Below are 56,799 nucleotides of genomic sequence, written 5' to 3' on the forward strand. Positions count from 1 at the left end.
TTGGGCAGGCACAATCGCCATCCGCGTCGTGGATCTGACCACGGATGATGCACTGCTCAGGCTTCGGCTGGATCGGGCGGCAGGCGCCGTTTCTGACCTCGGTACCCCTTGGGCAGGCACAATCGCCATCCGCGTCGTGGATCTGACCACGGATGATGCACTGCTCAGGCTTCGGCTGGATCGGGCGGCAGGCACCATTGCGCACCTCGGTCCCTCTCGGGCAGACGCAGTCTCCATCGGCGTCGTGAACCTGACCACGGATCGTGCACTGCTCAGGCTTTGGCTGGATCGGGCGGCAGGCATTGCCCCTGATCTCGGTTCCCCTGGGGCAGACACAATCGCCATCCGCATTGTGGACCTGGCCACGGATGGTGCACTGCTCGGGCTTGTCGGTCCTGACACATCTGCCGTTCTCGAGCCCGGTTCCGCGTGGGCAGACGCAACGTCCGTCCTCGGTGCGGATCTGGCCTTCGAGCAGCACACAGCGCTTCGGCTGTTCCGGCTTCGGCACGATACCACCGCCCGGCGAGCACTGGCCGTTGCGGTAGGTGGTGCCTTCCGGGCAAACGCAGCGGCCGGCATCGTTCATGACGAAGCCTTGCGAGCATTCCTTCTTCGTCTCCTGGCTAATGGTGAAGGGATGGCAGGCATAGGCCTTGCCGCGATCGCCCTGCACATTGGCCTGATCGCCGCCAAGCACGTCGCCACCGCCTTGCACCCGTGTGTCGGGAGAGAGCACGCCGACGCAGTTCTGGCCGCTGACATTGCCCTGCAGATTGGCCAGGCGACCGTCGTCGGGAATGACCACGGTGACATGGTGCACCCGGCTTTCGCCGGCGCCGAGCGACAAATTGGCAATGCAGGACAGTGGCAAGGTTGCCGGTTCCGGCGAGCAGCCGAAGGGCGGATCGATCGACGTGATCTCAACGCCTTCGAGCCTACCGAGACCCTCCACGCCGATCGCATCGCCGATGCGGACCGGCCCGGAGAAGGCGGTCGCTCCGTCATTGGTAATGGTGATCTCGAACGAGCAGGGTTGGCCGAGCCTGCATTCGCGGTCGCCGGTCTTTTCGACACGGATGGTCGAAGAACCGCCGCCCTTGGCGCAGGCCTGGCCAAAGGGATAGACGACGTCGTCGCCCGGCGCCGGACCATACGAACCGCGCGCGCAGTTCTCGAACGCGCCATTGGCCGAGACCGTCACGTCGAAGTGGCGGCTGGTTCCAGGTACCATGACGGCACCGGGAATCTGGCACGACAGCGCGTTGGCCGGAACCGGTCCACACGCCCATTCCGCACCGTCAGGGGTGACGATCTGGATCTGGACAGGCGCGCCGCCGGCAACCAGCGTGGCGGCATCGTTGACCCGCACCGGGCCGGTGGGGGCAGCGGTGCCAAGGCTGATGACGGTGATGCGGCAAGAGATGACCGCAGCGCCGGCGAGCGAGCCGTTGCACACCTTGGTGATGCGCAAGGTCGGCTTGCCGCCATTGGGATGACGGAAGCGTTCCTTTGCGCAGGCCTTGTTGTTGGTGAGATCGTTTTCACCGGGGATGGGCTTCACCGTCGCGCAATTCTCGACAGTGTCCGACTGGTAGCCGGCCGGCATGACCGCCTTGACGACGATCGGCGTCGAGCCGCCCGGAGGCAGCGAGATGCCCGCATTGTCGCAGCGGAACAGCCCGGGGCCGGTTGGTGCGCAGGTCCATGGCGGGCTCGGGCCGAAGGTCGAGGAGGCTGGCGCGCCGCCGGGATAATTGTCGATGACCGTCAGCGGTCCATTGTAGGTGGCGCTGCCGTTGTTGATGATGTCGATCACGAAGTAGCAGATGCCGTCGGCCGTGCAGACCGGGATACGGGCACGCTTCTTCAGGATCAGGTCGACCTTCTTTTCGACCGGCGGCCGGCAGTCGCGGTCACGGTCGCCACGCCGGCAGACCGGGATCGAGGCACAGCCGCGGTCGTTCGACTGGCTGCCGAACAGTGGCTTGCCGCTGGCGCCGTAATTATAGGTGGCGCAGTTGCGCAAGACGCTGCCTTGCCAGCCTCCGGCCGGCTTGAAGCCGAGCTTGAGGTCGACGGAGGCCCCCGGATTGAGCGTGGTCACCGGATGGGTGCAAATCATAGGGGTGGTGCCGGGTACGCAGACCCAGGGCGGATTGGGCCCTGAATCGAGTGTCGAGCCGGCCGGCAGCGTCACCTCGTCGAGCACGATCTTGCCGTGGTAGGCACTGGTGCCGACATTGGTGACCCTGATGGTGAAGTCGCAGCCGCCGCCCATCGTGCAACGCGTCACGTCGGCGCGTTTCTCAACCTTGAGGTCGGGCTCCTTGTCCTTGGGCGGGCACCTCTGGTCACGCGGGATGACGATGTCGATGGTCTGCGTGCAGCACAGGCCCCAGCCTTCCTTCGGACCGGCATAGGTTTCGATGCCGGTGACGATGAGGTGGATGACGTCGCCGGGCGATGCGCCGACGATCTTCCAGTTGAGCACACCGCCGCCCGCCGGCACCAGTTGCGTGTCGGGGATGATGGTGATGCCTGATGTGGTCGTCGAAACCTGCACCCATTTGCCGCCCATCTCCGGGCCGACCGGCATGTGGTAGATGAAGGCACCGCCGCCGGGCACGCAATCGACCGTGCCGCGTTCCACCTTGAAGCATTCCTTGCCGGGAGGTGGCGGCGGTGGGTTGCACTTGGTGACGTCGATCTTGATCGAGGTCTTCACGCCGGTCTTGAAATCGCCGTCGTCGGGCTTGCTCGGATCCTGCGACGGGATGATGGTCCCGGTGCCCGGTCCGGCGGTCACCTTGATCATCCCCTGGTTGTCGACGATCGTCGGCGCGGGAAATGCCGCATGATCGATCTTGGCCGTGATCTTGAAGTTGATGACGCGCTCGTTGGGAGCGCCGGCGCCGTCGAGATCGGAAGTGGAGATGCGGAAGTCTGAAACAACAGCGGTATCGTTGGGACCCGCCGAGGTGCTGATCGTCGCGCCCGGCAGTGGTCCGCCGGATGAATCCGTGCCGTCGCCGGACACATTGACGTTGACGATCTCAAGGCCGTGCGGAAGCTGGTCCTTGAAGTCGACCCGGACCTTCTTCAGCCTGGCCTCAAGGCTCGGGTCGGCAAGGCCCTGCGGATCGCCGCGCAGGCCGAAGCTCAGCGAATAGACGACGTAGTCGCAGCCTCGTTGAGTGCCTTTCTTGGTGAAGAAGGGCACGACCCGGTCGGGCCTCGGAGTGATGACGCGCGAACTGTCGAGATCGAGCTTCAGCTCCGGGGTGATCGGGGCAGCGCCTTCCGCAAAGCCTTGCACCGGGGTTAGCATGGCGACCGCGATACCGGCCGCCATCAGCCAGCGCGCGCCGCGCCTGGCGTATGACAGGGGTTTCATGATCGTCTCCACGATGGTTTCTTGAGTGTTGGTTGCGAATGGGGAGAGTGCGAGATTTTTCATCTTCCCCTCCTCAACGTTCGCAGCTGACGGCTGGGGTTCGGAGCGGCAAGATCATCTTGCAGCAAGGGTAGTAGCCACCCTTGTCCTTGTCGGACTTCCTGTAGAAGCAAAGTCCAACATCCACTCTGTCGCCCGGATAGTGGCCAGTAATGTCGATCGTGTAAGGCTGGCCGGGCGCATGCGACTGGGATGATGTCACCCCGACGCCTGGCGTCCTGGACTTTGTCTCATTCGAAGGTTGGGCCTTTATCGAATCGCCGCCGAAGCCGGCACGGTCATGGAGATAGAGATCGGCCTGGAGGCCGCGAGGCGTACAGTAATACCTGATATCCTCGACATGGATGCACGGAGGCAGATTGCCGGGCGGTGGGAAGTCCGGCGGGTAGAAGGGGGGCAGGTAGCCGCCCGGGATTTCTTCATAATAGCCGGCGCGGCCCTCGCAAGGATGCCAGACGGCAACGTCGCCGACATGACCCTCGACCTCCGGGTCTTCGAAATAGCCGTCGAAGTCGACGAACCAGGAGCCGAAGGGCGGCACATTGGCCGGCTTGACCAGCTCTTTCGGCGTGATCTGCACGCCGTGCACGGCGAGCGGCCCGCCGGCGGCGAGCTGTTCGGCGAGAGCCGGATTGTCGCGCAATTTGTCGCCGGTGTTGACCAGCGTCTGCGTGCAGACCGATGTGTCGAGAGTGCCGTCGGAATCATAGCCATACTGCAGGTCGAGACCGCCGGCCGACTGCCGGTTGCCCTGCGGGAAGCCGACCGCATATTCCTGCGGCACTTCGACCCAGACCGATTCCGTTTCCGGATCGTCCGGGTTCTCTCTGAAGTAGCGGATGACCTCGCCCTTGCCGGAATCGGCGAACTGGCTGTAATCGTAGCGGTTCTCGACCGGGCCGCGCTGGGCCAGGTACATGAAGCCGCTGTTGTCGAAGGCGATGTCGGTGACGGCGTAGTCCTTGTCGGCCTTGACCGTCAGTTCCCAACGCGGGTCGCCGGCAAAACTGCCGTTGCGGGCAATGCCCACCGACCAGATTTCAGACTTTTCACCGACCGAATAATAAAGCCGGCCGCCATGATAGGAGACGGCCCAGATGCGGCGCTCGTCCTGCGTGTAGCCCCAGCTGTCGGGGTCTTCGCTGTCGAAAGCCGCACCCTGTATGTCCATCACCGAACCATCGTCGGCGATCGGAGCTAGCCCATGCGCCGGGCGCCCGGCAACGCCGTGGTCGAAGCTGTCGATCAGCGTACCGGTGGCATCGATGCGATGGATCAGGCCGGTGTCGAGATCGGAAGCGAAGAACTGGCGATGAGCGGCGTCGAAGGTGAGATTGCCGATACCGGGACCGCTGTTGGTGTCGATGTCGGCAAACTTGGAGACCTGGCCGGTGATGCCGTCGATTTTCCAGATGGTGCCCGGCCCGCCACCGTTTTCGGTGCCGAACTGGCCGTCCATGAAGGTGGCGCCGGCCGCGCCGCGGCGTTGCCGCTCGGGGCGGCCGTCATCATCGGCGTCAAGGGTGACGATACGGATGCCGTGCAGCGAGGTGGCGCCGGCATAGAGATTGGGAATGCCCGATGGAACGCCGTCGCGCACGCCGTCATCATAGGTGACGCCGAACACCTGGCCGATCTGCTCCGCCGTCACCTCGAGGGGCGGCGGGGTGTTGACCAGTTGCCCGGAGGCCGGGCCGCCCAGATGCGAGACGTCGAACACGCGCAAGGTGGCGCGCGTGGTGTCGATGAAGGTTTCGTCGACCGGATCGACGCCGGGCGGCAGGCCCCCTTTTTCGGAATCAGGGGGGTCGAAATTGGGAATGACGGTGCCGGAAAACCCGGTCACCGCCATCGAACCGGGATAGATGATCCGGGTTTCCTGCGCCTGGGCGGCGCCCAGCCACAGGCCGAGTGCCAGCGCCAGCAACCCGCCTGGATGCACAGCGCGGCGCAAGCCGCCATCAAGAGACGACACGAACGAGCCGCGGATGCGAGACATGACACTACCCCCCGTAGTCGACGGGAGAACGTCGGGTCTGGCCGCGCAAATCAGGGCAAGGCGCGGCGGTCCGGCTCGTTCTTCCCTGATCGAATTGTCTGCTTTCCTCAAAATCACGATACGCCTGCTCTTACGCAGGGTCAACGGAATCAGCGGAAAGCCCAGCGCATCGACCTCGTCCCGAAGGCGGTGGTCGCGCCGAGCTCCTGTTGTTCCCGGAGACCGCAGAGCCTCTGGGTTATTGGTCATGGGGGGCTTCCTTTCCGGGCCGCACCATGCGGCACCTGGAGATCAGTCGCGGGCGGAAGTGGAAAGGTTCATGGAAGCCTTGCGCAGAATGCTTGCGCGCGATGCCGCCTGTTCTTATATACGCGCCAAGCCGTTCGGCGCCGGAATGCCGGTTGCCGGAACGGGATTTCTTGTGAACAGGGGCTTTCGTCGGAACGCCTGTACGGGTCCTGAGAGCCTGCTTAGCGGAGAGACTAGAAAAATGGCAAAAGTAATCGGTATCGATCTCGGCACCACCAACTCCTGCATCGCCATCATGGATGGCAAGGAGCCGAAGGTAATCGAGAATGCGGAAGGCGCGCGCACGACGCCTTCCATCGTCGCCATCTCGGGCGACGACGAACGTCTGGTCGGCCAGCCGGCCAAGCGCCAGGCGGTCACCAATCCTGAAAACACCATCTTCGCGGTCAAGCGCCTGATCGGCCGCCGCTATGACGATCCGGTGACGGAGAAGGACAAGAAGCTTGTCCCCTACAAGATCGTCAAGGGCGACAATGGCGATGCCTGGGTCGAGGCCGGCGGCAGGAAGCAGTCGCCCTCGCAGATCTCGGCCATGATCCTGCAGAAGATGAAGGAGACGGCGGAAGCCTATCTCGGCGAAAAGGTCGAGAAGGCGGTCATCACCGTTCCAGCCTATTTCAACGACGCCCAGCGCCAGGCGACCAAGGACGCCGGCAAGATCGCCGGCCTTGAAGTGCTGCGCATCATCAACGAGCCGACCGCGGCAGCGCTTGCCTATGGCCTCGACAAGAAGGAAGGCAAGACCATTGCCGTCTATGACCTTGGCGGCGGCACGTTCGATATTTCGGTGCTCGAAATCGGCGACGGCGTGTTCGAGGTCAAGTCGACCAATGGCGACACCTTCCTCGGCGGCGAGGATTTCGACATGCGCCTGGTCGAATACCTGGCGGCCGAGTTCAAGAAGGAACAGGGTATCGACCTGAAGAACGACAAGCTTGCCCTGCAGCGCCTCAAGGAGGCGGCTGAAAAGGCCAAGATCGAGCTGTCGTCGACCACCCAGACCGAGATCAACCTGCCCTTCATCACCGCCGACGCGACCGGGCCGAAGCACCTGACGCTGAAGCTGACGCGCGCCAAGTTCGAGCAGCTGGTCGACGACCTGGTCCAGCGCACGATTGCCCCTTGCAAGGCGGCGCTCAAGGATGCCGGCCTGAAGGCCGGCGAGATCGACGAAGTCGTCCTGGTCGGCGGCATGACCCGCATGCCCAAGATCCAGGAGATCGTGAAGCAGTTCTTCGGCAAGGAGCCGCACAAGGGCGTCAATCCGGATGAAGTCGTTGCTCTCGGCGCCGCCATCCAGGCCGGCGTGCTGCAGGGCGACGTCAAGGACGTGCTGTTGCTCGACGTGACGCCGCTGTCGCTCGGCATCGAGACGCTGGGTGGCGTGTTCACCCGCCTGATCGAGCGCAACACGACGATCCCGACCAAGAAGAGCCAGGTGTTCTCGACGGCCGAGGACTCACAGTCGGCCGTGACCATCCGGGTTTTCCAGGGTGAGCGTGAAATGGCCGCCGACAACAAGGCGCTCGGCCAGTTCGACCTGGTCGGCATTCCGCCGGCGCCGCGCGGCGTGCCGCAGATCGAGGTCACCTTCGATATCGACGCCAACGGCATCGTCAACGTTTCGGCCAAGGACAAGGGCACCGGCAAGGAGCACCAGATCCGCATCCAGGCATCGGGCGGTCTTTCGGACGCCGACATCGAGAAGATGGTCAAGGACGCCGAGGCCAATGCCGAGACCGACAAGAAGCGGCGTGCGCTGGTCGAGGCCCGCAACCAGGCCGAAGCGCTGCTGCATTCCTCGGAGAAGTCGCTGAAGGAATATGGCGACAAGGTTTCGGAAGGCGAGCGCACGGCGATCTCCGACGCGATCGCGGCGCTTAAGACCGCGACCGAAGGCGACGACCCGGCCGACATCGAAGCCAAGAGCCAGGCGCTTGCCGAGGCTTCGATGAAGCTTGGCCAGGCCATGTACGAGGCTTCGCAGAAGGAAGCGGCGGAAGCCGACGCCAAGGCGGACGCCGCCAAGGACAGTGACGTTGTGGACGCCGATTTCGAGGAAATCGACGAGGACGACGACAAGAAGAAGTCGGCCTGAACCGTTTGACGGCAAGATAAAGCGAAAAGCCCGGCGAAGGCCGGGCTTTTTTGCAACCCCTTGCAGAAAAACAGCGGGCCTTGCTGAAAAAATGCAGGCAAGGCCGCGTCGACACTGGCATCGCCCTTCCATCGCACCTAAATCGAAGCGTCAGTGCCGGCAAGAGACGCAACAATGCTTCAAGACGTTGAGCATCCGGACAGCGGGAAAAAATGAAAGCTGATTTCTACGAGACGCTGGGCGTCCAAAAAGGCGCCGACGAGAAGGAGCTCAAGAGCGCTTTTCGCAAGCTCGCGATGCAGTTCCATCCCGACCGCAACCCCGGCGATCATTCCTGCGAGCACAAGTTCAAGGAAATCAACGAAGCCTACGAGACGCTGAAGGACCCGCAGAAGCGCGCGGCCTATGACCGCTTCGGCCACGCCGCCTTCGAACAGGGCGGAATGAATGGCGGCGCGCAAGGTTTCGGCGCCGGCGGTTTCGCCGATATCTTCGAGGACATTTTCGGCGACATGATGGGCGGGCGCCAGCGCCGCTCGTCGGGCGGCCGCGAGCGCGGCGCCGACCTGCGTTATAACATGGAAATCACCCTGGAAGAGGCTTTTGCCGGCAAGACCGCGCAGATCCGGGTGCCGGCGTCGATCTCCTGCTCCGAATGTTCGGGCAGCGGCGCCAAGCCCGGCACCCAGCCTGTCACCTGCTCGATGTGCAACGGCCACGGCAAGGTGCGCGCCACGCAAGGGTTCTTTTCGATCGAGCGGACCTGCCCGCAATGCCAGGGGCGCGGCCAGACGATCAAGGATCCGTGCCCGAAATGCGCCGGCCAGGGCCGCGTCACCGAGGAGCGTTCGCTGTCGGTCAACATCCCGGCCGGCATCGAGGACGGCACCCGCATCCGTCTTGCCAATGAGGGCGAAGCCGGCCTGCGCGGCGGGCCATCGGGCGATCTCTATATTTTCCTGGCGGTCAAACCGCACGAGTTCTTCCAACGCGACGGCGCCGACCTGTATTGCAAGGTGCCGATCTCGATGACCACAGCCGCCCTTGGCGGCTCCTTCGAGGTGACGACGCTGGACGGGACGCAGACCAAGGTCAAGGTGACCGAAGGCACGCAGAACGGGCGCCAGTTCCGCCTCAAGGGCAAGGGCATGCCTGTGCTGCGCCAGCCCAATATCGGCGACCTCTACATCCAGACCGCGGTCGAGACGCCGCAGAACCTCACCCGCCGCCAGCGCGAACTGCTGGAGGAGTTCGAACAGCTCTCCTCGCAGGACAATTCGCCACAATCGAGCGGCTTTTTCGCCCGCATGAAGGATTTCTTCGAGTCGTTCGGCGAACGTTGATGCACTTTGGCCCGCCTAAGCCGATTTGCAACGCGTAAATCCTTGAATCTCGTCACCCCTTGAGACGCGACGAAAATTATCTTATCCACGACATGCGTCCGGCCGCGCCTTGCCTAGCACCGCTCAGGTGCTAAGTAACTTGCGGGGAGCGCTGAGGAGAGCTTGCATGACACGTGGCCCTGGACTGCGGAAGGCGCTTGTCGAAAAGTTCGACGACGAACTCAAATTCTTCAAGGGCTGGATCGACAAGCCGAAGGCGGTTGGTTCGATCGTGCCGACCAGTTCGGTCACCGCGCGCAAGATGGCCTCGATCGTCAATCCTAAATCCGGCCTGCCGGTGCTCGAGGTCGGTCCCGGTACCGGCGTCATCACCCGCGCCATCCTGGCCCAGGGCGTGCGGCCCGAGAACCTCTACGCAGTCGAGTATTCCACGGATTTCGTCCGTCACCTGCGGCGACTCTATCCCGGCGTCAACGTCATCGAGGGCGACGCCTTCAACCTCAACGCCACGCTTGGCGACAAGAGCGGGATGATCTTCGATTCCGTCGTTTCCGGCGTGCCGCTGCTCAACTTCCCGGTCGCCCAGCGCATTGCCTATATCGAAAGCCTGCTCGACCGCATCCCGGCCGGACGGCCGATCGTGCAGCTGACCTACGGCCCGATGTCGCCGATCCCGGCCGGCCGTGGCAATTATACGGTCAAGCATTTCGATTTCATCCTCCGCAACATCCCGCCGACCCAGCTGTGGATCTACCGCCGCGAAGCGCATTAATTTCTCGGCGCAGGGTTGTTCGCGGATCGCCAGTGCTCACCGCATACCTTGGCGATGGCGGGAACGTCCCTCGCTTCGTCATCCACGGGCGGAGCAAGGAGCGCAGCGACGCAGCGCAGACCCGAGGATCCATGCCGCGACTTCCGAGCGCCGCTACGGCGCAGAATTCTGTTCCGCTGCACTCCTGGATAGCTGTCACGGAATGGATTCCAGGGTCTCCACGACGGAGCTTCGCTCCTGCTTCGCCCAAGGATGACGAAGTTGGCGTTGATTTGCTCGATCCTTGGCTGTACCTGTCCGGGAACAAGGGTGGCCAATGGCAGTGATCCCGAAAATCCTCGTCTTCGCCGGCTCGGTTCGCAGCGGCGCCTATAGCGGCAGGACCGCCGACGTGGCGCAGAAGGAACTCGCCATGCAGGGCGCCGAGGTGACCCGCATCTCGCTTGCCGACTACCCCCTGCCGATCATGGACGAGGATTTGGAAAAGGAAAAAGGCGTTCCTGAAAACGCCCAGAAACTTGGCCGTCTGGTGATCGCCCATGACGGGCTGCTGATCGCCACGCCCGAATATAACGGCTCCATTCCGCCGCTGCTCAAGAACACGATCGACTGGGTGAGCCGGGTGCGCAGGGATGGCGGCCGGCCGGTGAGGCCGCTGGCCGGCAAGGTCGCCGGCCTCTGTTCGTCCTCCAGCGGGCACTTTGCCGGCATCCGCTGCATCAACCATCTGCGCGCGGTGCTGGTGCGCTGCCAGATGGAGGTGGTGACGCCGGAATGCTCGGTGCCCGACGGCGGCGGCGCCTTCGACGAGGATGGAAACTTCCGTGACGAAAGACTGCACAAATCGATGGAGCACCTATGCCGCACCCTGATCGAAACCTCGCGCATGCTGTCCACCCGGATCGAGGCGTGATCGCAACGACGATGCAGGCACAATCCATACAGGCACGATCCATGCAGGAAAGACTGATAGTCGGCCTCGATGTCCCGACCGTGAGGGAGGCCGAGCAGGCGGTGCGCGAACTCGACGGCGTCGTCTCCTTCTACAAGATCGGCTACCAGCTTGCCTTCGCCGGCGGGCTCGATTTCGCCAGGGAACTGGCCAGCGGCGGCACCAAGGTTTTCCTCGACATGAAGCTGCTCGACATCGACCACACGGTGGCCAAGGGCGTCGAGAACATCGTCAAGATGGGCATGACCATGCTGACCATCCACGCCTATCCGAAGGCTATGCAGGCCGCCGTAGAGGCGGCCAGAGGCAGCGATCTTTGCCTGCTTGCGGTCAGCGTGCTGACCTCGATGGACGAGCAGGACATGATCGACGTCGGCTATGAGTACGACCCGCATACGCTGGTGCTGCGGCGCTCGGAACAGGCGCTGCATGCCGGCATGGGGGGCATCGTCTGCTCGGCCGCGGAAGCCGAAGCGGTGCGCCGCATCGTCGGCCCCGACATGGCGGTGGTGACGCCCGGCATCCGGCCGGCGGGCAGCGATCATGGCGACCAGAAGCGCGTGGTGACGCCGGGCCAGGCGATCCGCAACGGCGCCAGCCATCTCGTCGTCGGCAGGCCTATCATTGCTGCGGCCAACAAACGGGAAGCGGCCGAAGCCATCCTCGACGAGATGCGCTCGGCCTGAGATTTCCAAGAACAAGTTCGGAGACCAAGAAAATGCCCAAGGGATACTGGATCGCCCGTGTCGATGTGCGCGACGCGGAAGGCTACAAGGACTACGTCGCCGCCGCCAAGCCTGCCTTCGAGCGCTTCGGCGCGAAGTTCCTGGCGCGCGGCGGAGAGCATGAAAAGGCCGAAGGCCCCGGCCGGGCACGCAATGTCATCATAGAGTTCGAATCGCTCGCCGCCGCGCATGATTGCTACCATTCGCCGGAATACCAGCGCGCCGTCGCCATCCGTCAGAAGGTCGCCGACGGCGAGATCGTTCTGGTCGAGGGCGCCTAAAATCCGCCTCGAGCAGTTTTGACGAATCGCGGGTGTGACGGACGGCATACCTTGGCGATTGCCGCAAACGCCCAGCGCCTTCGTCATCCACGGGCGAAGCAAGGAGCGTAGCGACGCAGCGCAGACCCGAGGATCCATGCCGCGACTTCAAAGCGTTGCAGCGGTGTAGAATTCTGCTCCGCTGCATTCTTCGGCCAAGGTCGCGGCATGGATCCCAGAGTCTCCGCGACGGAGCTTCGCTCCTGCTTCGCCCTAGGATGACGAAGTTGGGAGGCTTCGGCCAATCTCGAACGCTTAGGATGGTCCACCAACGAACGATGAAATCTCGGCCGTCGATAGGCATCCTGTCAAATCCCTGCTGCAGCGCTAGTAGCAGGACTTCAGACGAAATCCTGCAGGTTTACGTCCGCAGTTTGGCGCCGCTAAGCAGGGCTCCGACATCAGGTACATGGCCGGGGCGGCCCATCGCGCAATCAACGTCCGAGTCCGAATAGCCGCATCCAGTCTTGCGATGCGGGGCGAACTGTAGGTTGACATGCAGGTATTTACCTGCATATTATGCCTTACAACAGAGTGAGGCAGATGGACGCCGACAAGGTTTTCAAAGCGCTGGGCGACCCGACACGCAGAAGGCTGCTTGACCTTCTGTGCGAGCAGAACGGGCAGACGCTCGGTCAGCTTTGCGAAAACCTGGACATGGCCAGGCAATCCGCCACCCAGCACCTCGATCTGCTGGAGGCGGCCAATCTGGTGAGCACGGTCAAGCGCGGCCGCGAAAAGCTGCATTTCATCAATCCCGTGCCCTTGCACGAAGTCTACGAGCGCTGGGTACGGAAATTCGAACGGCAGCGGCTCAGCCTGCTGCACGACCTGAAGCAAGAACTCGAAGGAGAAGACCAATGACCAGGGAAACGACCAGCTTTGTCTACGTGACCTATATCCGCTCGACGCCGCAGAAGGTGTTCGAGGCCATAATCAAGCCCGATGTCGCAAAGCGCTACTGGGGTCACGAGAACGTCTCCGAATGGACGCCGGGCTCGAAATGGGAGCATATCCGCGCCAATGACGAACGGACCGTCGAACTCGTCGGCAATGTCGTCGAGGTTTCGCCGCCGACCCGCCTCGTCATCACCTGGGCGAACGCTTCGCAGGCCGACGATCCGTCAAAAACGAGCCGGGTGACGTTCGCCATCGAGGAATACGACACCATGGTGCGGCTGACCGTCAGCCATGACGAACTCGAAGCCGGTAGCGGCATGGCGAAAGGCGTCAGCCAGGGCTGGCCGGCGGTGCTGTCGAGCATGAAATCCTTCCTCGAAACCGGCAGCGGCATCGACATTTTCGCCAAGCCGAAATCAGCCCTGATCGCCGCGGGAGAATAACGATGACCAAACGCTATACCGGCGGCTGCGCATGCGGCGCGATCCGTTACGAAACCAATGACGAGCCGATCTTCCAGAACCACTGCCAGTGCAGCGATTGCCAGAAGCGCTCAGGCACCGGCCACGGATCCTACCTGACCTTCGGCCAGCGCACCGATATGGCAATTACCGGGGAGGTGAGCACCTGGCGCGTGGCGGGCGCCAGCGGCAATGAAAAAATCCACACCTTCTGTCCAACCTGCGGAACGCCGGTCTTTTTGATATCCGTCGCCATGCCGGAATTCATAGCGGTCCACGCGGCCAGCCTCGACGATCCGGAACAGTTCAGCCCGCAGATGGTGACCTACACGAGCCACGGCCATGCCTGGGACAAGATGGATCCGTCCTTGCAGGCGGCCGAGCGAATGCCTGGCGGGTAGCGTCTGCTGGTTAGCCCGCCGACACAAGGCGCACAGCTATCGGTCGACACCGGTCAGCCGGCTGGCCGCAGTTTCGGCCATGGCGTCGGCCAGATCGAGGCCCCATTGCTGGCGGCAATAGGCGCGAAAATCGAAGCAGGGCAGGCCGGGGCAAACCTCGAACTCGATGAGGTGGACGGTGTCGTCGGCCTCGACCCTGAGATCGATGGAAAACACATCGCGCAGGCCGAGCCCGCTCATCAGCCGCCCGGCGATCGCACGTATCGTGGCGTCGGCGGCCGGCTGGCTGTCGGCAACCGCAACGAGCTCCGGTTCGGCGTAATGTCCCTCCGCCTTCGCTGCCTCGCCGGTGTCGCCGTAGAGCGCCAGGCTGTCCGCCATGGTCTGGAAATCGGCGCCTGAATCGACAAAAGCCACGCCAAGCGCTTCGACCCCGGCGCCTGGCACCAGGCCGAGGAAACTGGCGCGCACGTTGCGGCCGGCGACATAGGGCTGGACGACGACATCGTCGCGATAGGCCGAAAAGACGCGCCGGCTGAGTTCCAAAGCGTGGGCGAGATCGCAACAGCGCGAATCCGGCCAGATGCCGATCTTGGCGCCGAGCCGGTTGGGCTTGACGAACCAGCCGGCGGGCGAGGCCGGCGGCTCGACCAGCCATTGGCCGTCGCGCGCAAGCCCGGCCTGCGGCACCGGCAGGCCGAGTGCGCCGAGCACGGCGCCGGAGCGGAACTTGTCCTGGCAGAGCGCGAACAGCGCATCATCTGCGCCGATCGTCTTGAAACCGCCCAATCGCGCCAGAGCGGGCGCCGCGCCGCCGCGAAAATAGGCGATGCCGTCGGTCAGCGTCCAGACCAGCGTTGTGCTGGGATGCTCGCCGGCGAGCACGCCGGTGGCCTCGTCCAGCGCCACCGGCCTGAACGACAGGCCGCGTGCCTGGCAGGCACGGCCAAGCACGTCGAATTCGGGGGCGAGGTCGGTCGACTGCGCCAGATAGGACGCGATTTCGCCGGCGCGCTGCGGTGCATGACCGTCGGCGACCAGACGGTCCAGGCAGGCCTTTTCCGGCTCATGGACGAGGATCAGTTTCGGCTTGCGGCTGGGCATGAGATGACGATCCCCGGCAGTAGGATTGCCTACCATCGCATGGTCAAGGCGTCAGGCTCTCGTGAAACCGACATGGCGCGGGCGGTTGCGTGACAACGCACCGTCCAACCGCAGAATCCAGTTCGCTCAGGCGATCAGCACGCGCGGCTCGAAGCGGCCGTTGACGGGAATGTCGAGCAGAAAGGTCATGCCGCCCTGCAGATCCAGCAGACGCTGCTTCTCATCCTTGCCCGACCAGGCGGAGGTGACCGCCAGCCGGTCGGCCTTGGCGCCGACAAAGGCCGGGCAGGACGGTTGCGTCACCGGCATGGCGACCGTGCGGACGAGCTTGCCGTCGGGTCCGTAGGCTTCGATGACGCTGCCGCCCCAGACGGCGTTCCACAGGATGCCGTCGCGGTCGAGCACGGATCCGTCAATATAGCCCTTGGCCGAGCGGTGATCGACGAACAGCTTTGGCTCACCGGCAGGCAGGCCGGTCGCCGGGTCGCAGGCGACGCGCATCAGCAGCCCGGTCGAGGTGTCGGTGTAGTAGGCGATTGCGCCATCCTCGGTAAAACAGATCGAATTGGAGACGGTGATGTCCGAAAACAGCCGGCGCAGTTCGCCTCTGAAAAACCAGTAGATCGAACCCGCACCCTTTTCCTCGCCCTTGCCCATGGTGCCCATCCACAAGGCGCCGCAGGGGTGGACCCGGGAATCGTTGGAGCGCGTAACCGGATTGCCGGCCTCGACAGGCGTGTGCAGCGTCAGTTTGCCGGTCGCGACGTCGCGCACATAAAGGCCGGTCTCGGCGGCGATAAGCTGGCGCTTGTCGTCGATGACGGCGATGGCGCTCGCCATCTGGCCAAGCTCATGGACGGTGGTCGCGCCGCCGGACAGCCGCTTTTCCAGGAGCTGGCTGTTGACGATGTCGAACCAATACAGCGTATCGGTGGCGGGATCGTAGCTCGGCCCTTCGCCGAGCTGGCAGACGTGGTCGGAAAAAACCGAAACGATCGCTTCGCTCATCCTGCTTCTCCGAACGCCGCATCCCAGGCTGTCACCGCCGCCTCGGCCCGCGCGGCCACCTCGTCGACGCTCATGCCCGGCTTGAACAGGCTGGATCCCAGTCCAAAGGCGGTAACGCCGGCCGCCTTGTAGCCGGCAAAATCTTTTTCGGAGACGCCGCCGACGGCACCGACCAGCGTCTGCGCCGGCAACACAGCGCGCATCGCTGAAATGCCGCCGGCACCCAGCACGCTCGCCGGGAAAAATTTCAGGGCTGAGGCGCCGAGCTTGATCGCCAGCAAGGCTTCGGTCGGCGTGAACACGCCGGGCATCGTCACCATGCCGTAATGCATGGCGCGCGCCATGACCTCGGCATCGATGTTGGGACTGACCAGCAGCCGCCCGCCCGCCTTGTGCAGACCATCGACATCGGCTGGCGTCAGCACTGTGCCGGCGCCGACCAGCGCCGTTTTCGGCAGCACTTGGACGATGCGGGCGATCGACGAGAACGGTTGCGGTGAGTTCAGCGGCACTTCGATCGCCTCGATGCCGGCGTCGAACAGCGCCTGGCCCATGGCCATCGCCTCGGTGGGCTTGAGCCCGCGAAGGATGGCGACCAGCCCGCGCTTGAGTTTTGGAAACGGTGCGGTCTGGCTCATCGGGCTGCTCCAATTCTAGCGATCATGCCGTTCTCACGCGCCGCCTCGACGAGACCTGCACGCACAGCCTCGTCGGCGTCGACGGCCCGAACCTCGAGGCCGGCAAGGCCAAGTGCCTCGCTGTACAGCGTTTCCAGCGCGCCGGACGCAATCAGCACCACGGGTTCGGCGCCGGCGCCATGCCGGCGGCTGGCGGAGGCGATCTCGCCGCCGATCAGAAGGCCGGACAGGCAGGCGGCGGCATCGTCGGCTTTCAAATCCTGCAGCAGGCCGGCGGCGCGGATGGAAAACAGCCGCGAGGTGACATCGCCACCATCGGCCAATGCGGTTTCGCACCAGCGGCGGAAGAACGGATTGTCCGATGTGACCGGCTTGGGTTGCTCGCCGAGCGAATGGCGCAGGATCGAATGCGCGGCAAGCACCGAAAACAGCTCGCCGGTCGGCCAGGTGCCGAAGCCGGTGACAGTACCGTCCTCGACCAGCACCCATTTCGAATGGGTGCCGGGCATGCAGACCAGCTGGCGCCCCTTGGGCGGCAGGCCGGCGCCGGCAAGCTGGGTTTCCTCGCCGCGCATGACGTCGGGCGCATCGGCCAGCCGCTGGGCAAGGCCCGGAACGATGCGGATGTCGCGGCTCTGGCCGGGCACGCTGGCAGCACCAGCAAGGATGGCGCTAAGCGGCGCCGGCACGGTGACATAGGGCGCTTCGAGCCAGCCCTGGCGGGATCCGGCCATGCCGCAGATGATGACGGGCAACGCTTGCGGCGCTCCCATGGCTGCCAGATGTCCTTCGAGAATGGTCGAAAAGCCCTTCTGCTGCGCCGTGATCAGGCCATCATCGCCACGGCGTTCGGCAAGCACCTTGCCTTGCCCGTCGATCAGCCAGACCCGCATGCGGGTCGTGCCCCAGTCGACGGCGGCGACCGCCGGTGCGTTGCCGGCAAACCCTTGGCTCACAGGAAACCTCCATCGACGACCAGCATCTGCGCGGTCAGCATGCGCGACGCGTCCGAAGCGAGGAACAGCACGGTGCCGACGATGTCGTCGGGCTGCATCACCTGCTTGATACATTGCTTGGCGACATGGGCGGCAAGCCCCTGTTCGGTCACCCAGAGCTCCTTCTGCCGCTCGGTGATCACCCAGCCAGGCGCAATGGCGTTGACGCGGATGCCGTCGACACCGAGCTTGCCGGCCAGCCCCTTGGTCAGGCCGAGGATACCGGCCTTGGCGGCCGTGTAGGATGGCATGTCAGGGTGGTTGATGAGATAGGATGTCGAGGTGAAGTTGATGATCGAACCGCCGCCGGCCCGCTTCATGCCCGGCGCCACCGCTTGCGCGGTGAAGAAATGCGGCCGCAGATTGATGGCTTGGTTGTTGTCCCAGAACTCGACCGTCACATCCTCGACGGCGTGGCGTTCATCCCAGGCGGCATTGTTGACCAGCACGGTGACATCGCCATGCGCCTCGGCGGCCTTCGCGGCGGACGCACGCAGAGCCTCGACGTCGCGCAAATCGGTCTTGAGATAGAGCGGCCGCTTGCCGAACGCCTTCTCGATGCGGTCGGCGAGGGCCGTGCTTGGGCCGTCGGCGATGTCGATGAAGGCGACATTGGCGCCCTGGCGCACAAACCCCTCGGTCAGTGCAGCACCTATTCCGGAGCCGCCGCCGGTGATCAGCACCGAGGCTCCTTCGAGGTCGGCAAAATGCGCCGATGGCATCATCGTTCCTGTCTCCCAGCGTGATCGGCGCGCATCCTAGCCACGCAAGGCGCGCGGGCAAGGGCGAACCGCCGGATTTCAGGGCTTATGTCAGACAAAACGACAATACGCCGCGCTGGACACCCGAGGTGAAGTCACCAGGATCGCAAACCGCTTCGAGATCGCCGGTCAGATCGCCTTGGCGCGCAGGGCGCCGCGGAAGGAATCACGGAGATAGCCGAGCGTGGCGTCGGCATCGACGGGCTTGCCGAACAGATAGCCTTGCCCGCCGGCACAGCCGAACTGGACGAGGCGGTCGGCCTGCGCTTCCTGCTCGATGCCTTCGGCGACGACGTCCATGCCGAGCCCCTCGCACATTGCGAGAATAGCCCGGATGATGTGCTCCGAGGGACGGTCGTCGAGAATGGAGGAGACGAAGGCGCGGTCGATCTTGAGCTTGTCGAAATGGAATTCGCGCAAGCGGCCGAGCGATGACTGGCCGGTGCCGAAATCGTCGAGCGAGACGCGGATGCCGACGCGGCGCAGATCCTCGACGATCTGCGCAGCCGAGGCCGGGTCGTTCATCAGGCCAGTCTCGGTTATCTCGATCTCCAGCCGCCGCGGATCGAAGCCGGTGCGATCGAGGATCGCCAGTATGTGCAGGCCGGTGTTCTGGTCGACGAGCTGCGAGGGCGACAGGTTGAAGGACAGGAACAGATCCTTCGGCCAGCTTCTGGCGGCCTCGGTCGCCTTGCGCAGCACCAGCTGCGACAACGGGCCGATGATGCCACGCTCCTCGGCGATGGGAATGAAGACGGTCGGCGGCACGGAACCCAGGTCGCGATCCGTCCAGCGCGCCAGCGTCTCGAAGCCGATGGTGCGGCGCGTGTTGAGGTCGACGATGGGCTGGAAATGCGGCTCCACCTCGCCGGCCGAGACAGCCCGGCGCAGCGCCTGTTCGATGCGGGTGACGCGCTTGGCCGCTTCTTCCATCTCACGGGTGTAGACGACGACGCGGCCACGGCCGGAACGCTTGGCGTGATAGAGCGCCGTCTCGGCCTTGTTGATGAGGATCTCGGTGGTCTCGTCGCCCGAATAGAACAGCGAGCAGCCGACCGAGGCCGAAAGCCTGGCGGTGCGTTCGCCGACATCATAGGGCGCCGACAGGATCTCGATCAGCATGCGGGACTTTTCGGCCGCTGCATCCTCGCTGAACACCAGGGGATAGAGAAAGGCGAATTCGTCGGCGCCGATGCGGCAGACCGTGGAATGGCCGTCCATCGAGGCGCGCAGCCGCATCGCGACCTGGATCAGGATGTCATCGCCGGCCTTGTGGCCGAACAGATCGTTGATCGGCTTGAAGCCGTCGAGGTCGAGAATGCCGACGGTAAAGGGCGCGGGATCGTCGGCACGATCGGCGATCAGCCGATCGACCTTGTCGAAGAAGCGGCGATGGTTGCCAAGCCCGGTCAACGGATCGGTGAATGCCAGATCCGTGCTCTCCCTGTTTGCCTGACCGGTGCCAAACGAAGTTTGCATCGGTGTCCCTGTTTTCTGACGTCGGAATTTATTTTCAGACTGGCAGCAAACCCTTTAGGAAACGTATCGCGAGATCGATTTTCCACGGGCAACCGCGACTGTTTCGAAGGATCGATGAAAGCAGCGCATTCGGGTGTCGGATGCCAATCCTAGGAATGTCGCGATTGGCAGACGGGCAGTGAGCCTGTACAGGCAAGACAGTCGTCCATCCGAGCCGCCGGAGACCCGCCATGAAGCTGAAAATCGCCGTCCAGATGGACCACATCTCCACCGTGTCGATCGCCGGCGACACCTCATTCGCGCTGTCGCTGGAAGCGCAGCGGCGTGGCCATGAGCTGTTCCACTACACGCCGGATCGGCTGTCGTTGCGCGACGGCAAGGTGTTTGCCCGCATCGAGGAAATGCAGGTGCGCGACGAGAAGGGCAGCCACTATTCGCTGGGCGAGAAGGTGCGCACCGATCTGTCGGAGATGGATGTCGTGCTGCTGCGCCAGGATCCACCCTTCGACATGAACTACATCACCACCACGCACATCCTGGAGCGCATCCATCCGAAAACGCTCGTGGTCAACGACCCGGCCTGGGTGCGCAACAGCCCCGAAAAGATCTTCGTCACCGAATTTGCCGACCTGATGCCGGACACGCTGATCACCAAGGATCCACTCGAAGTTGCCGCCTTCCGCAAGGAGTTCGGCGACATCATCATCAAGCCGCTGTACGGCAATGGCGGCGCCGGTATCTTCCACATGCTGGAGGCCGACCGCAACCTTGCCTCGCTGCTGGAAATGTTCGGCCAGATGTTCCGCGAACCCTATATCGTGCAGCGCTATCTCAAGGACGTGCGCAAGGGCGACAAGCGCATCATCCTGATCGACGGCGAGCCGGTCGGCGCCATCAACCGGGTGCCGGCCGAGCATGATTCCCGCTCCAACATGCATGTCGGCGGCCGCGCCGAAAAGACCGAACTGACGGCGCGCGAACGCGAGATCTGCGCCCGCATCGGTCCATCACTGAAGGAGCGCGGCTTCATCCTGGTCGGCATCGACGTCATCGGCGACTACATGACCGAGATCAACGTGACCTCGCCGACCGGCGTGCGCGAGGTCAAGCGCTTCGGCGGCGCCGACATCGCCAGCCTGTTCTGGGACGCGGTCGAGGGCAAGCGGCGGATGTAACCGTTTTCACTTTGTCTTAACCATGTTCCGGTTTCTGCAACCGGCCACAACCCAGCCGCGACCGGCGCGGCTGCATATTCTTGTAATGTTCCTCATTTGATCAGGCGATTGTATAAGCCCGCTGCGGATCGACACCGGCGATGGGCTTCCCTCCCCGCCACTGACCTTGCTGTTTCCACTTGGTTGCGCGACGGCTAATATGTGCGTGTAATTCGAAGCCTGAAGGCCCGCGCCATGAAAATCAATGTCGTCTACGCGCATCCACTAGCCGACAGTTACCAGGCGGCGCTCCACAAACGGGTCGTTCAGACCCTCAAAGCCAGGGGTGACGAGGTCGTTGATTTCGATCTCCATCAGATGAAGTTCGATCCTGTGATGCATGCCGAAGAAAGACATGGCCACTTTGACCCTGCCCAGGCACCCAGCGACTTGCAGGTTTACATCGACGCGTTGAGATGGGCGGAGGCATGCGTTTTCTGCTTTCCGACATGGTGGTCAGGCATGCCCGCAATCTTGAAGGGTTATTTTGATCGAGTTTGGCGACCGGGGGTGGCTTACGAGTTGCCGGCAGACGGTGGCGTGATCAAGCCGGCGCTGTTGAACATCCGGCGGATGGGCGTTGTTACCACATGCGGGTCGCCGTGGTGGTATACTGAACTGTACATGCAAAACCCGGGAAGGAAGGTGCTGCTGCGCGGTCTCAAGACTATGTGCGGCCGCAACGTGAGGCACCTCTACCTGACGAGATATTCCGTCGAAAACATCTCTGATGACCAGAGGGAAATGTTCGCCCGCAAGGTGGAGCGCCTGTTCGACAAATTCTAGCCATCTATGCTCGGGTATGTCATCTTTGATGCCAGCGAGCCTTTGACGGAGCGGGCGCTCAAGCTTCCGATCAAAGCCTAGCTTATGGACGGCGCTCCTTGCCGGCAGAATTCCTCACCGTGGTGAAGCTATATGTTCTCGTAATGTTCTTGCTTAACTCCGAAATCTGTGGTTGTCTTCTTTGACTTCGCTCACACCCTGATCGCCAGGGCATGGGCGAACTACTGTCCGGGGGTACAAAAAATGGTGGCGCGGGTTCGCACGGTCGCTTTCCAGGGCATCGAGGCCGTGCCGGTCGACGTGCAGGTGATGATCGCGCCCGGCAAGGTCAACATGCACATCGTCGGCCTGGGCGACAAGGCGGTGGCCGAAAGCCGCGAGCGGGTGCAGGCCGCACTGCATGCTTCCGGCCTGTCGATGCCGTCGAAGAAGGTGACTGTCAATCTGGCGCCGGCCGACCTGCCGAAGGAAGGCAGCCACTACGACCTGCCGATCGCACTCGGCCTAATGGCCGCGCTGGGCGCCATTCCGGGCGACATGCTGGCCGGCTATGTCGTGCTTGGAGAATTGTCACTCGACGGCACGATTGCCGCGGTCGCCGGCTCCTTGCCGGCGGCGATCGCCGCCAATGCCGAGGGCAAGGGCCTGATCTGCCCGTTCGCATGCGGGCCGGAAGCGGCCTGGGCTGGAAAGGATATCGACATTCTGGCACCGCGCAGCCTGATTGCCATCGCCAATCATTTTCGTGGCACGCAGGTGCTGTCGCGCCCCGAGGCCGGTATGCACGCCGCGGCGCTGGATCTGCCTGACCTCGCCGACATCAAGGGCCAGGAGACCGCCAAGCGGGCGCTGGAGGTGGCGGCGGCCGGCGGTCATAATCTGCTTATGATCGGACCGCCTGGATCCGGCAAATCGATGCTGGCGCAGCGGCTGCCGTCGATCCTGCCGCCGCTGGCGCCGAAGGAATTGCTCGAAGTCTCGATGATCGCCTCGGTGGCGGGAGAGCTCGGCGAAGGCAAGCTGACCGACCGGCGGCCGTTCCGTGCCCCGCATCATTCGGCCTCGATGGCGGCGATGGTCGGCGGCGGCATCCGCGCACGGCCGGGTGAGGTGTCGCTTGCCCACCACGGCGTGCTGTTCCTCGACGAGTTTCCCGAGTTCACGCCGCAGACGCTCGATGCGCTGCGCCAGCCGCTGGAGACCGGCGACTGCATGATCGCGCGGGCCAACCATCGCGTCACCTATCCGGCGCGTATCCAATTGGTGGCGGCGATGAACCCGTGCCGTTGCGGCATGGCCGGCGAGCCGGGCTATCGCTGCCTGCGCGGCGAGCGTTGCCGCACCGACTATCAGGCGCGCATTTCGGGTCCGCTGCTCGACCGCATCGATCTCAGGATCGAAGTGCCCGCGGTGTCGGCCAGCGACTTGATCCGGCCCGACCGGGCGGAGAAAAGTGCCGATGTGGCGCTGCGTGTGGCACGCGCCCGCACCATCCAGCGCGAACGTTTCGAGCGGCTCGGCGCCACCCGCGCCACCACCAACGCGCATTGCGCGCCCTCGGTCATCGAGGAGATCGCCATGCCGGACGCCGCCGGCCTGTCGCTGCTCAAGGACGCCAGCGAAAAGCTCGCCTTTTCGGCGCGCGCCTATCACCGCGTGCTGAAGGTGGCACGGACACTCGCCGATCTCGACGCCAGCGAAACCGTCGGCCGAATCCACCTGGCCGAAGCGATCTCCTACCGCATGAGCTCGGAGCGGATGGCGCAGGCGGCGTAGGTCACTCGCCGCCCGACAAACCGACCTCCCACATTGCCTTCCGCGATCACGCCATAACCCGGCCTCCGCGAATCGATCATCTCCACGGTGCGGCGGACCTGAATGTCCGCTTGGCCGGCGTCCTCACCACCCAACGGCCCCCACCGAGGGGGCGCCGGCCATTTTCTTCCTCTTCCAGAAGCGTGGATGTCATCGGCGTCGGACCAAGGTCTTGGCCTCCGCATTGACATTCCTTATTTAGACAATGCGAATATGGTGTGGTCGGGGAGCCCGCTATGTTCATTGACTATTACGAAGTTTTGGAAGTTAGCCCGAACGCCAACTCGGAAACGCTGGAGCGCATATTTCGCTATTTTGCGATGCGCTATCATCCCGACAATCGCGAAACCGGCGATGAAGCCCGCTTCAGTGAAATCGTGGAAGCCCACAATACGCTCAAGGATCCGGTCAAACGCGCTCAATACGACATCGCGTACAAGGACCATGCCGGCCTTCGCCGCGAGCTGACTGAGGAAGCCAGCAGCACCAAGGGCGTCGAGCGGGATGTCGTGATCCAGGCCAGGCTGCTGTCGCTGCTTTACGCGAAGCGCCGGCACGACGTCAGCAATCCCGGGATCGGAGATGTGGAGCTCGAACGCTTGTCAGGCTGTCCGCGAGAGCATCTCGAATTTCATCTCTGGTATCTGAAAGCGAAGGGCTGGATAGCAAGAGTGGAAAACGGGACGATCGCGATTACGGTGGAAGGCGTCGATAGGGTCAACTCCGAACACCGTCGCGATCCCACCATCCGGCTCCTGGACCATACGGCTTCCTGACGCCTTGTCTGTGGCCGGAAGCAAATAGCATCCGCCGCACCAGTCGCGGACGCGCCTTCAACGCCGCTGGCGATTTCACCACCGTCGAGCGAAATACGACAAAACCGATCCGTTGCCTCAGGCTTGCTGCGCCTTCAGTTCCAGCCGCCGCGCGTGCAGCACCGGCTCGGTGTAGCCGTTGGGCTGGACGCGGCCCTTGAAGACCAGGTCGCAGGCGGCGAGGAAGGCTATCGACTTGTCAAAGTCGGCCGCCATCGGCTGGTAAAGCGGGTCGCCCTCGTTCTGGCGGTCGACGATGTCAGCCATGCGCTTCATCGTCGCCATCACCTGGTCCTCGCTGCACACGCCGTGGTGCAGCCAGTTGGCGATATGCTGTGAGGAAATACGCAGCGTGGCGCGGTCTTCCATCAGGCCGACATCGTTGATGTCAGGCACTTTCGAGCAGCCGACGCCTTGGTCGATCCAGCGCACGACATAGCCAAGAATGCCCTGCGCGTTGTTGTCGAGTTCCTTCTGGATGTCTTCAGGCGACCAGTTCGGCCGCACCGCGACCGGCACCGACAGGATGTCGTCGAGCTTTGCCTTGGGCCGGTTCTTGAGTGCGGCCTGCACGGCATGGACATCGACCTTGTGGTAGTGCGTGGCATGCAGCGTCGCCGCCGTCGGCGACGGCACCCAGGCGGTGTTGGCGCCCGCCTTGGGGTGGGCGATCTTCTGTTCCAGCATTGCCGCCATCAAATCCGGCATCGCCCACATGCCCTTGCCGATCTGGGCGTGGCCGGCCAAGCCGCATTCCAGCCCGGTGTCGACATTCCACGCCTCGTAGGCGGAAATCCAGGCGGCCTGCTTCATGTCGCCCTTGCGGATCATCGGGCCGGCTTCCATCGAGGTATGGATCTCGTCGCCGGTGCGGTCGAGGAAGCCGGTGTTGATGAACACGACACGCTCTTTTGCGGCGCGGATCGCCTCCTTGAGGTTGACGGTGGTGCGCCGCTCCTCGTCCATGATGCCCATCTTGATGGTATTCTCAGTCATGCCGAGCAGGGCCTCGACGCGGTCGAATATCTCGACGGCGAAAGCGACCTCCTCCGGCCCATGCATCTTGGGTTTCACGACATACATCGAGCCGGCGCGGGAATTGGCGCGGCGGCCGTTCGGCCCTACATCGTGCAGCGCGATCAGCGCCGTCATCGCCGCATCCATGATGCCTTCCGGAACCTCGTTGCCGTCGCGATCCAGTATCGCCGGATTGGTCATGAGGTGGCCGACATTCCTGACCAGCATCAGCGAGCGGCCGGGCACGGTCAGCGTGCCGCCGGCGGGCGCGGTGTAGGAGCGGTCAGGGTTGAGCTTGCGGACAAAACTCTTGCCGCCCTTGGTGATCTCTTCCGTCAGATCGCCCTTCATCAGGCCGAGCCAGTTGCGGTAGACGACGACCTTGTCTGGCGCATCCACCGCCGCGACCGAATCCTCGCAGTCCTGGATGGTGGTCAGCGCCGATTCCAGGATGACATCGGCGATGCCAGCCGGATCGGTGCGGCCGATCTGGTTGTTGCGGTCGATCACGATCTCGATGTGCAGGCCGTTGCGCACAAGCAGCACGGTATCGGGATTGGCGGCATCGCCACGATAGCCGACGAATTGCCTGGGGTCGGCCAGCGTCGTCGAGCCGGCGCCGGCGCTTAGCCGCAGGGCGCCTTGCGCCAATGACAGACCGTTGACCCCGGCCCATTTGCCCGAGGTGAGCGGGGCAGCCTCGTCGAGGAAGGTCTTCGTCCAGGCAACGACCTTGGCGCCGCGCGCCGGATTGAAGGCTTTGCCCTTTTCGGCGCCATCCGTTTCGGGGATGGCATCGGTGCCGTAGAGCGCATCGTAGAGCGAACCCCAGCGCGCATTGGCGGCGTTGAGCGCATAGCGCGCATTCATCACCGGCACGACCAGCTGCGGTCCGGCAACATCAGCGATTTCGGGGTCGACATTGTCGGTCGACACGCTGAAGGGCGGGCCCTCCAGAACGATATAGCCGATCTCTTTCAGGAAGCCCTTGTAGGCCTCCATGTCGACCGGCGCGCCGTGATCGCGATACCAGCCATCTACCTGTTCCTGGATGGCGTCACGCGCTGCCAGCAGCGCCCGGTTCTTCGGCGCCAAATCATGGATGATGGCCGAAAAACCGTTCCAGAAGGCGTCCGCTTCGATCTCCGTGCCCGGCAGCGCTTCCCTGGCCACGAACTCATGCAGCTCGCGGGCAATCCGCAATCCGGCGATCTCGATGCGGTCGGTCATCAGGCTACTCCAGATGAAAGGCTTTGCGGGCCTTTGGCATGTCAGGTTTGCCGGGTCAATTCAGCTTAGGGTGAAGGTGGCGTATTTCGCCGCCCCGCTCAAACCGCAATGCGCGGCCTTCCCGAGGCCACGGCCACGACATGCGCCTCGATGAACATGCGCTGGGCTTCGACGGTCGAGACCCGGAATTCGGTGGCGACGTCGATCTCGGCGCTGTCGGTGCCGGCATCCCTGGCGCGCTCCGCGACGATGGCGCGGACATCGGCCTCGGCCGCCGCGATCGCCGTCGCCTCGTCGAGGAAATCGCGCACGGTCTCGCCCGAGGCGAGACGAAACAGCCCTTCCATGGGCTGGCTGACCCGCGCCTCGGCCGATACCCTGACCTGGCCGACGACGGCGCCGAGCGCGTTGGCGACATCGGTATCCCTGGGCACCACGCAGTCATTGCCGATCAGCGGCGGCAGCCCGACATAGTGCAGCGGCGCCGAGGCGCCGAGGCCGATGACCGGGCGGTCGAGCGCAACGCTCAGGCGGGCGATGCCGGGATGCGCGTCGACCGCGCGCTGCACCAGGGCGTGCGCCACCGTCGACGCGCCATCGAGCCCATCCTCGGCAAAGGCGGTCTCGAGGATATATTCGGCCGACCAGCGCGTCAGCGTCACCAGCACCCGTTCCGAAATCGCTTCCGGCGAAGCGGCGATGTTCTGGCCACGGCCGTCACGCTTGCGGGCGAACAGTTCGGCGCCGAGGCGCGCGGCGATGGGATCCCAGTTCGCCTGCTTGCCCAGCACATGGGCGGCGTCCGACGGGGTGAAGCCGGCGACATGCACCAGCCCGCGCGACACCAGCCGGTTCAGCGTCGCGTTCTGCGCGTTGGAACTCAAAAGCCTGTCGACGGCGAGCGGCACGGCACCGATCAGCTCGTAGAGCCTGGCTTCGGCGCCGGTCAGGCCGGCGGCGAGCCGGTCCGGCACGCCGGTGCGCACCGCGAAGCGGCCGTCCATGCGGCCGGGATTGGGCGCCCGCAGCTGGCGTTCGAGTTCGGAGGTGACAGCTGTACCGTGCGCCATGCCGGCCAGCGCCAACGGCACCAGGCGGCGCGGCCCGAGCAGGATCTTCGGGTTGAGCGCGCCATCTTCCAGCGCCACTTCGGAATCGCCGCCGAGGCCGAAGGTGCGCATGGCGACGGCCTCGACCATGGTGCGGAAGCCGCCGACGGTGGCGCCTTCCGGGTCGAGCCTGGGACGGCCGCCATCGAGCACGGCGACGTCGGTGGTGGTGCCGCCGATATCGGACACCATGGCATTGTCGAGCCCGGTCATGTGGCGGGCGCCGACCAGGCTGGCGGCCGGGCCGGACAGGATGGTCTCGATCGGCCGCTGGCGGGCAAACGCTGCCGAAACCAGCGCACCGTCGCCGCGCACCACCATCAGCGGGGCTGCAATGTTGCGCGCCTGGAGAAAGCCTTCGGTTGCCGCCACCAGCCGGTCGATCATCGAGATCAGCCTGGCGTTGAGCAAAGTGGTCAGCGCCCGGCGCGGGCCGCCGAGCTTGGCCGACAGCTCGTGGCTCGATGTGACCGGCAGGCCTGTCTTTTCGCGGATCAACTCGCGAGCGGCGATCTCGTGCGCCGGATTGCGGGTGGCAAAATAGGCGCAGACGGCAAAGCCGGACACCGAGGCGCCGAGTTCCGGCAACGCCGCTTCCAGTCCAGACAGATCGAGCTTGGCTGCATTGCCATGGACGTCGTGGCCGCCCGGACAAAAAACCACCGGATCGGTGCCGAGCGCGGCCTTGAGCCCGTCGCGGGCGAGATCGCCCAAGGAAAAGCCGATCATCACCAGCGCGACGCGGCCGCCCTGGCCCTCGACAAGCGCGTTGGTGGCAAGCGTCGTCGACATCGACACCAGTTTGATATCAGCCGGATCGGTTCCGGCTTTCTGCAGCACCGCGTCGACGGCGCCGGAAATGCCGACGGCAAGATCATGCCTGGTGGTCAACGCCTTGGCCTTGGCCAGCACCTTGCCTTTGTTCGGCCCCTCTTGCGGGCCTTCCGTCTCAGACCACAACACGGCGTCGGTATAGGTGCCGCCGGTGTCGATCCCGAGGAACAGCGGCTTTGGCTTGGTCTTGGCTGTCATTTTTGGCGGCGGTCCGGGTGGCAATTTATTTGTCCCTGCCCTTAGCCGATACGGAGCGGACGATAAAGCCGCGAGCGCTGGGCCACGGTAGGTAGGTTGGTGGTGGTGAACAAGCGAGGTCGGCGGGACAGCACCCCCCTCTGCCCTGCCAGGCATCTCCCCCGCAAGGGGGGAGATCGGATGTCATCCCCGCTTTCGCCATCTTCAATGCCGAAAAGGGCGCCGCCGGCGGAAACTGCCAATCTCCCCCCTTGCGGGGGAGATGTCCGGCAGGACAGAGGGGGGTGCTGTCCCGCCGGCCAAAACAGCTACCCCACAAACCCCACCTTCTTGTGCGTGCCATCGCAGAACGGCTTGTTGGCGGAATGGCCGCAGCGGCAGAGGAAGGCGCGTTGGGTACGGTCGACCGTATGGCCGGTTCCGGTGACGATCTCGAGATTGCCCTCGAGCTTGAGCGGGCCATTGGTGGTCGGCGTCACTTTCAGCGGACCATTCCTCGCTTCGAGCGCCGGCGTGTCCTTCAGCGGCGGCTCGCCGGTGGCGGCAAAACCGGACTTGTTGTGGCTGCCGTCGCAAAACGGCTTGTTTTCCGAAGCGCCGCAGCGGCAAAGCGTGGCACGATAAGAAGTCTCGCCGTCGAGCACGATCTCGGCGTGTACCGCCAGCGGGCCGTTTTCCCGCAGCCGCACCGTGTTGACCACCGGCGATTGCTCCTGCGGCCCGCCATCCTTCCGGACATAGGTGATGGCGCCCGAGGGGCAGCTTTCGGCGATGGCAACGATCTTCTCGACGCTGGCCGCCTCGGGATGGATCCATTGGCCCGGCGCGTTGGGCACGAAGACATGCGGATCGCCGAGCACGCAGTTGCGCGAATGGATGCAGCGCTTGCCGGAAAACCCGACGTCGATCTTGTCGCTTTCGACCATGCCGGCCATAGCTGAGCTCCTTTTGCCTGAAGCGCGTCGCGTCTGAACAGGTCGAGGCGTCGCGCGCTGGGTATTTGCACAGGCTATGGCTTCCGGTCCGAAGACCGTCAAGCTGGCAAACCGGTCAGGGGACCAGTTCGATCTCCTCGGTCTCGCCGCCGTTGCAGGTGTAGCAGCAATCCTCGCATTTTTCCGTGTTGCCGGGACCGACGCCCCAATAGGTGCCCTCGTCGCCATCGACCCAGGCGCCGTAGCAGATCGCTTCGCCCGCGTTGCAGGATATCGGCAGCTGCTTGGTCTCGCCGTCGTCGAGGAAATAGTCCTTGTCCTCGCCCGGCCAGACATAGTCGCGATCCTGGCTGTAGAGCTCGACGCGCATGGCGTTCGGGTGGCTGTTCTTGATGGCGAAGGTGACATCGTCGGCTAGCGCCGCCGACGCAACCAGCATGACGAAGGACAGCGCGGCCAGCATGCGGCGCGCATAGGCATGAAACATGATAACCCCCGAATAAGCGGCCCACCCGGCCGCAGGGCGACCATTGCATGCAGCGCTGAACCGCGGAAGTGGACCGGACGGGCCGATCCCCGACTTAATTTGGGTCCAACGAAACTTCCGCGCTCTACGGCACCAGATCGATCGTCTCGGTCGAGTGTTCCACGCAGATGAAGCAGCAAGTGTCGCAGGGCTGGTCATTGTCCGGCCCGACGCCGGCCGAGAGGCTGTCATTGCCGTCAACCCAGGCGCCATAGCAGATATGTTCGCCCTGATTGCAGGACAGCGGCACGGATTTCTGCGACTCGGGTTCGATCAGGAACACCTTGTCATTGCCCGGCCAGACCGTCTCACGATCGCGGCTGAACAGCTCGACCGCGACAGATTCCTTGCGCAGGTTCTTGACGAAGAAGGCCATGTCGGCGGCCTGCGCCGAGGCGGTGAAGACCAGCGCTGCCAGTGCAACCATACGAAACAGCGTCACGGCCTGGATCTCCCGAATCATCGCGGCAGAATCGCATGCCTGCCCGTAACTAGGAAGGCGCGGAACCCTGCGTTGCGATCTCGCGCCCCAGTCGCACTGTTTCCCGCACCAGAAGATCGAGATCCTCGCGCCGTGTGCGGTGGTTGGTGATCGCCACCCGCAGCCAATGCTCGCCATGCACCGTAGTGTCGGACAGTGCCGCAATACCCTGTTCCTGCAACCGCAGCATGATCTCCATGTTGAGCGCCTTCAGAGCCTCGCCTGTCAGACCGGGCTGATAGCGGAAGCAGACGATGTTGACGGTCGGCGATGCCGCCAGCTGCAACCGCGGCGCGGCCTCGATCAAGCCGGCAAGATAAACGGCCTGGGCAATGTTCTGGTCGATCAGGCGGCCGAATTTTTCGACGCCATGCTGCTTCAGCGCCATCCACACCTTCAGCGCGCGAAAACCGCGCGACGTCTGCAGGCCGTAGTCGTGCAACCATTCGCCGGAAGCGAGGCCGCGCGGCGTCGATTCCAGATATTCCGGCGTCACAGCGAAGGCCCCGCGATGCGCGGCGGCATCCCTGACCAGGGCGCAGCCGACTTCGAACGGCGCGTGCAGCCATTTGTGGGGATCGAGCGCGACCGAATCCGCCCGTTCGATGCCGGCGACGCGATGGGCATTTTCAGGCGCAATCGCGATCAGCGCGCCGATGCAGCCGTCGACATGGAACCAGAGGTCTTCCTCATGTGCCAGCTTCGCAAGCGCCTGCAAATCGTCGATCGCCCCGGTGTTGACCGTGCCGGCCGTACCGATGACGCAGGCCGGTTTGAACCCTGCCCTGCGGTCCTCGGTGATCGCCGCACGCAAGGCAGCGATATCGATGCGCAGCCCGGCATCGGTCGGTATGCGGCGCAGTGCCCGGTTGCCGAGGCCGAGTGCCTCCATCGCCTTGCGGTGGCACGAGTGGATCTGCTCCGAGCCGTAGAAGCGCAGCGGCTTTTCGATGGCGGCGACACCGTGCTCACGCACGTCGATGCCGGCCTTGACGTTGCGCGCCACGGTCAGCCCTATGATGTTGGCCATCGAGCCGCCGCTGACCAGCGTGCCGCCGGCAGAAGCTGGAAAGCCCAGCATCTCCTTGCACCAGTTCACCACCTGGCTGTCCATCAGCCCGGCGGCGTGGTTGCCGCCGCCGAGGTTCGAGCCCTGGATAGCCGCCAGGAAATCGCCGAGCGCGCCGGTGAAGTTGCTCGACCCCATATACCAGGACCAGAAGCGCGGATGGATATTGCCCATCGGATAGGACATCACCGTGCGGGACACCTCGGCATAGACAGCATCCAGCGGCGCCGGGGAGCGCGGCAGCGGCGCCGAGAAGGCCTCTCTCACATCGGCCGGCATCTCCCGCCAGACCGGGCGGTCGCGCACATCGCGGAGATAATCGACCGCATCGTCGATGACCCGGTGCGACAGGGCCTGCACATCGGCCCAGTCCAGGGGATCGAGCGTTTCCTCGGCCACCAGGCCGGGGTTTTCTTGCATGGCGTCCATGACGGATCTCCGTCAAGCCGCGGGAAACTGACAGCCGGGCGTCGAGCGCGACAGGGCAGTCTCGTCGGCATCCATCTCGGCCTCGATGCCGTCGAACAGCGGTGTCGACATGTAGCGCTCGCCGGTGTCGGGCAGCATGCACAGGATCACCGCGCCGGCCGGCGCCTTCTCCGCGACCTGCCGCGCCACGGCGAAGGTGGCGCCGCCGGAAATGCCGGTGAAGATGCCCTCTTTCCGCGCCAATTCTCTGGCCCATTTGATGCCCTCGGGCCCGGCGATCGGCATCACCTCGTCATAGAGGCTGGTGTCGATCGCCTCCTGCAGCACGTTGGGGATGAAATCCGGCGTCCAGCCCTGGATCGGGTGCGGCTCGAAGGCTGGATGGCTGGCGGCCGGGGCACCATCGGTGCCGCGCTGCTGCACCTTGCCGCTGCCGATGAGCTGCGCGTTGGCCGGCTCGGAGAGCACGATGCGGGTTTCCGGACGCTCGCGGCGCAGCACGCGCGCCACGCCGACCACCGTGCCGCCGGTGCCATAGCCGGTGACGAAGCAATCGAGCCGCGAGCCGGCGAAATCATTGACGATCTCGCGCGCCGTCGTTGCCTCGTGGATGGCGGCGTTGGCCGCTGTTTCAAACTGGCGGGCAAGGAACCAGCCATTGGCCTCGGCCAGTTCCACCGCCTTCTTGTACATGCCGAAACCTTTTTCGGCGCGCGGCGTCAGCACCACCTTGGCGCCCAGCATGCGCATCAGCTTGCGGCGCTCGACCGAAAAACTGTCGGCCATGGTGACGACCAGCGGATAGTCCTTTTGCGCGCAGACCATGGCGAGGCCGATGCCGGTGTTGCCGCTGGTCGCCTCGACCACCGTCTGGCCCGGCTTCAGCGCACCGCTGCGCTCGCCCTCCTCGATGATGTTGAGCGCCAGCCGGTCCTTCACCGAGGCGCCGGGATTGAAATACTCGGCTTTGACGTAGATCGTCGCGTGGGACGGTCCGAGATTGTTGATGCGAACCACCGGCGTGTCGCCGACGGTGTCGAGAATGCTGTCGAACAGGCGGCCGCGCCCGGCCGTGGTTCTGATCTTCTGCTGCTGCAACATCTTGGTCTCCCTGATTGTCATCGTGTTTTGTCTTCACGGGCCGGTTACAAGCCAGCGGGTTGGGCGGCGAGGTTTGGTGACCTTGCCGCGCTAGGACTGACATGCCGCACAGCGGCAATGGCTGTAGCCGGCGCTGAAATCCGCTGCCGGATGCGCCGTGTCGTGTTTGGTGATACAGGAGAGGCCGACAGGCCAGCGTGGGAGCAGGCGTGGAAACGCACGTGGAATCCAACCGATCGAGGCTGGACGGCGACATGCCGGACCTGTCGGTGCGCCTGCTCGGGCCGCTGATGATCTCCCACGACGGCGCTCCGGTAGCCCTCCCCGCGTCACGCAAGCTGCGCGCGTTGCTCGCCTATCTGGCGCTGGCGCCGCATCCGGTCGGCCGCAGTCGCCTGTGCGAGTTGTTGTGGGATGTGCCGAACGACCCAAGGGGCGAACTGCGCTGGTGCCTGAGCAAGCTGCGGAGCACGCTCGACGCGGTGGGCCGACACCGGGTCGCGACACAGGGCGACACGGTCGCACTCGATCTGAGCGATTGCCTGGTCGATGCGCTGGAGGTGAGCCAGGCCGCCACGCAAGGGCTCGGCACCCTTGATGTCGAGCGCTTGCGGGCGCTGGCCAGACTGTTTGCCGGCGATTTCCTCGATGGGCTGGAGCTCGAGCGCAGCCCGCATTTCAACAGCTGGCTGACCGCGCAGCGCCGCCGCTTCCACTCGTGCCACGTCGCCGTGCTGGAGCAACTCGTCGGCAGCCTGGCGGCAGACAGCGACGAGGCGATCGCCCATCTCGACACATGGGTGGAACTGGCGCCGTTCGACCGGCGTGCACATGCGGCACTTTTGGCAGGTCTGGCCGGACGCGGCGAGATCGGCGCGGCTGAAGAGCATCTGGCGGCGGCAGAACAGTTGTTCAAATCGGAAGAACTGGATTTCGCACCGCTTCGCGCGGCCTGGCGGGCGATCCGTGACCGACAGTCGGGCATCTCGCTTCGGACGGCCTGCCTGTCCACACTATCGCCATTGGTGGCCACGCCGACCGCACCCGGCCCGGTCGAGCCCAGCCATGCTTCGCTGGCGGTGATGCCGTTTGTCGAGGAGGTCGGCGGCACGCGCGGCGGATTGGCCGACGGTTTCACCCACGACATCATCACCCGTCTCGCCAAGCTCAGGGACTTCTTCGTCATTGCGCGCGGATCGGTGTTTGCGCTGGCCGAGAAGAACATCGCGCCCGAGGATGCCGGCCGCCGGCTGAATGTCGACTATGTCGCCACCGGCACGGTGCGCAGCCCGTCCGGCCGCCTCATCGTCAGCGTCGAACTGATCGAGGTGCGCAGCGCCAGGATCGTCTGGGCCGAGACCTTCGAGCGCAGGCCCGATGACATCTTTTCCGTGCTTGACGACATCGGCAACAGCATCGTCTCCTCGATCTCGGCCGAGATCGAAACGGTCGAGCGCAACCGCGCCATGCTGAAGGCGCCCAGCTCGCTCAACGCCTGGGAGGCCTATCATCGCGGCCTCTGGCACATGTACCGCTTCACCCAGGCCGAAAACGAGCAGGCGCGGCATTTCTTTGCCCAGGCCCTGCAGCTCGACCCGACCTTTGCCCGCGCCTATGCCGGCCTGTCCTTCACTCACTGGCAGAACGCCTTCCAGCGCTGGGGCGACCGCGACCGCGAAAGCGCGCTGGCCTTCGAGAGCGCCGGGCACAGCCTGCTGGTCGACGACCACAATCCGGCCGCGCATTGGGCGATGGGCCGGGCGCTGTGGCTGCGCGGCGAGCAGGACGGTTCGCTGCTCGAACTCGAGCGGGCTGTCGATCTCAGCCCCAACTTCGCGCTCGGCCACTACGCGTTGTCCTTCGTGCATTCGCAGTCGGGCGACCCGCAAGCGGCGATCGGCTCTTCCGACCATTCGCGCCATCTCAGCCCGTTCGACCCGCTGCTGTTCGGCATGCTGGGCGCACGCGCCATGGCGCATGTCCGGCTCGGCCAGTTCGAGGAAGCGGCCGAATGGGCACTGAAGGCGGCGGCGCGGCCCAACGCCCACGCCATCATACTGGCGATCGCCGCGCACTGCCTGGCGCTGGCCGGACGGCTCGACGAGGCGCGCGGCTTCGCCGCCGCCATTCGCAAGACAAGGCCGGACTATTGCGCCGACGATTTCATCGGCACCTTCCGCTTCGAGCCGGATGCCGTGGCGCTGTTCCGGCAGGGCGCCAGGCTTATCGGGCTGAACTGAAGCCTGGCATCGCCATCTGGGGCATCGCTTGGGAATTTCGCCTCAATTCCGCTGGGTTAACGAAGTCGGAAGGAGTTGTTTAACCGTTCGCGGCTATGTCACCGCGTGGGGGACCGACAAAGTGAGTATGATGAGCAACAGCTCCGACAAGCGCAATGAATGGCGCGCCATCTTTTACGTGCAAGCTCGCGTCGCCATCCTGTTTGTCCCGGTGGTTGCCAGCCTGCTGATCATAGCGGCGCTTGCCGGAAACGAACGCAAGTCCGTTCCCAGCATGATCGACCCGACCGTCACCGGCTCCGTGCGGTAAACCAGCGGTCATCGGGTTCTTCGAGACACTCTCGGAGGCGTGCGCTATCGGCGGTTTTCATTTGGCGTTAAAATCATCCGATGGCACTGAATGAGTGGGCCCGAACGATCAAGCGCGATGTGCATGCGCTCTACCTCGCCGCTCGCGATCCCCGAACGCCTTGGTATGCCAAGGCGCTTGCCGTGTGTGTTGCAAGCTATGCCTTGTCGCCAATCGACCTGATCCCCGATTTCATTCCGGTGATCGGCTATCTCGACGACGTCATCCTTGTCCCTTTGGGCGTCCTTGCCGTGGTCAGGATGATACCGCCCGAGGTGATGGCGGAACACAGAAAGACCGCCGCGCTGGCCGCCGACAGGCCGGTGAGCCGCTACGCGGCGGTGATCATTGTTTGTATCTGGGCTGCCTCGATCGTGCTGGCCGGGTGGCTGGGATATCTGTATTTCGCCGACTGACTGCCAAGCCGTTCTGCGGGGGGGCGGCCGCCAAGAAAGCCCGGATGGATCGCGCTTTCTCGGGATTCCTTCGCCATCTGCCGTCGCTCAAACAAAGCGCGGGATCGGGCCGTTCTGCGGGGTCACATCGTCGCCAAGCTCGATAAAAACCTCGTCGACATAGCACCATGCCCAGCCTTCGGGTGGATCGTAGCCCTCGATGATCGGATGCTTGGTGGCGTGGAAATGCTTGGTGGCGTGGCGGTTGGGCGAGTCGTCGCAGCAGCCGACATGGCCGCAGGTGCGGCAGAGCCGCAGATGCACCCATTGCGACCCACTCTGCAGGCATTCCTCGCAGCCGAGCGCGCTCGGCGTCACCTTCCTGATGTCGCGCGTATGTCTGCATTCATCCATGATGCTCTCCTGCCATTCGAGGTGTATCGGCGTTGCCGCGCGCGAGATATGCATGCAATGCCGCGACCACCTGGGCGCCTTCGCCGACAGCCGCCGCGACACGTTTGACCGAGCCGGCGCGGACGTCGCCTATGGCGAACACGCCGCTGCGGCTGGTCTCCATCTGCGCCGATCCTATGTCCGAGCCGGTGCGCACGAAACCTCTGGCGTCCAGCGCCACATCACAGTTCGCCAGCCAATCGGTGTTCGGATCGGCGCCGATAAAGAGGAAGAGATGGCGGATCGAGCGCGTGGTTTCCGCGCCGTTGGCGCGGTTGCGCCAGCGCACTGTTGCAAGATTGCCCTCTTCGCCCTCCAGAGCCTCGATTTCGGTCCCGGTCAGCACCTCGATGTTCGGCTGCGCCCGGATGCGCTCGACCAGATAGCGCGACATGCTGGCATCGAGGCTGCCGCCGCGCGCCAGCAGTGCCACCTTCCGCGCATGGCTGGCCAGATAGACGGCCGCCTGTCCGGCCGAATTGCCGGCGCCGACCAGCGCCACTTCCTGGTCCGCGCAAAGCCGACCTTCGATGGGCGACGCCCAGTAATGCACGGACGTCCCCTCGAACCGCGCCAGATTGGCGATGTCGAGGCGGCGATAGCGCGCGCCGCTGGCGATCACCACGCTGCGCGTGCGCACGGTCTCGCCGTCGCCGACATCGAGCAGATAGCGGGCGCCTGACACGTCGGCGGCGGCGCTCAAAAGCTTCGCCTCGTCCGGGATCACCATTTCGACGCCGAATTTCTGCGCCTGGTTGTAGGCGCGCGCCATCAGCGCCATGCCCGAAATGCCCGTGGGGAAACCGAGATAATTCTCGATGCGCGAGGAGGCGCCGGCCTGTCCGCCGAAGGCACGGCAATCGAGCACGATCGTCGACAGGCCTTCGGATGCCGCATAGACCGCCGCCGCCAGCCCTGCCGGGCCGGCGCCGACGATGGCCACGTCATACACCGTATCGGCATCGATCGGCCGCAGCAGGCCGATGCAGCGGGCGAGGTCCTTTTCACCGGGGTTCATCAGCAGCCTGCCGTTTGGACAGAGCACGATCGGCAGGTGGTGCGGATCGACCTCGAAGCGTTCTACCAGGGTTTTGGCGCAGGGATCGCTGTCTGAATCGAGCACGCGGTGCGGTTGGCCGCTGCGGGCGAGGAAACCCTGCAGCCGCAACACGTCGGCATTGTCCTGGGGTCCGATGATGATCGGCCCGCTGGTGGCGCTCTCCAAAAGCCCGACGCGGCGCAAGATCAGCGCCCGCATGATGCGCTCGCCGAGATTGGCCTCCTGCACCATCAGGTCGCGCAGCCGCTGCGAGGCGATGACGAACGCCTCCACCGGTTCGGCGGCCTGCGCATTGACCAGCGAGGGACGGGCCGAAAGCTGCGCCAGTTCGCCGACAAAGCTGCCTGGACCGTGGGTGACGATCGTCTCGTGCCGGCCGAGCCCCCCGTCCTGGGTGATATCCACGCTGCCCGACAGCACGACGATCAGACCGGGCGCTACATCGCCCGCCGTGACGATGTTCTCGCCGGCCGCATAGGCGCTGGCCTCGCCGAACCGGCGCATGCGGTCGATGTCCACCTCGGCCAGCGTGGGGAACGCCTGGTCGCGGCGGGCACCGAAGATCTGGGTGGTGGATTGAGCCATGGTTGAGCGTAGCGAAGCGGGCGCGGAGTTTGAAGCGGTTTGTTGGAGCCCTGACCAGGAGGGGAGGTCTGGCTGGTAGACACCACGCCGTCGTCATCTCGGGCGAGGATCCAAACCGAGACACCAGCCGAAGAACCTCAGTCGGAAGGCCTTCGTCAGTGGCTGAAGACTCGTTCCAAAGCACCCGGCTCATTGTGCATGGCAAGTTTGTCCATGATGGTGACGCTGGCCTCGTTGAGACCTACCACCTCCACCTCGACGCCCTCGCGGCGGAACTTGAGAACGGCGGTGTCGACTGCGCCGACGCCAGTGAGGTCCCAGATATGAGCGTGAGTGACGTCGATGACGGCGCGCTGGAGGCGCTCCTTGAAATCGAACGCGTTCAGAAAGTCCTCCGCTGAAGCGAAGAATAACTGGCCCTCGATAAGGTAATGGCGCTCCGCGCCGTCGCCACTGAGGGTCGAGGTGACGCGGAAAATCTGCGACACCTTCCAAGCGAAGAAGATGCCCGAGAGCAGCACGCCCACCCCGACACCAAGCGCGAGATTGTGGGTCCCGACCACGGTGATCACTGTCGCCAGCATGACGATGCTTGAACGACGGGGGTGCTTCCTGAGATCGTTCAGAGAAGACCAGCTGAACGTGCCGATCGATACCATGATCATGATGGCGACCAGGGCCGGCATGGGAATGACGCGCAGCCAGTCGCCGAGCGACATGAGCATGAACAACAGGAACACCCCGGCCACAAATGTGGAAAGCCGCGTGCGTCCACCAGATTTGACGTTGATAACCGACTGGCCGATCATGGCGCAACCGGCCATGCCGCCCAGGAACCCGGTTACGAAGTTGGCGATACCCTGGCCAACACATTCACGGTTCTTGTCGCTTTTTGTGTCGGTCATCTGGTCGACAATGGACGCCGTCAGCAGGCTTTCGAGCAGGCCAACCGCGGCCACGCCTAGTGAATAAGGCAAAATGATCCACAGCGTTTCCAGCGTGAAAGGCACGTCTGGCAGCAGGAAGGTCGGCAAGCTCGACGGCAGTTCGCCGAGGTCGCCCACCGTCCGCACGTCGATGTGAAGCAGCAGCGATAGGGTGGTGAGCACGATGATGCACACCAGAGGCGAGGGCACCGCCTTCGTGATGCGGGGAAACAGATAGATGATGGCAAGGCCGAGACTGATCATCGCATAGGTTTGCCACGGCATGCCGACCAGCTCCGGCAGTTGGGCCATGAAGATCAGAATCGCAAGCGCGTTGACAAATCCGGTCATCACCGAGCGCGACACGAACCGCATCACATAACCCAGCCTAGCGAAGCCGGCCGCGACCTGGACCACGCCGGCCAGAATGGTTGCCGCGAGCAGGTATTGCAGACCATGGTCGCGCACCAGTGTGACCATGAGCACGGCTGTCGCCGCGGTGGCTGCTGAAATCATCGCCGGCCGGCCGCCGGTGATGGAGATAATCATGGCGATGGAGAAAGAAGCGTAGAGCCCAATCTTGGGGTCAACGCCGGCAATGACAGAAAAACCGATGGCTTCTGGTATCAGCGCCAGGGCGACAACAATGCCCGCGAGCACGTCGCCGCGCAGGTTGCCGCGCCACTCGTCGCGGTAGGTTTTGAATGTGAGCATGGAATTCCGGTCAATCATTTCCAGACCGCGACGGACCGCAGCCCATCATAGTCAGCGCAGATCTGGTTTTGTTGTTGTCCGGCGGATCGGCGGCCGGAAGAGCCACCCGGAATTGCACCGGGTCCATCTTGGATATCTGCACATAGCCGCAAATTTTGGTGCAGTGCAACAAGTCTTTGCTGCACGGCGTAGGCGCTGGCCTCGCTGAAACGGCCGTTTTAGAGTGACCTTGAGCCGCACAAAGAAAAAGCCCGGACGAACCGGGCTTTTTCTTTAAGTTTCTGAACCGTCGAAGGGTTCGAAACCGGAATTTGGTGCCCAGAAGAGGACTCGAACCTCCACTCCTTGCGGAACACGGACCTGAACCGTGCGCGTCTACCAATTCCGCCATCTGGGCTGGTGCGGGCTCATGTAAGCGGGCAAGCGATGTGTGTCAACGCGCTTTTTCGCGGTTGCTCCGTTCGCCGGCTCAGTCGTCCAGCACTTCCTTGGACGCGACGGTGGAATCGGCGTTGAGCTGGTAGATGACCGGCACGCCGGTGCCGAGTTCCAGCTTGACGATCTCCTCGCCCGACTTGCCGTCGAGCGCCATGATCAGCGCGCGCAGCGAGTTGCCGTGCGCGGCGACCAGCACGGTGCCGCCGCGCAGCACATGCGGCTGCAGATCGTGCAGGTAATAGGGCCAGACCCGGGCGCCGGTGTCCTTCAGGCTTTCGCCGGCGGGCGGCGGCACGTCGTAGGAGCGGCGCCAGACATGCACCTGCTCCTCGCCCCATTTCTTACGGGCATCGTCCTTGTTGAGGCCGGAGAGATCGCCATAGTCGCGCTCGTTCAGCGCCTGGTCGCGGATGGTCTTCAGGTCGCTTTGACCGACGGCGTCGAGGATGTGCTGACAGGTCTTTTGCGCCCGGATCAGCGCCGAGGTGAAGGCGATGTCGAATTTCAGGCCGCGCGCCTTGAGTTTCTGGCCGGCGGCCTTGGCCTCGGCATGGCCCTGCTCGGTCAGGTCGACGTCGCGCCAGCCGGTGAACAGGTTTTTCAAATTCCATTCGCTCTGGCCGTGGCGCACGAGCACGAGGGTTCTCGACATGTTTGCTCCCTTCAGGTTGGGCAAGTTGGCAGATTGGCCGCTCAGCTGAGGCCGAGCACGTCCCGCATCGAATACAGCCCCGGCTTCTTGCCGCGCGCCCAAAGCGCCGCCTTGACGGCGCCGCGGGCGAAGATGGCGCGGTCCTCGGCATGGTGGGCAAGCGTGATGCGCTCGCCGGTGCCTGCCAGCATCACGCTGTGGTCGCCGACCACCGAGCCGCCGCGCAGCGTGGCAAAGCCGATCGAGCCCGTCTTGCGCACGCCGGTGTGGCCGTCGCGGACGCGTACCTCATTGCCTGAAAGCTCGATACCACGCCCGGCGGCGGCGGCTTCACCCAGCAGCAGCGCTGTGCCCGATGGCGCGTCGACCTTGTGCTTATGGTGCATTTCGAGGATCTCGATGTCGAAATCGTCGGCATCGAGCGCGCGTGCCGCCTGCTCGACCAGCACCGCCAGCAGATTGACGCCGAGGCTCATATTGCCCGACTTGACGATCGTCGCATGGCGCGCCGCCGCCGCGATTTTCGCATTGTCGTCGGCCGTGCACCCGGTCGTGCCGATGACGTGAACGATGCGCGCTTGCGCGGCGTAGCCAGCGAATTCGACTGATGAGGCCGGGGTGGTGAAATCGAGCACGCCGTCTGCCTTGGCGAAGACCGGCAGCGGGTCGTCACCGATCGGCACATTGATGATGCCGATGCCCGCCAGTTCGCCGGCATCCTTACCCAGATGCGGCGAATCCGCCCGCTCGACCGCGCCGATAACTCGAGCGCCTGATATAGAGTGGATGGCACGGATCAGCGTCTGGCCCATGCGGCCGGCAGCGCCCACCACCACAAGGCCCATATCGCCTGCTTCGCTCATGTGCTCCTCACAGCAGTCTTCTTCGCACGCGTGGCCCGGACCGGAGTTTGGATCGGCTTGCTGTCATCGACAAGCCCCAGCCCCTTCTTGCCCTGGATGCGGTGGAAGCGGGAATAGATGCTGTCCGGGTCGGCCATCAGCGTCGCATGGGTGCCTTCCTCGACCAACCGTCCCTCTTCCAGCACGATGATGTGGTCGGCATTGACCACCGTCGATAGCCTATGCGCTATGACGATGGTCGTGCGGCCTTGCATGACTTGGGTCAGCGCTTCCTGGACGCGCGCCTCCGCCTCGTTGTCGAGCGCCGATGTCGCCTCGTCGAGCAGCAGGATCGGTGCCTGGCGCACGATGGCGCGGGCGATCGAGACGCGCTGGCGCTGGCCGCCGGAAAGGGTCGAGCCGCCTTCGCCGACCGGCGTGTCGTAACCTTGCGGCTGCTGGCGGATGAACTCGTCGGCTGCCGCCTGTTTCGCCGCCTGCTCGATCTCGGCGTCCGTGGCCGACAGACGGCCGTAGCGGATGTTGTCGCGGATCGTGCCCTCGAACAGATATGGCGCCTGCGCCACATAGGCGATCGACTGCCGCAGCGAATGCTTGGTTACCTTCGAGATGTCCTGGCCATCGACCTCGATGCTGCCCCGGTCGACGTCGTAGAAGCGCTGCAAGAGCGCCACCAGCGTCGATTTGCCGGCGCCCGACGCACCGACGATCGCCGTCACCTTGCCGGCCGCGGCGGTAAAGCTCAGGTCCCTAAGCACCGGCATGTCGGCGCTGTAGCCGAACGTCACATTGTCGAAACGCACCTCGCCGGTGGTGATCCTCGCCTCGACGGCATCGGGTGCGTCGCCCTGTTTCGGCTCCAGGTCGAGCAACTCGTAGATCATTCGCGCGTTGACGAGGGCACGTTCCATGCCCACCTGTGTGCGCGCCAGGCGTCTTGCCGGATCGTAAGCCATGATCAGTGCGGTGATGAAGGAGAAAACCGCGCCCGGCGGCTGCCCAAGATACAGAGCCCGGTAACCGGAATAGGCAAGCACGGAGGTGATGGCGAGACCGCCCAGAATCTCGGAAATCGGCGACAGCCGCTCCGAGACGCGGGCGATCTTGTTGTTACGCTGTTCGGCCGTGTCCGCCATGATGCCGATGCGGCGCGCCAGCTCGGCCTCCAAGGTGAAGGCCTTGACGATGGCGATGCCTTGCGTAGCTTCCTGCACGGACCCGTTCAGCCGCGAATTGATCAGGACGGATTCCCGGTTGATACGCCGCAGTCGGCGGGTGATATAGACGACGGCCCAGATCAGTGGAGGGCCGATCAGCAGCGAGCTGAGCGACAACACCGGATCCTGATAGATCATCACGCCGACGAGAGCGACCAGCGTGACCGCGTCGCGGCTGATGGAGGTCAGTGTCAGCGACAGCAGATCGCGAACGCCGCCGACATTCTCGCTGACCTGTGCCGCCAGCCGACCGGAACGCGTATCGTTGAAGAAGTTGACGCCGAGCTTCATCAGATGGTCGAAGCTGCGCTTCTGGTAGCGCGCGACCAGATTGTTGCCGATACTGGCCAACGCGACTGCTTGGCCGTAACCGGCGAAGCCGCGCAGCAGGGAGGCTCCCATGAAACCGGCGCAGATCAACCAGAGCATATCGCCGCGTCGTTCGTAGAAGATCTGGTTGATCATCGGGGCCATGATCCACGCCGTGAAGGCAGTGGTGCCGGAAACGATCAGCAGGCAAGAGACGGCGACGACATAGGTCCAGCGATACTCGTTGCCGTTTTCAGCGAGGATGCGGCGGAGCACCGCTGTGACCTCGCCGGGCCGGGCTTTTTGTTTGTTTGGAGCTTGAAGTGTCAAATCGGGAGCGCTTTGTGGTTTTCCGCCTCGTGGGACCGGGGCTGCAAATTCGGCACCCCTCTTAACGCCCTGCGGCCTGATTGCCTATGCCCGCACCTGATTAACTTCGTCGCGGGGGCGCGAGCGCTTCGCTGGCTTTCAGGCCTGCCAGCGCCGGCCCTCCGTCTGGACACCGAACAGCGAGGGGGTCCTGGCATAGGCGGCAAGGCCCAGAAGTGCGGCCAGCGGGTGGGTGATGACATAGACCGGCATGGTGCGCATCATCGCGCTGTGCGGCGCCTTGTCCTCGAAAGCGGCCCGGAAATTGCCGGCTTTCAGCGCCGGCACGATCTTCTGCGCGATGCCACCGGTGAGGAACACGCCGCCGCGGCTCATGAATACCAGAGCAAGGTCGCCTGCGGTGCGCCCAAGGCAGGTGACGAAGATCTCCAGCGCTTCCTCGGCAACCGGATCGGTTTTCGCAAGTGCCGCGGCAGTGATCTCGGCCGGCGTCGTGAAGGGCGACGCCTTGCCGTCCGCCTTGGCCACCGCCCGGTAGACATTGACCAGACCGCGCCCGCACAGGATCTGCTCGCCCGAAACGCGGCCTTCGAGCTTCTCGATATGCGGAAAAACCTCGAAATCGCGCGGTGTGCGCGGGCCGATGTCCATATGGCCGCCCTCGCCGGGGACCGGTATCCAGTGGTGCAGCGCATGGACCAGCCCGGCGACGCCGAGCCCGGTTCCCGGACCGAGCACGACGCGCCCGGCATTGGGCTCCGGCGTGCCGCCGCCGATCTTTTCCATGTGCTCCTCGCCGAGCGCGACGACGGCCAGCGCCTGCGCCTCGAAATCGTTGAGCACGACGATGTCGCTCAGGCCGAGGCTGGCGAACATTTTCCTCGGCTTGACGATCCAGGGGCAGTTGGTCAGCTCGATCTCGTCGCCGTCGACCGGGCCAGCCACCGCCAGCACCGCCGAATTGGGACGCACCGACGAGCGGTCGAGCACGGCCGCCTGGATCGCCTCGTCGATGGTGTTGTAGTTTGCCGTCTGGACGATGGTCGGCTCGCCAGCCTCGGAATTGGCGTCGAGCACGATCGAAAAGCGCGCATTGGTGCCGCCGATGTCGCCGATCAGGATCGGAAACCGCAGCAAAGTGTCGTCGTCGCCTGTGCGTGGCATGCTCTCGTCCGTCTCCGGCGCCCCCGACGGCATCTGGCCGTTCTTCCGTTGACTAGCGCATGGGTTTGAAAAGGGAAACGGTTTTCGACCCCGGCGGCGCGCTGAGGCCGGCTCTGCGGCCAAACCGCCACGGTTTCGCAAAAATGCGGCGCTGAACCGATTGAGCCTGCCTATAAGCTGTAAGCTATAAGCCGTGATCGTCAGTTTCCAGGCGGCCGCGGTCTCGGCAGCGGCACGCCGATCTCGGGCGTCGCCGTGAAAGCGTTCATCGTGCTTGGCAAGCCGGCGGCGGCCGGGGTGGCGGGCAACGAGGGCGCTTCGGGTTCGGGCGCGGCAGCCGCGACCGGCACGCCGCCGCCATGGTAGGTCGCCGCCTCGGCCGACGAAGGCCCCGGCGCGTCGAGCACGGCGCGGCATTCGCTCGGCAGGTTCGCCATCGTCATCAGGTCGCGCGCCTTGGGCGCATCCGGGTTCTTGTTGGGGCGCCAGGGCTCCTGCGTGAACCACCAGGCCAGCGGCTTGCCGCAACCGTCATCGTCCGGCGTCGCTTCCTGCGCCTTGCAGCCGGGCGATCCGGGCTGACAGCCGATGCGCACGTGGAAATGATAGTCGTGGCCCCAGAACGGCCTGACCTTGCGCAGCCAGAAGCGGTCGCCCTTGACGGTGTCGCAGAGCTTTTTCTTGATGCCCGGATTGACCAGGATGCGCTCGACCTGGCTGTAGCTCGCCGCCCGCTTCAAAAGCCTTGTGTGCGCTGGCGTCCACAGCGCGTCCTTCACCAGATGGGTCTTCTCATCGACCATCAAGGTGGCGCTCATCGATTCGCGCTGCGCCATCGACAGCGGGCGGCTGGGCATCGGCGTCAGCCAGATGTCGGCGTCGAGCCCGATCTGGTGCGAGGCATGTCCTGTCAGCATCGGGCCGCCGCGCGGCTGCGAAATGTCGCCGATCAGCAGGCCTGACCAACCATCGGCCGCTGCGTCGCGCGACAATTTCTCGACTACCGCGATCATCGCCGGATGGCCCCAGCGGCGGTTGCGCGACGGCCGCATCACCTGCCAGGTCGGACCGTCCAAGGGAATGGCGACGCCGCCGGCAAAACAGCCCTTGGAATAGAATCCGATCGACTGCGCCGCGGTCGCGGCCGGCAGTTTCTTGGCGCCAAACAGGTCTTTTGCCCGCTCCTCGGCGCTCGCCGGCTGAACGGCTAACCCAAGCACGGCAAGCAGGCCGAGCGCAGCGGCCAACAGGGGCGTTTTGCCGAAAGATGGCCTCATCGCTGTCTTCATGAACCCGGTTCTCCACCGCAATCCCAAGGCCGAATCATAGCACGCCGCGCCCGCGGCTTCGATCGTCAGCGCTTCATCGGGCTGCGCGCTTCGCCGTCACGCCAATCGCCGCTTGCCCACATATGATCGAAGGCGGCGCGGTAGTCGCGAAAGCGCAGGGAATAGCCCGCCGCCTTGATCGCCGCGTTGGCGACACGCTTGTTCTCGCCATAGAAGGACCGCGCCATGGGCGAAAGTTGGGCGGCGTCGAAGGGAATCTCGGGCGGCGGCTCTATGCCCATCAGCGAAGCGGCATAGGCGACGACATCCTGTGGCGGCGCCGGCAGATCGTCGGTGACGTTGAAGATGCCGCCTGTGTTTCCTTCGATGAGCTGCCACAGGGAGCCTGCAATGTCCTCGCAATGGATGCGGTTGAACACCTGGTCTGGCTTGACCAGCCGCCTTGCGGTGCCGTTTTCCAGATTGACCAGCGCGTTGCGGCCGGGGCCGTAGATGCCGGACAGGCGCAGGATCGCCCCCGGTCGGCCGATCTCGCGGCCCAGCTCCAGCCAGTCCTGTTCGGCGGCAACTCGCATCACCGAGCGCTTCGACACCGGCCGGCATTCAGCCGTTTCATCAACCCAGGCGCCGTCATAATTGCCATAAACCCCGACCGTAGAGAGATAGCCGATCCATTCCAGCAAAGGCATTTGAGCGATTGCCGCGCGCGCGGCATTCAAAACGGGATCGCCGGCCTCTTCCGGGGCAATCGAAATCAGCAGATGCGTTGTTTTTCCCAATGCATCACCGATTTCGCCGGTCATCGCGCCGTCGAACAGGAGCGGCGCGATACCGGCCTGCCGCAGCGTCTCGAATTTTTCCGGCGAGCGTGTCGTGCCGAAGATCGTCGCGGCGCCTTTGTTAGCCCGAGCAAAAGCCCTGCCGGAATAGCCGGCGCCGAAGATGAAGATCTGCTTTTCACTCATGCATTCGCCCTGGTTGGCCGCGCCAGACGCCATTCGTCGCGCACGGCTTCGTCGCTCTCGGTTTTCAGGCCGATGGCTGCCCTTTCTGAATATTCGGCGTCGAGCACCAGCCGCGCCAGCGCCCATATTGCCGCGCCCCGCACCAGCGGCGAAGCATCGTCCAGCAAGACGCGCACAGTGTCGGCAAGAGAGGCATCGCCGGAATTGCCGGCGGCGATCAGCACGTTGCGAATGAACCGGTCGCGGCCGATGCGTTTTATCGGCGAACCGGAGAAGAAAGCGCGGAAGGCCACGTCATCGAGACCCAAAAGGTCGGCGAGCGGCGGCTCGCGCAAATCATCGCGCGCGACGAGTTTTGCTTCGGAAGCCGCCCTGGCGAATTTGTTCCACGGGCAGGCGGCAAGACAATCGTCGCAGCCATAGATGCGGTTGCCGATCTTTTCACGGAACTCATGCGGGATCGGCCCCTTGTTCTCGATGGTGAGATAGGAAATGCAGCGCCGCGCATCGAGCCGGTAGGGCGCCGGAAAAGCATCGGTCGGGCACGCGTCGAGGCAGGCGCGGCAGGAGCCGCAATGATCGATCTCGGCGCGGTCGGGCACGAGTTCGGCGGTGGTGAAGATGGTGCCGAGGAACAGCCAGGAGCCGTGCTCGCGGCTGACCAGATTGGTGTGCTTGCCTTGCCAGCCGAGCCCGGCGGCCTCGGCCAGTGGCTTTTCCATCACCGGCGCAGTGTCGACGAACACCTTCACATCACCGCCGGCGCGCGCCACGAGCTTGCCTGCGATCTCCTTCAGCCGCCCCTTCATCACATCGTGATAGTCGCGGTTCTGCGCATAGACCGAGATGGCGCCACGGTCGCGCTTGGCCAGCACGCCGCCCGGATCATGGTCGGGGCCGTAGTTCATCGCCAGCACGACGATCGACCGCACCTGCGGCCACAGTGCCGCCGGTTCGGCCCGGCGTTGCAGCGTCTCGGCGATCCAGTCCATCGACCCGTGAAACCCGTCCGCGACGAATTCGGCCAGGCGCGCCGGCGCCAGCGGGATCGCATCGGGGGAGGTGACGGCGACGGCATCGAAGCCGGCGCGCTGCGCCTCCGCGTCGATCAGCGCGCGCAGTTTCGCGGGGTTAGAAGTCGAGGTCCGCATAGTGCGACACCGGTGACAGGCCACGCACCCGGTCGGTCAAAAGCGGCCGGAAAGAGGGCCGCGACTTGACCCGCGTGTACCACTCGCGTGCAGCGCTGTGCTCGCGCCAGTCGATCTCGCCGAGATAATCGAGCACCGACAGCGTCGCCGCGGCCGCGAGATCGGCATAGGTGACCCTCGAACCGGCCAGCCAATGGCGGGTGCCGGCCAGCCAGTTGGTGTATTTCATGTGCTGGCGGATGTTGGCGCGCGCGGCACGGATCGCGCCCGAATCGGGCGAGCCGCCGCCCGCCGTTTCCGGCATGACCGGCTTCAGCACGCGCTCGCGCACCAGATGGCGGGTAACTTCGCTTTCAGCCTTGTTGAGATACCAGTCGATGAGCCGGCGGATTTCGGCGCGCTGCATCGGGTCCTCGGCGAACAGCCGCTTGTCGCGCTTCAGCACACCGCGCGTTTCATCGAGATATTCCGAAATCACCGTCGCGCCGACGATCGGCACGTCGCCTTCGGCCAGCAGGATCGGCAGCGTGCCGGCCGGGTTCAGCGCCAGGAACTCCTTGCGCCGGGTCCACGGCTTTTCCTCGATCAAAGCCAGCTCCTCGCCATACTCGCCGAATGCGAGGCGGACGAAGCGACAGGTGGCGAACATGGGATGGTGGAAAAGCGTCAGCATGGTTCCGCGATGATAAAGCGCACTGGCGAATCGCAGGGCGCACCGGTAAGTCTTGGCCGCCCGGTTAGCGGGCCGTCAGGGTGTTGCGACCTATAGGGGGACTTCAACGCCATGACAAGCAAGCCCTTCTGTCAGCCGTCACGCCAATGCCGAGGTAGCCATGGAAAGCCAGACCATCGTCGAAGCCCTGCTGCTCGGCCTGCTGGAGGGGCTGACCGAGTTCATCCCGGTGTCGTCGACCGGCCATATTCTGCTTGCCGGTCATTTCCTCGGCTTCCATTCGACCGGCAAGGCCTTCGAGATCCTGATCCAGCTCGGCGCCATCCTGGCGATCCTCAGCGTCTATTTCCGCCGGCTGTGGAAGATGCTGCTCGACCTGCCGCATGACCGGCTGACGCGGCATTTCGCCATCGGCATCCTGATCGCCTTCCTGCCGGCGGCGATCATCGGCGCGCTGGCGCATGATTTCATCAAGACGGTGCTGTTCGAATCGCCGAGGCTGATCTGCATCATGCTGATCATCGGCGGCGTCGTACTGCTGGCGGTGGACCGCATGAACCTCAAGCCGGTCTACCGCGATGTCGAGCGCTTCCCGACCCGGCTTTACCTGCAGATCGGGCTTTTCCAGTGCCTGTCGCTCATTCCCGGCACATCGCGTTCGGGCTCGACCATCGTCGGCGCCCTGCTTTTGGGCGTCGATAAGCGCGCGGCCGCGGAATTTTCCTTCTTCCTTGCGATCCCGACCATGGTCGGCGCCTTCGCCTTCGACCTGTTCAAGAACCGCAACGTGCTGAGCAGCGCCGACCTGCCGATCATCGCCGTCGGCTTCGTCGCCGCCTTCGTCACGGCGCTCATAGTCGTACGCTTCCTGCTCGATTACGTCTCGCGCAACGGCTACTCGCTGTTCGGCTGGTGGCGGCTGGTGGTGGGTATTGTCGGGCTGGCGGCGCTGATGGTTTGGGGGTGAGCTTACCCTCCCCCTTGTGGGGAGGGTAAGCTACTCAATTCCTTCCGTAAAACGCGTTCTCGACATGCACCGGCCAGCGCCAGGGCAGCACCGCGACCATGTCGAAGCGCATCGACAATCTGCCGTAGTCCGCTTGGCGTGACAGCCAGATGTCAGCCGCGCCTTCTATGCGACGCTCCGATTCGTGACCGATCGCCTCCATGGCTTCCATCAGCGTGCGGCGCGCCTTGACCTCGACGAACAGCACCAGATCGCCGCGCCGCGCGATCAGGTCGATCTCGCCGAAGCGTGTGCGGTGGCGGCGCGCAAGAATCCTGTAGCCCTTCATCATCAGGGCTGCCGCCGCCAGCCATTCGCCGCGATGACCGCGTCGATAGGCTTTCAGGCGGCTGGAGCTCGGGCGCTCAGCCACTGTCGCTTTCTCCAGAAATCTCCCTGAGCTCTAGCAGCCGCCGATAGAGCGCCTGTTTCTGGCCGCCGGTCATTTTCGCGGCTTCCGCAGCCGCCTTGGAAGCCGGCATCTCGGCGGCGAGCGACAGCAGCAGGCGGTCGATATCGGCGGGCTCGTCCGCCTTGGCCTCGGCCGGGCCGACGCAGACGACGATCTCGCCCTTCGGCGTATCGGCCGCAGCATAGTGGTCGGCCAGCGCCTGCAGCGTGCCGGTTCGCATCTCCTCGAAGGTCTTGGTCAATTCCCTGCCGATAGCCGCCTTTCGCTCGCCGCCCAGCGCTTCGACCATGGCACCGAGGGATTCGGCCAGCCGACGCGGCGATTCGAAGAAGATCAGCGTCGCCGGCACGGCTTTCAGTGCCTCCAGCCGCGTCAACCGCTGCCCGGTCTTCACCGGCAAAAATCCGGCGAACATGAAGGCATCGGAGGGCAGGCCGGATGCGGTCAACGCCGCAAGCGGCGCCGACGGGCCGGGGATCGGCACGACGCGAATGCCGTGGTCGAGCGCCTCGCCGACCAGCCGGTAGCCGGGATCGGATACCAGCGGCGTGCCGGCATCGGAGATCAGCGCCACGCTCTGCCCGGCCTGAAGTGCCGATATCAGCTTCGGCCCGGCCTCGCCGGCATTGTGTTCATGATAGGCCGTGGTGCGGCGGCGAATGCCGTAGCGCTCGAGCAGCACGCGCGACACCCGCGTGTCTTCGCAGGCGACGATGTCGGCCGCGGCCAGCGTCTCCAGCGCGCGCAGCGTGATGTCGGCGAGATTGCCGATCGGCGTCGCCACCAGATAGAGCGCCGGCTCCAATGGCCGTGCCGCGATCTCGGTCTGCCCGACCACATAGCTGCGCTTGCTCGTCTCTGCGGTCACCGATGACTTCTCCATTCAGCCCTGTTTGGCACGGCTGACGCGGGCTTGCAAAAGCTGACGCCGATGTAAGGAATTCGCCTTTCCTTTGCCACAGTGGGGAACCAAACCGGCGTTGGCAGATTAGCCCCCTGATTCCGGAGGAGGACAGGATGGACAGCCTGAAGATACAGGACGCTTTCGAGCCTTACTATGCCGGCCGCAAGCGCGGTGCCGCGCCCACGGCCAAGCGCCCGCCTGCCAAGACCGAGAACAGCCTGACCAAAGAGCGGACCGCGAGCACCTCGCCGACGAAGGGCAGGCATTCCGACAGCAACAAACCAGACAGCACGACGGAGCACTGACCGGACGATGCCCAATCGCTTCGACATCTTCATCACCCGTCTTGAAACAAAGAATGCCCGCAACGGCGCGCAACTAGCCTCGATAGGCGACCAGCACCGCGCCCGCCGCGATAAGGGCGACGCCAAGCCAATTCGCTCCGGACAACCGCTCGCCGAGAAAGGCCGCGCCAAACACCGCCACAAGCACGACGCTTAGCTTGTCGATCGGCGCCACCTGCGCCGCATTGCCGATCTTGAGCGCCCGAAAATAGCAGAGCCATGAGGCGCCGGTCGCCAGACCGGACAGGCCGAGGAAAGCCCAGGTCTTTCCCGAGATTGTAGCCGGCGACTGGAACTGGCCGCTGGCGAGCAGGATGGCACCGAGCACGATCAGGATGATGACCGTGCGGATGAAGGTGGCGAAATCGGAATTGATGTTCTCGATGCCGACTTTGGCGAAGACCGCCGTCAGGGCCGCGAATGCAGCCGAGAGGAGGGCCCAGAATTGCCAGGAGGATACGGTCAGGTTCATGCCGGTGGCCTTTGCGGATGGCGTCTCAACCGAGATACCGTGAAACGCGTGCCTTCAGAAGGCTAATCAACTCAAGATCCATGAATTCATACTCGTCAGGTATATCGAGGCAGATAACACGGGCCTTCCTCAGGCTGGCCTTGAATTTCTTCTGCAGTTTGGTGCGGTGCGCCTTTTCCATGACGAAGATGAGGTCGGCCCACGCCACCAGATAATGCGTCAGCGGCGTGTCGGCATCGTGGTTGGTCCCCGCCGAGGCCACCTCGATATCCCGGCGCGTTGAAAACACCTGTTCGGCGGTCGGGCTGCGCAAGCGGTTCTGGCTGCATACGAAGAGGACGTTCTTCAAGGGTTAGCGCGCCAGGTCCGCCACTACGGCGTCGAGCACGATCATACCGGCCGGCGTGGCGCGCAGGCGCGAATTGCCGATCGGCGCTACCAGCCCCTCTCCCTGCAGCATCGACAGTCGCGCGCTCGACAGGCCGCGTCCGGAGAACGCTTCGTAGCGGGAGAGGTCGATGCCTTCGGCGAGCCGCAGGCCCATCAGCAGGAATTCGTCGGCCTCTTCCGAACGCGTCAGGATTTCGCCGCCGGTGACGCCATGGCCCTTGGCCTCGACCAGATTGGCCCAGGTTTCCGGCATCCGCTCGGCGATCGTCACCGTGCGGCGACCATTTTCGACGAAGCGGCCATGCGCGCCCGGCCCGACGCCGACATATTCGCCATAGCGCCAATAGGTGAGGTTGTGCCGGCTCTCGGCGCCCGGCCTTGCGTGGTTGGAGATCTCGTAAGCCGGCAAACCATGCGCCGATGTAATCTCCTGCGTCAGCGCATAGAGGTCGGCGGCGTGGTCATTGTCGGGAATGATGAATTTCTTTGCCGCGTGCAGGGCGTGGAAGGGCGTGCCTTCCTCAATGGTCAGCTGGTAAAGCGACAGATGGTCGGCGGCATGGCCGATCGCCTGTTCCAGCTCCGATGCCCAAGCCTCCGGCGTCTGGCCGGGCCGGGCATAGATGAGGTCGAAGGACAGCCTTGGGAATATTTCCCGCGCGAGGCCGATGGCGTGCAGCGCTTCCTCGACATTGTGCAGCCGCCCGAGGAAGCGCAAATCCTTGTCATCCAGCGCCTGCACGCCGAGCGACACGCGGTTGACGCCGGCTGCCCGGTAGCCGCGAAAGCGTTCGGCCTCGACCGAGGACGGATTGGCCTCCAGCGTCACCTCGATGCCATCAGGCACAGTCCAGTTCTTCGCCACGGCGTCCAGAACCCTGGCCACGGTTTCCGGCTTCATCAGCGACGGCGTGCCGCCGCCGAGAAAGATGCTGGTCACCTCGCGCAGCCCGGTGCGTTCGCGCATCGTCGCCAGTTCGGCCTCGAAGGCGGCGGCAAAGCGCTCCTGGTCGACTGGCTGGTGGCGGACATGGCTGTTGAAGTCGCAATAGGGGCATTTGGCCGCGCAGAACGGCCAATGGACATAAACGCCGAAGCCGGGCGTCCGGTCGAGCAGCATGCTCATGGCGAGCCCAATCTCGCTTTGGCGAACTTCTGGAAGGCGCGAGCGCGATGCGACAGCGCCGTCGGCTGGCCGGGCTTCCAGCCGTGCTTTTCCTCGGCCGTCATCTCACCAAAAGTCTTGTCGAAGCCGTCGGGGAGGAAGACCGGGTCGTAGCCGAAGCCGAGTTCGCCGCGCGGCGGCCAGACCAGCGTGCCTTCGGCCTCGCCGCGATAATATTCCGCCTCGCCGTCGGGAAACGCCAGGCAGATGACGGCGACGAAGCGTCCCTTGCGCTGTTGCGGCAAGGCCGCGCCGACTTCCTGCAACGCCACTTCGGTGCGCTGCATGGCCATGCCGAAATCGCGCGATCCATCCGGGGTTTCGGCCCAGTTGGCGGTGTAGACGCCGGGCGCGCCGTCGAGCGCGTCGACGCACAGGCCGGAATCGTCCGACAGCGCCGGCAGGCCGGTCGCCTTGGCTGCGGCGAGCGCTTTGATGTAGGCGTTCTCCTCGAAGGTGGTACCGGTCTCGTCCGGTTCCGGCAGGCCATACTCCTTGGCCGATTTCGCTTCGAAGCCGAACGGCCCCATCAGGTCGGCGAATTCGCGCAGCTTGCCTTCATTGTGGCTGGCGACGACGATCTTCTTTCCGTCGAGAGAATGCATCAAAGGCCCCAGATTCGTGGCTCGGCGAATTCGATCGAATTGCCCGAGGGGTCGCGTGTATAGATCGAACGGCCGCCCTGCGGCCATTCAAATTCGCTTTCGATAGCGATGTTCTTCGCCTCGAGATGCGCTTTCCAGCGCACGATTTCGTCGGCGGTCGCAGCAAAGCAGAGATGGCCTTCGCCGACCGTGCCGTGCGGCGGCACCGGCAGCCTGGCGTCGGACGCCGGCGGGATTTTGGTCGCCTCGGCGTTGAAGACGAGCAGCACGCCGGGGCCGCAGCGGAAGAAGAGATGCCGGCCGGCCACCTTGCCGAGGAGGGGGAGGCCGAGGATGTCGGTGTAGAAGGTTTCCGCTGCGGTCAGGTCGCTGACGTAGAGAGCTGATTCAAGGATGGCAGAGGGCATCACGAGGCACCCCCCTCTGCCCTGCCGGGCATCTCCCCCGCAAGGGGGGAGATTGGCAGCCTCCGCATCGCCGCGCCCTTTGCAACGTTAGAGATTAGCGAAGCCCGAAACGACATCCGATCTCCCCCCTTGCGGGGGAGATGCCCGGCAGGGCAGAGGGGGGTGTTCAAGCTCGGCATTTAATCCTAAGCCACTGCCATCTGCTGCAAACTCACCAACCGCTGGATGCCTTTCTTGGCCAGGCCCATCAAGTCCGCGAACTGCTCTTCGGAGAAAGGCTCGCCCTCGGCGGTGCCTTGGATCTCGACGATGCCACCCTTGCCGGTCATGACGAAATTGGCGTCGGTGCCGGCCGCGGAATCCTCGATATAGTCGAGGTCGATAACCGGCTGACCGTCATGGATGCCGCAGGAGATCGCAGCGACATGGTCCTTCAGCACCTTGGCGACGCTGGCCATCTGGCGCGCTTCCATCCAGCGCAGGCAGTCATACAGCGCCACCCAGCCGCCGGTGATCGATGCGGTGCGGGTGCCGCCATCGGCCTGGATGACGTCGCAGTCGACGGTGATCTGCTGCTCGCCCAGCGCCTGCAAATCGACCACGGCGCGCAGGGAGCGGCCGATCAGCCGCTGGATTTCCAGCGTGCGGCCGCCCTGCTTGCCGGCCGAAGCCTCGCGGCGCATGCGCTCGCCGGTCGAGCGCGGCAGCATGCCGTATTCGGCCGTCACCCAGCCCTTGCCGGAATTGCGCATCCAGCCAGGCACTTTTTCCTCAAGGCTGGCCGTGCACAGGACATGCGTGTCGCCGAACTTCACCAGGCACGAGCCTTCGGCATGCTTGGAGACGCCGCGCTCGAAGGAGATGGCACGCATTTCGTCGAATTGGCGTTTGGAAGGGCGCATTCAGGCTGCTTTCTTGTCATTTTTCGGAATCTTGGCCGGCTTGTAACCGCATGGGACGCGTGGCGCAAAGGAAAATGGCCTGACGATCTGACGCAGACACCGGGTGATCTCACACAGACACCGGGTGATCTCACAAAGACACCGGGTTGCGCGGGTGCAGTGTAAGTCTATATCGTTGGGCCGGAGGTTTTTGGCCGTATGACCAAGGCAGTCGATCCCGCTTCGCAGTCGCCCGCGCTTCAGTCGCTCGATATGCGTTCCCGCGACATCTTCCGGCGCATTGTCGATTCCTACCTCAGGGACGGTGAACCGGTGGGCTCGCGCAGCCTGTCGCGTATCCTGCCGTCCTCGCTGTCGCCGGCGACCATCCGCAACGTGATGAGCGATCTCGAGCATCTCGGCCTGATCTACGCGCCGCACATCTCGGCCGGCCGGTTGCCGACGCAGGCCGGCCTGCGTTTCTTTGTCGATGCCTTCATGGAGCTTGGCGACCTTTCCGACGAGGAGCGCCGCGCCATCGAGGCACAGGTTCGGGCGTCCGGCTCGGGCGCGACGCTGGAGCACATGCTGACCGAGGCCAGCCAGATGCTGTCGGGCATGTCGCGCGGCGCCGGCCTGGTTCTGGCCGCCAAGAACGAGGTGGCGCTGAAGCACATCGAATTCATCCAACTCGAACCGACCAAGGCGCTGGCGGTGCTGGTGTCGCAGAATGGCGACGTCGAGAACCGCGTCGTCGAGCTGCCTGCCGGCATCACCGTCTCGCAACTGCACGAGGCCTCAAATTTCCTCAACGCCCATATACGCGGCCGAACGCTTGCCGAGGCGCGGATCGAGATCGCCCGCATCAAGGAAGAGACCAGGGCCGCGCTCGACACGCTGTCGCAGGACCTGGTCGAGAAGGGGCTGGCGGTGTGGGCCGGCGCCGACAGTGGCCTGCCGGCACGGCTCATCGTGCGCGGGCGCGCCAATCTGCTCGAAAACGTCACCGCCCAGGCCGACATCGAACTGCTGCGCCATTTGTTCGAGGACATGGAGACGCAGGACGGGCTTATCCAGTTGCTTGACCTCGCCGAAGAGGGATCGGGCGTGCGCATCTTCATCGGCTCGGAAAACAAGCTGTTTTCGCTGTCGGGCTCGT

Annotated in this window: 53 protein-coding genes, 1 tRNA gene and 1 other annotated feature (1 of these 55 only partly in view); of the genes, 19 read left to right on the forward strand and 35 right to left on the reverse strand. The window is 64.3% G+C overall.

Annotated elements, in window-relative coordinates; genetic code table 11:
• The coding region (locus NKI21_RS28495; protein WP_352442619.1) for a DUF7929 domain-containing protein at positions 1–3,460 on the reverse strand (3,460 nt) is incomplete at its 3' end.
• Between the two features lie 10 nt (positions 3,461–3,470).
• On the reverse strand, positions 3,471–5,456 hold the full coding sequence (locus NKI21_RS28500; RefSeq protein ID WP_352611531.1) for a hypothetical protein: 1,986 nt from the start codon (positions 5,454–5,456) through the stop codon (positions 3,471–3,473).
• A 490-nt stretch (positions 5,457–5,946) separates the two neighbouring features.
• Between NKI21_RS28500 and dnaK the strand changes: the two genes are divergently transcribed.
• The 9 genes from dnaK to NKI21_RS28545 all read left to right on the forward strand — a co-directional run bounded on the left by dnaK (position 5,947) and on the right by NKI21_RS28545 (position 13,737).
• On the forward strand, positions 5,947–7,863 hold the full coding sequence (gene dnaK, locus NKI21_RS28505; protein ID WP_023810872.1) for a molecular chaperone DnaK: 1,917 nt from the start codon (positions 5,947–5,949) through the stop codon (positions 7,861–7,863).
• A 212-nt stretch (positions 7,864–8,075) separates the two neighbouring features.
• Entirely contained in the window at positions 8,076–9,206 is a 1,131-nt protein-coding gene (dnaJ, locus tag NKI21_RS28510; protein WP_023810873.1) for a molecular chaperone DnaJ, read from the forward strand.
• Positions 9,207–9,372: 166 nt separating this feature from the next.
• Complete coding sequence (gene pmtA / locus NKI21_RS28515; RefSeq protein WP_128305147.1) at positions 9,373–9,978, forward strand: phospholipid N-methyltransferase PmtA; 606 nt, start codon at positions 9,373–9,375, stop codon at positions 9,976–9,978.
• A 316-nt stretch (positions 9,979–10,294) separates the two neighbouring features.
• Positions 10,295–10,891 carry an NADPH-dependent FMN reductase gene (locus NKI21_RS28520; RefSeq protein WP_023814188.1) on the forward strand — a complete coding sequence of 199 codons (597 nt, stop codon included), beginning with the start codon at positions 10,295–10,297 and terminating at the stop codon, positions 10,889–10,891.
• A gap of 11 nt (positions 10,892–10,902) precedes the next feature.
• The gene (gene pyrF / locus NKI21_RS28525; RefSeq protein ID WP_031213922.1) at positions 10,903–11,616 is read left to right on the forward strand and encodes an orotidine-5'-phosphate decarboxylase; all 714 of its coding nucleotides are present in this window, start codon (positions 10,903–10,905) and stop codon (positions 11,614–11,616) included.
• Between the two features lie 32 nt (positions 11,617–11,648).
• Positions 11,649–11,936, forward strand: coding sequence for a DUF1330 domain-containing protein (locus tag NKI21_RS28530; protein WP_023762651.1), 288 nt, complete (start codon positions 11,649–11,651; stop codon positions 11,934–11,936).
• 582 nt (positions 11,937–12,518) lie between these two features.
• Positions 12,519–12,839, forward strand: a complete 321-nt coding sequence (locus NKI21_RS28535) for an ArsR/SmtB family transcription factor (RefSeq protein WP_056592605.1) — start codon at positions 12,519–12,521, stop codon at positions 12,837–12,839.
• The gene (locus tag NKI21_RS28540) at positions 12,836–13,318 is read left to right on the forward strand and encodes an SRPBCC family protein (protein ID WP_128305149.1); all 483 of its coding nucleotides are present in this window, start codon (positions 12,836–12,838) and stop codon (positions 13,316–13,318) included. Before NKI21_RS28535 ends, NKI21_RS28540 begins: the two co-directional genes overlap by 4 nt.
• Positions 13,319–13,320: 2 nt before the next feature.
• A complete protein-coding gene (locus NKI21_RS28545; RefSeq protein ID WP_128305150.1) occupies positions 13,321–13,737 on the forward strand; it encodes a GFA family protein in 417 nt (138 codons plus the stop codon).
• A gap of 36 nt (positions 13,738–13,773) precedes the next feature.
• On the opposite strand, the gene NKI21_RS28550 is transcribed toward NKI21_RS28545, so the two are convergent.
• The 6 genes from NKI21_RS28550 to NKI21_RS28575 form a co-directional block, all read right to left on the reverse strand.
• Complete coding sequence (locus NKI21_RS28550; RefSeq protein WP_128305151.1) at positions 13,774–14,841, reverse strand: D-alanine--D-alanine ligase family protein; 1,068 nt, start codon at positions 14,839–14,841, stop codon at positions 13,774–13,776.
• A 126-nt stretch (positions 14,842–14,967) separates the two neighbouring features.
• Positions 14,968–15,849 carry an SMP-30/gluconolactonase/LRE family protein gene (locus NKI21_RS28555; protein WP_352673151.1) on the reverse strand — a complete coding sequence of 294 codons (882 nt, stop codon included), beginning with the start codon at positions 15,847–15,849 and terminating at the stop codon, positions 14,968–14,970.
• On the reverse strand, positions 15,846–16,487 hold the full coding sequence (locus tag NKI21_RS28560) for a 2-dehydro-3-deoxy-6-phosphogalactonate aldolase (protein ID WP_352442623.1): 642 nt from the start codon (positions 16,485–16,487) through the stop codon (positions 15,846–15,848). The genes NKI21_RS28555 and NKI21_RS28560 overlap by 4 nt, the downstream gene beginning before the upstream one ends.
• Entirely contained in the window at positions 16,484–17,443 is a 960-nt protein-coding gene (locus tag NKI21_RS28565) for a 2-dehydro-3-deoxygalactonokinase (protein WP_352442624.1), read from the reverse strand. Before NKI21_RS28565 ends, NKI21_RS28560 begins: the two co-directional genes overlap by 4 nt.
• Positions 17,440–18,207 carry an SDR family NAD(P)-dependent oxidoreductase gene (locus NKI21_RS28570; RefSeq protein WP_023814196.1) on the reverse strand — a complete coding sequence of 256 codons (768 nt, stop codon included), beginning with the start codon at positions 18,205–18,207 and terminating at the stop codon, positions 17,440–17,442. The genes NKI21_RS28565 and NKI21_RS28570 overlap by 4 nt, the downstream gene beginning before the upstream one ends.
• A 165-nt stretch (positions 18,208–18,372) precedes the next feature.
• Positions 18,373–19,722, reverse strand: coding sequence for a putative bifunctional diguanylate cyclase/phosphodiesterase (locus NKI21_RS28575; RefSeq protein ID WP_023814197.1), 1,350 nt, complete (start codon positions 19,720–19,722; stop codon positions 18,373–18,375).
• A 230-nt stretch (positions 19,723–19,952) separates the two neighbouring features.
• Here NKI21_RS28575 and gshB point away from each other — a divergent pair, with 230 nt between their 5' ends.
• The 4 genes from gshB (at position 19,953) to NKI21_RS28595 (ending at position 24,313) form a co-directional block, all read left to right on the forward strand.
• Positions 19,953–20,897, forward strand: coding sequence for a glutathione synthase (gene gshB / locus NKI21_RS28580; RefSeq protein ID WP_352868575.1), 945 nt, complete (start codon positions 19,953–19,955; stop codon positions 20,895–20,897).
• 234 nt (positions 20,898–21,131) lie between these two features.
• Positions 21,132–21,722 (forward strand): NAD(P)H-dependent oxidoreductase, encoded by a 591-nt coding sequence (locus NKI21_RS28585; protein WP_128305158.1) that lies wholly within the window; start codon positions 21,132–21,134, stop codon positions 21,720–21,722.
• A 243-nt stretch (positions 21,723–21,965) separates the two neighbouring features.
• On the forward strand, positions 21,966–23,498 hold the full coding sequence (locus NKI21_RS28590; protein ID WP_127296985.1) for a YifB family Mg chelatase-like AAA ATPase: 1,533 nt from the start codon (positions 21,966–21,968) through the stop codon (positions 23,496–23,498).
• Positions 23,499–23,773: 275 nt separating this feature from the next.
• Complete coding sequence (locus NKI21_RS28595; RefSeq protein WP_127296986.1) at positions 23,774–24,313, forward strand: DnaJ domain-containing protein; 540 nt, start codon at positions 23,774–23,776, stop codon at positions 24,311–24,313.
• 117 nt (positions 24,314–24,430) lie between these two features.
• On the opposite strand, the gene NKI21_RS28600 is transcribed toward NKI21_RS28595, so the two are convergent.
• The 7 genes from NKI21_RS28600 to NKI21_RS28630 all read right to left on the reverse strand — a co-directional run bounded on the left by NKI21_RS28600 (position 24,431) and on the right by NKI21_RS28630 (position 33,281).
• On the reverse strand, positions 24,431–26,599 hold the full coding sequence (locus NKI21_RS28600; protein WP_352752029.1) for a malate synthase G: 2,169 nt from the start codon (positions 26,597–26,599) through the stop codon (positions 24,431–24,433).
• 98 nt (positions 26,600–26,697) lie between these two features.
• Positions 26,698–28,740, reverse strand: a complete 2,043-nt coding sequence (locus NKI21_RS28605; RefSeq protein WP_352868579.1) for a hydantoinase/oxoprolinase N-terminal domain-containing protein — start codon at positions 28,738–28,740, stop codon at positions 26,698–26,700.
• Between the two features lie 308 nt (positions 28,741–29,048).
• Positions 29,049–29,675: a CDGSH iron-sulfur domain-containing protein gene (locus NKI21_RS28610; protein ID WP_352673170.1), complete on the reverse strand. Its 627-nt coding sequence runs from the start codon at positions 29,673–29,675 to the stop codon at positions 29,049–29,051.
• Positions 29,676–29,790: 115 nt separating this feature from the next.
• Positions 29,791–30,162, reverse strand: a complete 372-nt coding sequence (locus NKI21_RS28615; protein ID WP_352868583.1) for a hypothetical protein — start codon at positions 30,160–30,162, stop codon at positions 29,791–29,793.
• Positions 30,163–30,286: 124 nt separating this feature from the next.
• Positions 30,287–30,643, reverse strand: coding sequence for a hypothetical protein (locus NKI21_RS28620; protein WP_352868586.1), 357 nt, complete (start codon positions 30,641–30,643; stop codon positions 30,287–30,289).
• Between the two features lie 49 nt (positions 30,644–30,692).
• Positions 30,693–32,180: a pyridoxal phosphate-dependent decarboxylase family protein gene (locus tag NKI21_RS28625; RefSeq protein WP_352868589.1), complete on the reverse strand. Its 1,488-nt coding sequence runs from the start codon at positions 32,178–32,180 to the stop codon at positions 30,693–30,695.
• A gap of 12 nt (positions 32,181–32,192) precedes the next feature.
• Complete coding sequence (locus tag NKI21_RS28630; RefSeq protein ID WP_352554382.1) at positions 32,193–33,281, reverse strand: PLP-dependent cysteine synthase family protein; 1,089 nt, start codon at positions 33,279–33,281, stop codon at positions 32,193–32,195.
• A 254-nt stretch (positions 33,282–33,535) separates the two neighbouring features.
• Here NKI21_RS28630 and NKI21_RS28635 point away from each other — a divergent pair, with 254 nt between their 5' ends.
• The 3 genes from NKI21_RS28635 (at position 33,536) to NKI21_RS28645 (ending at position 36,286) form a co-directional block, all read left to right on the forward strand.
• Positions 33,536–35,521: a BTAD domain-containing putative transcriptional regulator gene (locus tag NKI21_RS28635; RefSeq protein ID WP_352868606.1), complete on the forward strand. Its 1,986-nt coding sequence runs from the start codon at positions 33,536–33,538 to the stop codon at positions 35,519–35,521.
• 127 nt (positions 35,522–35,648) lie between these two features.
• On the forward strand, positions 35,649–35,831 hold the full coding sequence (locus NKI21_RS28640; protein ID WP_502896789.1) for a hypothetical protein: 183 nt from the start codon (positions 35,649–35,651) through the stop codon (positions 35,829–35,831).
• An 80-nt stretch (positions 35,832–35,911) separates the two neighbouring features.
• Positions 35,912–36,286, forward strand: coding sequence for a YkvA family protein (locus NKI21_RS28645; RefSeq protein ID WP_352720966.1), 375 nt, complete (start codon positions 35,912–35,914; stop codon positions 36,284–36,286).
• 87 nt (positions 36,287–36,373) lie between these two features.
• Here NKI21_RS28645 and NKI21_RS28650 read toward each other — a convergent pair whose 3' ends face one another.
• The 12 genes from NKI21_RS28650 to NKI21_RS28705 form a co-directional block, all read right to left on the reverse strand.
• Positions 36,374–36,679 carry a UBP-type zinc finger domain-containing protein gene (locus NKI21_RS28650; RefSeq protein WP_023814177.1) on the reverse strand — a complete coding sequence of 102 codons (306 nt, stop codon included), beginning with the start codon at positions 36,677–36,679 and terminating at the stop codon, positions 36,374–36,376.
• Positions 36,672–38,363 (reverse strand): FAD-dependent oxidoreductase, encoded by a 1,692-nt coding sequence (locus NKI21_RS28655; RefSeq protein WP_352868594.1) that lies wholly within the window; start codon positions 38,361–38,363, stop codon positions 36,672–36,674. The genes NKI21_RS28650 and NKI21_RS28655 overlap by 8 nt, the downstream gene beginning before the upstream one ends.
• 155 nt (positions 38,364–38,518) lie before the next feature.
• Positions 38,519–40,003, reverse strand: a complete 1,485-nt coding sequence (locus tag NKI21_RS28660) for a SulP family inorganic anion transporter (RefSeq protein WP_352442637.1) — start codon at positions 40,001–40,003, stop codon at positions 38,519–38,521.
• A 72-nt stretch (positions 40,004–40,075) separates the two neighbouring features.
• Positions 40,076–40,131 (reverse strand) — a sequence feature (sul1 is cis-regulatory element that is thought to sense ions involved in sulfur or methionine metabolism; They are found in Alphaproteobacteria).
• A gap of 184 nt (positions 40,132–40,315) precedes the next feature.
• Positions 40,316–40,400: transfer RNA gene (locus NKI21_RS28665), tRNA-Leu, on the reverse strand.
• A 72-nt stretch (positions 40,401–40,472) separates the two neighbouring features.
• Complete coding sequence (locus NKI21_RS28670; RefSeq protein ID WP_127268270.1) at positions 40,473–41,093, reverse strand: 2,3-bisphosphoglycerate-dependent phosphoglycerate mutase; 621 nt, start codon at positions 41,091–41,093, stop codon at positions 40,473–40,475.
• Between the two features lie 41 nt (positions 41,094–41,134).
• Positions 41,135–41,956 (reverse strand): 4-hydroxy-tetrahydrodipicolinate reductase, encoded by an 822-nt coding sequence (dapB, locus tag NKI21_RS28675; protein ID WP_352442638.1) that lies wholly within the window; start codon positions 41,954–41,956, stop codon positions 41,135–41,137.
• Positions 41,953–43,812: an ABC transporter ATP-binding protein gene (locus NKI21_RS28680; RefSeq protein WP_352442639.1), complete on the reverse strand. Its 1,860-nt coding sequence runs from the start codon at positions 43,810–43,812 to the stop codon at positions 41,953–41,955. The genes dapB and NKI21_RS28680 overlap by 4 nt, the downstream gene beginning before the upstream one ends.
• 138 nt (positions 43,813–43,950) lie before the next feature.
• On the reverse strand, positions 43,951–44,976 hold the full coding sequence (locus NKI21_RS28685) for a glucokinase (RefSeq protein WP_023814171.1): 1,026 nt from the start codon (positions 44,974–44,976) through the stop codon (positions 43,951–43,953).
• 200 nt (positions 44,977–45,176) lie between these two features.
• Complete coding sequence (gene mepA / locus NKI21_RS28690) at positions 45,177–46,265, reverse strand: penicillin-insensitive murein endopeptidase (RefSeq protein WP_352442640.1); 1,089 nt, start codon at positions 46,263–46,265, stop codon at positions 45,177–45,179.
• Positions 46,266–46,330: 65 nt separating this feature from the next.
• Positions 46,331–47,230, reverse strand: coding sequence for an SDR family oxidoreductase (locus NKI21_RS28695; RefSeq protein WP_128305280.1), 900 nt, complete (start codon positions 47,228–47,230; stop codon positions 46,331–46,333).
• The gene (queG, locus tag NKI21_RS28700) at positions 47,227–48,381 is read right to left on the reverse strand and encodes a tRNA epoxyqueuosine(34) reductase QueG (RefSeq protein ID WP_352613492.1); all 1,155 of its coding nucleotides are present in this window, start codon (positions 48,379–48,381) and stop codon (positions 47,227–47,229) included. The genes NKI21_RS28695 and queG overlap by 4 nt, the downstream gene beginning before the upstream one ends.
• Positions 48,362–49,054, reverse strand: coding sequence for a glutathione S-transferase family protein (locus tag NKI21_RS28705; RefSeq protein ID WP_013528622.1), 693 nt, complete (start codon positions 49,052–49,054; stop codon positions 48,362–48,364). The genes queG and NKI21_RS28705 overlap by 20 nt, the downstream gene beginning before the upstream one ends.
• A gap of 160 nt (positions 49,055–49,214) precedes the next feature.
• Here NKI21_RS28705 and NKI21_RS28710 point away from each other — a divergent pair, with 160 nt between their 5' ends.
• Positions 49,215–50,021: an undecaprenyl-diphosphate phosphatase gene (locus tag NKI21_RS28710; RefSeq protein WP_352613490.1), complete on the forward strand. Its 807-nt coding sequence runs from the start codon at positions 49,215–49,217 to the stop codon at positions 50,019–50,021.
• A 34-nt stretch (positions 50,022–50,055) separates the two neighbouring features.
• On the opposite strand, the gene NKI21_RS28715 is transcribed toward NKI21_RS28710, so the two are convergent.
• Together NKI21_RS28715 and rsmI are read right to left on the reverse strand one after the other, a co-directional pair.
• Entirely contained in the window at positions 50,056–50,433 is a 378-nt protein-coding gene (locus NKI21_RS28715) for a YraN family protein (RefSeq protein WP_128305282.1), read from the reverse strand.
• Positions 50,426–51,355, reverse strand: coding sequence for a 16S rRNA (cytidine(1402)-2'-O)-methyltransferase (rsmI, locus tag NKI21_RS28720; RefSeq protein WP_128305283.1), 930 nt, complete (start codon positions 51,353–51,355; stop codon positions 50,426–50,428). Before rsmI ends, NKI21_RS28715 begins: the two co-directional genes overlap by 8 nt.
• A 134-nt stretch (positions 51,356–51,489) precedes the next feature.
• Here rsmI and NKI21_RS28725 point away from each other — a divergent pair, with 134 nt between their 5' ends.
• On the forward strand, positions 51,490–51,681 hold the full coding sequence (locus tag NKI21_RS28725) for a hypothetical protein (RefSeq protein WP_023814163.1): 192 nt from the start codon (positions 51,490–51,492) through the stop codon (positions 51,679–51,681).
• A 73-nt stretch (positions 51,682–51,754) separates the two neighbouring features.
• Here NKI21_RS28725 and NKI21_RS28730 read toward each other — a convergent pair whose 3' ends face one another.
• The 6 genes from NKI21_RS28730 to rph all read right to left on the reverse strand — a co-directional run bounded on the left by NKI21_RS28730 (position 51,755) and on the right by rph (position 55,661).
• A complete protein-coding gene (locus tag NKI21_RS28730; protein ID WP_023814162.1) occupies positions 51,755–52,192 on the reverse strand; it encodes an EamA family transporter in 438 nt (145 codons plus the stop codon).
• A 25-nt stretch (positions 52,193–52,217) separates the two neighbouring features.
• Positions 52,218–52,541 carry a low molecular weight protein tyrosine phosphatase family protein gene (locus NKI21_RS28735; protein ID WP_023814161.1) on the reverse strand — a complete coding sequence of 108 codons (324 nt, stop codon included), beginning with the start codon at positions 52,539–52,541 and terminating at the stop codon, positions 52,218–52,220.
• 3 nt (positions 52,542–52,544) lie between these two features.
• A complete protein-coding gene (gene hemW / locus NKI21_RS28740) occupies positions 52,545–53,708 on the reverse strand; it encodes a radical SAM family heme chaperone HemW (RefSeq protein WP_352613488.1) in 1,164 nt (387 codons plus the stop codon).
• Positions 53,705–54,352 carry an RdgB/HAM1 family non-canonical purine NTP pyrophosphatase gene (gene rdgB, locus NKI21_RS28745; protein ID WP_352613486.1) on the reverse strand — a complete coding sequence of 216 codons (648 nt, stop codon included), beginning with the start codon at positions 54,350–54,352 and terminating at the stop codon, positions 53,705–53,707. Before rdgB ends, hemW begins: the two co-directional genes overlap by 4 nt.
• A complete protein-coding gene (locus NKI21_RS28750; protein ID WP_352613485.1) occupies positions 54,352–54,762 on the reverse strand; it encodes a VOC family protein in 411 nt (136 codons plus the stop codon). The genes rdgB and NKI21_RS28750 overlap by 1 nt, the downstream gene beginning before the upstream one ends.
• Before the next feature lie 182 nt (positions 54,763–54,944).
• On the reverse strand, positions 54,945–55,661 hold the full coding sequence (rph, locus tag NKI21_RS28755; protein ID WP_013528632.1) for a ribonuclease PH: 717 nt from the start codon (positions 55,659–55,661) through the stop codon (positions 54,945–54,947).
• Between the two features lie 198 nt (positions 55,662–55,859).
• Between rph and hrcA the strand changes: the two genes are divergently transcribed.
• Positions 55,860–56,799, forward strand: partial view of a heat-inducible transcriptional repressor HrcA gene (gene hrcA, locus NKI21_RS28760; protein ID WP_027040272.1) — the 5' portion only. Its footprint extends 143 nt past the window's final position; the window shows 940 of its 1,083 coding nt (coding positions 1–940); its start codon is at positions 55,860–55,862; its stop codon lies beyond the right edge, outside the window.

Source organism: Mesorhizobium sp. M0715, from assembly GCF_040320355.1.
In the GTDB taxonomy this organism is placed as follows: Bacteria; Pseudomonadota; Alphaproteobacteria; order Rhizobiales; family Rhizobiaceae; genus Mesorhizobium.

Coding starts and splice junctions, on each gene's coding strand:
- NKI21_RS28500 (WP_352611531.1), bottom strand. CDS start 5,456: ATGTCTCGCATCCGCGGCTCGTTCGTGTCGTCTCTTGATGGCGGCTTG.
- dnaK (WP_023810872.1), top strand. CDS start 5,947: ATGGCAAAAGTAATCGGTATCGATCTCGGCACCACCAACTCCTGCATC.
- dnaJ (WP_023810873.1), top strand. CDS start 8,076: ATGAAAGCTGATTTCTACGAGACGCTGGGCGTCCAAAAAGGCGCCGAC.
- pmtA (WP_128305147.1), top strand. CDS start 9,373: ATGACACGTGGCCCTGGACTGCGGAAGGCGCTTGTCGAAAAGTTCGAC.
- NKI21_RS28520 (WP_023814188.1), top strand. CDS start 10,295: ATGGCAGTGATCCCGAAAATCCTCGTCTTCGCCGGCTCGGTTCGCAGC.
- pyrF (WP_031213922.1), top strand. CDS start 10,903: ATGCAGGCACAATCCATACAGGCACGATCCATGCAGGAAAGACTGATA.
- NKI21_RS28530 (WP_023762651.1), top strand. CDS start 11,649: ATGCCCAAGGGATACTGGATCGCCCGTGTCGATGTGCGCGACGCGGAA.
- NKI21_RS28535 (WP_056592605.1), top strand. CDS start 12,519: ATGGACGCCGACAAGGTTTTCAAAGCGCTGGGCGACCCGACACGCAGA.
- NKI21_RS28540 (WP_128305149.1), top strand. CDS start 12,836: ATGACCAGGGAAACGACCAGCTTTGTCTACGTGACCTATATCCGCTCG.
- NKI21_RS28545 (WP_128305150.1), top strand. CDS start 13,321: ATGACCAAACGCTATACCGGCGGCTGCGCATGCGGCGCGATCCGTTAC.
- NKI21_RS28550 (WP_128305151.1), bottom strand. CDS start 14,841: ATGCCCAGCCGCAAGCCGAAACTGATCCTCGTCCATGAGCCGGAAAAG.
- NKI21_RS28555 (WP_352673151.1), bottom strand. CDS start 15,849: ATGAGCGAAGCGATCGTTTCGGTTTTTTCCGACCACGTCTGCCAGCTC.
- NKI21_RS28560 (WP_352442623.1), bottom strand. CDS start 16,487: ATGAGCCAGACCGCACCGTTTCCAAAACTCAAGCGCGGGCTGGTCGCC.
- NKI21_RS28570 (WP_023814196.1), bottom strand. CDS start 18,207: ATGATGCCATCGGCGCATTTTGCCGACCTCGAAGGAGCCTCGGTGCTG.
- NKI21_RS28575 (WP_023814197.1), bottom strand. CDS start 19,722: ATGCAAACTTCGTTTGGCACCGGTCAGGCAAACAGGGAGAGCACGGAT.
- gshB (WP_352868575.1), top strand. CDS start 19,953: ATGAAGCTGAAAATCGCCGTCCAGATGGACCACATCTCCACCGTGTCG.
- NKI21_RS28585 (WP_128305158.1), top strand. CDS start 21,132: ATGAAAATCAATGTCGTCTACGCGCATCCACTAGCCGACAGTTACCAG.
- NKI21_RS28590 (WP_127296985.1), top strand. CDS start 21,966: ATGGTGGCGCGGGTTCGCACGGTCGCTTTCCAGGGCATCGAGGCCGTG.
- NKI21_RS28595 (WP_127296986.1), top strand. CDS start 23,774: ATGTTCATTGACTATTACGAAGTTTTGGAAGTTAGCCCGAACGCCAAC.
- NKI21_RS28600 (WP_352752029.1), bottom strand. CDS start 26,599: ATGACCGACCGCATCGAGATCGCCGGATTGCGGATTGCCCGCGAGCTG.
- NKI21_RS28605 (WP_352868579.1), bottom strand. CDS start 28,740: ATGACAGCCAAGACCAAGCCAAAGCCGCTGTTCCTCGGGATCGACACC.
- NKI21_RS28610 (WP_352673170.1), bottom strand. CDS start 29,675: ATGGCCGGCATGGTCGAAAGCGACAAGATCGACGTCGGGTTTTCCGGC.
- NKI21_RS28615 (WP_352868583.1), bottom strand. CDS start 30,162: ATGTTTCATGCCTATGCGCGCCGCATGCTGGCCGCGCTGTCCTTCGTC.
- NKI21_RS28625 (WP_352868589.1), bottom strand. CDS start 32,180: ATGGACGCCATGCAAGAAAACCCCGGCCTGGTGGCCGAGGAAACGCTC.
- NKI21_RS28630 (WP_352554382.1), bottom strand. CDS start 33,281: ATGTTGCAGCAGCAGAAGATCAGAACCACGGCCGGGCGCGGCCGCCTG.
- NKI21_RS28635 (WP_352868606.1), top strand. CDS start 33,536: ATGCCGGACCTGTCGGTGCGCCTGCTCGGGCCGCTGATGATCTCCCAC.
- NKI21_RS28640 (WP_502896789.1), top strand. CDS start 35,649: ATGATGAGCAACAGCTCCGACAAGCGCAATGAATGGCGCGCCATCTTT.
- NKI21_RS28645 (WP_352720966.1), top strand. CDS start 35,912: ATGGCACTGAATGAGTGGGCCCGAACGATCAAGCGCGATGTGCATGCG.
- NKI21_RS28650 (WP_023814177.1), bottom strand. CDS start 36,679: ATGGATGAATGCAGACATACGCGCGACATCAGGAAGGTGACGCCGAGC.
- NKI21_RS28655 (WP_352868594.1), bottom strand. CDS start 38,363: ATGGCTCAATCCACCACCCAGATCTTCGGTGCCCGCCGCGACCAGGCG.
- NKI21_RS28660 (WP_352442637.1), bottom strand. CDS start 40,003: ATGCTCACATTCAAAACCTACCGCGACGAGTGGCGCGGCAACCTGCGC.
- NKI21_RS28670 (WP_127268270.1), bottom strand. CDS start 41,093: ATGTCGAGAACCCTCGTGCTCGTGCGCCACGGCCAGAGCGAATGGAAT.
- dapB (WP_352442638.1), bottom strand. CDS start 41,956: ATGAGCGAAGCAGGCGATATGGGCCTTGTGGTGGTGGGCGCTGCCGGC.
- NKI21_RS28685 (WP_023814171.1), bottom strand. CDS start 44,976: ATGCCACGCACAGGCGACGACGACACTTTGCTGCGGTTTCCGATCCTG.
- mepA (WP_352442640.1), bottom strand. CDS start 46,265: ATGAAGACAGCGATGAGGCCATCTTTCGGCAAAACGCCCCTGTTGGCC.
- NKI21_RS28695 (WP_128305280.1), bottom strand. CDS start 47,230: ATGAGTGAAAAGCAGATCTTCATCTTCGGCGCCGGCTATTCCGGCAGG.
- queG (WP_352613492.1), bottom strand. CDS start 48,381: ATGCGGACCTCGACTTCTAACCCCGCGAAACTGCGCGCGCTGATCGAC.
- NKI21_RS28705 (WP_013528622.1), bottom strand. CDS start 49,054: ATGCTGACGCTTTTCCACCATCCCATGTTCGCCACCTGTCGCTTCGTC.
- NKI21_RS28710 (WP_352613490.1), top strand. CDS start 49,215: ATGGAAAGCCAGACCATCGTCGAAGCCCTGCTGCTCGGCCTGCTGGAG.
- rsmI (WP_128305283.1), bottom strand. CDS start 51,355: ATGGAGAAGTCATCGGTGACCGCAGAGACGAGCAAGCGCAGCTATGTG.
- NKI21_RS28725 (WP_023814163.1), top strand. CDS start 51,490: ATGGACAGCCTGAAGATACAGGACGCTTTCGAGCCTTACTATGCCGGC.
- NKI21_RS28730 (WP_023814162.1), bottom strand. CDS start 52,192: ATGAACCTGACCGTATCCTCCTGGCAATTCTGGGCCCTCCTCTCGGCT.
- hemW (WP_352613488.1), bottom strand. CDS start 53,708: ATGAGCATGCTGCTCGACCGGACGCCCGGCTTCGGCGTTTATGTCCAT.
- rdgB (WP_352613486.1), bottom strand. CDS start 54,352: ATGCATTCTCTCGACGGAAAGAAGATCGTCGTCGCCAGCCACAATGAA.
- rph (WP_013528632.1), bottom strand. CDS start 55,661: ATGCGCCCTTCCAAACGCCAATTCGACGAAATGCGTGCCATCTCCTTC.